The sequence below is a fragment of the Peribacillus sp. B2I2 genome, from assembly GCF_041261685.1.
Taxonomy (GTDB): Bacteria; Bacillota; Bacilli; order Bacillales; family DSM-1321; genus Peribacillus.
Window position 1 is genome coordinate 1,847,090 of record NZ_JBGCCB010000001.1, and the last position, 57,671, is coordinate 1,904,760.

Annotated in this window: 42 protein-coding genes and 6 pseudogenes (1 of these 48 cut by a window edge); 36 read left to right on the top strand and 12 right to left on the bottom strand. The window is 35.7% G+C overall.

What is annotated here, in order from left to right; translation table 11 throughout:
- A protein-coding gene (locus ABIE66_RS09360; RefSeq protein ID WP_370014496.1) for a GH25 family lysozyme crosses the window boundary here: on the top strand, positions 1 to 264 show its final stretch. 507 nt of this gene lie to the left of the window's left edge; 264 of the gene's 771 nt are visible here — the last part of the coding sequence; the start codon falls outside the window, past its left edge; its stop codon occupies positions 262 to 264.
- A gap of 49 nt (positions 265 to 313) precedes the next feature.
- On the opposite strand, the gene ABIE66_RS09365 is transcribed toward ABIE66_RS09360, so the two are convergent.
- A complete protein-coding gene (locus ABIE66_RS09365) occupies positions 314 to 493 on the bottom strand; it encodes a small, acid-soluble spore protein, H family (RefSeq protein WP_370014497.1) in 180 nt (59 codons plus the stop codon).
- 197 nt (positions 494 to 690) lie between these two features.
- On the opposite strand from ABIE66_RS09365, the pseudogene blaOXA reads away from it, so the two are divergent.
- Positions 691 to 1,498 (top strand): annotated as a pseudogene (gene blaOXA / locus ABIE66_RS09370) (class D beta-lactamase).
- 299 nt (positions 1,499 to 1,797) lie between these two features.
- Here the strand turns inward: blaOXA and ABIE66_RS09375 are convergent.
- Positions 1,798 to 3,030: an IS110 family RNA-guided transposase gene (locus tag ABIE66_RS09375; protein WP_370014498.1), complete on the bottom strand. Its 1,233-nt coding sequence runs from the start codon at positions 3,028 to 3,030 to the stop codon at positions 1,798 to 1,800.
- A 243-nt stretch (positions 3,031 to 3,273) separates the two neighbouring features.
- On the opposite strand from ABIE66_RS09375, the gene ABIE66_RS09380 reads away from it, so the two are divergent.
- Entirely contained in the window at positions 3,274 to 3,411 is a 138-nt protein-coding gene (locus tag ABIE66_RS09380) for a hypothetical protein (protein ID WP_370014499.1), read from the top strand.
- A gap of 21 nt (positions 3,412 to 3,432) precedes the next feature.
- Positions 3,433 to 4,179 carry a TerC family protein gene (locus tag ABIE66_RS09385; protein ID WP_289324501.1) on the top strand — a complete coding sequence of 249 codons (747 nt, stop codon included), beginning with the start codon at positions 3,433 to 3,435 and terminating at the stop codon, positions 4,177 to 4,179.
- 310 nt (positions 4,180 to 4,489) lie between these two features.
- Here ABIE66_RS09385 and ABIE66_RS09390 read toward each other — a convergent pair whose 3' ends face one another.
- Positions 4,490 to 5,566 carry a LuxR C-terminal-related transcriptional regulator gene (locus ABIE66_RS09390; protein WP_370014500.1) on the bottom strand — a complete coding sequence of 359 codons (1,077 nt, stop codon included), beginning with the start codon at positions 5,564 to 5,566 and terminating at the stop codon, positions 4,490 to 4,492.
- A gap of 289 nt (positions 5,567 to 5,855) precedes the next feature.
- Between ABIE66_RS09390 and ABIE66_RS09395 the strand changes: the two genes are divergently transcribed.
- The 5 genes from ABIE66_RS09395 (at position 5,856) to ABIE66_RS09415 (ending at position 10,026) form a co-directional block, all read left to right on the top strand.
- Complete coding sequence (locus ABIE66_RS09395) at positions 5,856 to 6,599, top strand: SDR family NAD(P)-dependent oxidoreductase (RefSeq protein ID WP_289318421.1); 744 nt, start codon at positions 5,856 to 5,858, stop codon at positions 6,597 to 6,599.
- Positions 6,600 to 6,954: 355 nt separating this feature from the next.
- Positions 6,955 to 7,386, top strand: a complete 432-nt coding sequence (locus ABIE66_RS09400) for a CBS domain-containing protein (protein ID WP_370014501.1) — start codon at positions 6,955 to 6,957, stop codon at positions 7,384 to 7,386.
- Between the two features lie 256 nt (positions 7,387 to 7,642).
- The gene (locus tag ABIE66_RS09405; RefSeq protein WP_289316964.1) at positions 7,643 to 7,819 is read left to right on the top strand and encodes a small acid-soluble spore protein H; all 177 of its coding nucleotides are present in this window, start codon (positions 7,643 to 7,645) and stop codon (positions 7,817 to 7,819) included.
- 642 nt (positions 7,820 to 8,461) lie between these two features.
- Positions 8,462 to 8,848: an SMU1112c/YaeR family gloxylase I-like metalloprotein gene (gloA2, locus tag ABIE66_RS09410; protein ID WP_289324505.1), complete on the top strand. Its 387-nt coding sequence runs from the start codon at positions 8,462 to 8,464 to the stop codon at positions 8,846 to 8,848.
- Between the two features lie 290 nt (positions 8,849 to 9,138).
- Positions 9,139 to 10,026, top strand: coding sequence for a DMT family transporter (locus tag ABIE66_RS09415; RefSeq protein WP_289324506.1), 888 nt, complete (start codon positions 9,139 to 9,141; stop codon positions 10,024 to 10,026).
- Positions 10,027 to 10,119: 93 nt separating this feature from the next.
- On the opposite strand, the gene ABIE66_RS09420 is transcribed toward ABIE66_RS09415, so the two are convergent.
- A complete protein-coding gene (locus ABIE66_RS09420; protein ID WP_370014502.1) occupies positions 10,120 to 10,806 on the bottom strand; it encodes an ArsR/SmtB family transcription factor in 687 nt (228 codons plus the stop codon).
- Positions 10,807 to 11,669: 863 nt separating this feature from the next.
- On the opposite strand from ABIE66_RS09420, the pseudogene ABIE66_RS09425 reads away from it, so the two are divergent.
- The 3 genes and pseudogenes from ABIE66_RS09425 to ABIE66_RS09435 form a co-directional block, all read left to right on the top strand.
- Positions 11,670 to 11,940 (top strand): annotated as a pseudogene (locus ABIE66_RS09425) (IS110 family transposase); the annotation flags it as partial.
- A 194-nt stretch (positions 11,941 to 12,134) separates the two neighbouring features.
- The gene (locus ABIE66_RS09430; RefSeq protein ID WP_370014503.1) at positions 12,135 to 12,899 is read left to right on the top strand and encodes a hypothetical protein; all 765 of its coding nucleotides are present in this window, start codon (positions 12,135 to 12,137) and stop codon (positions 12,897 to 12,899) included.
- 1 nt (position 12,900) lies between these two features.
- On the top strand, positions 12,901 to 13,161 hold the full coding sequence (locus ABIE66_RS09435; protein ID WP_370014504.1) for a hypothetical protein: 261 nt from the start codon (positions 12,901 to 12,903) through the stop codon (positions 13,159 to 13,161).
- 141 nt (positions 13,162 to 13,302) lie between these two features.
- On the opposite strand, the gene ABIE66_RS09440 is transcribed toward ABIE66_RS09435, so the two are convergent.
- From ABIE66_RS09440 to ABIE66_RS09460, 5 genes are all read right to left on the bottom strand, one after another.
- Positions 13,303 to 14,976, bottom strand: a complete 1,674-nt coding sequence (locus tag ABIE66_RS09440) for a glycoside hydrolase family 13 protein (protein WP_289316959.1) — start codon at positions 14,974 to 14,976, stop codon at positions 13,303 to 13,305.
- Between the two features lie 52 nt (positions 14,977 to 15,028).
- A complete protein-coding gene (locus ABIE66_RS09445; RefSeq protein WP_063234577.1) occupies positions 15,029 to 15,850 on the bottom strand; it encodes a carbohydrate ABC transporter permease in 822 nt (273 codons plus the stop codon).
- Positions 15,850 to 16,683 carry a carbohydrate ABC transporter permease gene (locus ABIE66_RS09450; RefSeq protein WP_230162282.1) on the bottom strand — a complete coding sequence of 278 codons (834 nt, stop codon included), beginning with the start codon at positions 16,681 to 16,683 and terminating at the stop codon, positions 15,850 to 15,852. Before ABIE66_RS09450 ends, ABIE66_RS09445 begins: the two co-directional genes overlap by 1 nt.
- 46 nt (positions 16,684 to 16,729) lie before the next feature.
- On the bottom strand, positions 16,730 to 17,959 hold the full coding sequence (locus tag ABIE66_RS09455) for an ABC transporter substrate-binding protein (RefSeq protein WP_370014505.1): 1,230 nt from the start codon (positions 17,957 to 17,959) through the stop codon (positions 16,730 to 16,732).
- 149 nt (positions 17,960 to 18,108) lie between these two features.
- Positions 18,109 to 19,101, bottom strand: coding sequence for a LacI family DNA-binding transcriptional regulator (locus tag ABIE66_RS09460; protein WP_289316957.1), 993 nt, complete (start codon positions 19,099 to 19,101; stop codon positions 18,109 to 18,111).
- A gap of 1,166 nt (positions 19,102 to 20,267) precedes the next feature.
- Between ABIE66_RS09460 and ABIE66_RS09465 the strand changes: the two genes are divergently transcribed.
- The 7 genes from ABIE66_RS09465 to ABIE66_RS09495 all read left to right on the top strand — a co-directional run bounded on the left by ABIE66_RS09465 (position 20,268) and on the right by ABIE66_RS09495 (position 28,403).
- Entirely contained in the window at positions 20,268 to 20,468 is a 201-nt protein-coding gene (locus ABIE66_RS09465; protein ID WP_370014506.1) for a hypothetical protein, read from the top strand.
- Positions 20,469 to 20,695: 227 nt separating this feature from the next.
- Positions 20,696 to 21,421, top strand: coding sequence for a ThuA domain-containing protein (locus ABIE66_RS09470; protein ID WP_370017009.1), 726 nt, complete (start codon positions 20,696 to 20,698; stop codon positions 21,419 to 21,421).
- Between the two features lie 23 nt (positions 21,422 to 21,444).
- Positions 21,445 to 22,497, top strand: a complete 1,053-nt coding sequence (locus tag ABIE66_RS09475; protein ID WP_370014507.1) for a Gfo/Idh/MocA family protein — start codon at positions 21,445 to 21,447, stop codon at positions 22,495 to 22,497.
- A 62-nt stretch (positions 22,498 to 22,559) separates the two neighbouring features.
- On the top strand, positions 22,560 to 23,528 hold the full coding sequence (locus ABIE66_RS09480; protein WP_370014508.1) for a sugar phosphate isomerase/epimerase family protein: 969 nt from the start codon (positions 22,560 to 22,562) through the stop codon (positions 23,526 to 23,528).
- Positions 23,529 to 23,662: 134 nt separating this feature from the next.
- Positions 23,663 to 24,802: an ABC transporter ATP-binding protein gene (locus ABIE66_RS09485; protein WP_370014509.1), complete on the top strand. Its 1,140-nt coding sequence runs from the start codon at positions 23,663 to 23,665 to the stop codon at positions 24,800 to 24,802.
- 484 nt (positions 24,803 to 25,286) lie between these two features.
- Entirely contained in the window at positions 25,287 to 26,285 is a 999-nt protein-coding gene (locus tag ABIE66_RS09490; protein WP_370014510.1) for an ROK family glucokinase, read from the top strand.
- A 705-nt stretch (positions 26,286 to 26,990) separates the two neighbouring features.
- Positions 26,991 to 28,403 carry a DHA2 family efflux MFS transporter permease subunit gene (locus ABIE66_RS09495; RefSeq protein WP_370014511.1) on the top strand — a complete coding sequence of 471 codons (1,413 nt, stop codon included), beginning with the start codon at positions 26,991 to 26,993 and terminating at the stop codon, positions 28,401 to 28,403.
- Positions 28,404 to 29,346: 943 nt separating this feature from the next.
- Here ABIE66_RS09495 and ABIE66_RS09500 read toward each other — a convergent pair.
- Positions 29,347 to 30,273 carry a DUF5655 domain-containing protein gene (locus ABIE66_RS09500; protein WP_249598288.1) on the bottom strand — a complete coding sequence of 309 codons (927 nt, stop codon included), beginning with the start codon at positions 30,271 to 30,273 and terminating at the stop codon, positions 29,347 to 29,349.
- A 171-nt stretch (positions 30,274 to 30,444) separates the two neighbouring features.
- Here ABIE66_RS09500 and ABIE66_RS09505 point away from each other — a divergent pair, with 171 nt between their 5' ends.
- The 13 genes and pseudogenes from ABIE66_RS09505 to ABIE66_RS09565 all read left to right on the top strand — a co-directional run bounded on the left by ABIE66_RS09505 (position 30,445) and on the right by ABIE66_RS09565 (position 52,285).
- Entirely contained in the window at positions 30,445 to 31,638 is a 1,194-nt protein-coding gene (locus tag ABIE66_RS09505) for a DUF6361 family protein (RefSeq protein ID WP_370014512.1), read from the top strand.
- Positions 31,639 to 31,642: 4 nt separating this feature from the next.
- On the top strand, positions 31,643 to 33,418 hold the full coding sequence (locus ABIE66_RS09510; protein WP_370014513.1) for a phospholipase D family protein: 1,776 nt from the start codon (positions 31,643 to 31,645) through the stop codon (positions 33,416 to 33,418).
- Between the two features lie 17 nt (positions 33,419 to 33,435).
- Positions 33,436 to 36,735, top strand: a complete 3,300-nt coding sequence (locus ABIE66_RS09515) for a helicase-related protein (RefSeq protein WP_370014514.1) — start codon at positions 33,436 to 33,438, stop codon at positions 36,733 to 36,735.
- 131 nt (positions 36,736 to 36,866) lie between these two features.
- The gene (locus ABIE66_RS09520) at positions 36,867 to 38,033 is read left to right on the top strand and encodes a ComEC/Rec2 family competence protein (protein ID WP_370014515.1); all 1,167 of its coding nucleotides are present in this window, start codon (positions 36,867 to 36,869) and stop codon (positions 38,031 to 38,033) included.
- Positions 38,034 to 38,277: 244 nt separating this feature from the next.
- Positions 38,278 to 38,406, top strand: coding sequence for a hypothetical protein (locus ABIE66_RS09525; protein ID WP_370014516.1), 129 nt, complete (start codon positions 38,278 to 38,280; stop codon positions 38,404 to 38,406).
- A gap of 77 nt (positions 38,407 to 38,483) precedes the next feature.
- The gene (locus ABIE66_RS09530; protein WP_370014517.1) at positions 38,484 to 38,651 is read left to right on the top strand and encodes a hypothetical protein; all 168 of its coding nucleotides are present in this window, start codon (positions 38,484 to 38,486) and stop codon (positions 38,649 to 38,651) included.
- A gap of 812 nt (positions 38,652 to 39,463) precedes the next feature.
- Entirely contained in the window at positions 39,464 to 41,428 is a 1,965-nt protein-coding gene (locus ABIE66_RS09535) for an McrB family protein (RefSeq protein ID WP_370014518.1), read from the top strand.
- 5 nt (positions 41,429 to 41,433) lie between these two features.
- Positions 41,434 to 44,277 (top strand): nuclease domain-containing protein, encoded by a 2,844-nt coding sequence (locus tag ABIE66_RS09540; protein ID WP_370014519.1) that lies wholly within the window; start codon positions 41,434 to 41,436, stop codon positions 44,275 to 44,277.
- Between the two features lie 29 nt (positions 44,278 to 44,306).
- The gene (locus ABIE66_RS09545; protein ID WP_370014520.1) at positions 44,307 to 46,343 is read left to right on the top strand and encodes a hypothetical protein; all 2,037 of its coding nucleotides are present in this window, start codon (positions 44,307 to 44,309) and stop codon (positions 46,341 to 46,343) included.
- 316 nt (positions 46,344 to 46,659) lie between these two features.
- Complete coding sequence (locus ABIE66_RS09550; protein ID WP_370014521.1) at positions 46,660 to 50,568, top strand: P-loop domain-containing protein; 3,909 nt, start codon at positions 46,660 to 46,662, stop codon at positions 50,566 to 50,568.
- Between the two features lie 384 nt (positions 50,569 to 50,952).
- Positions 50,953 to 51,430 (top strand): annotated as a pseudogene (locus ABIE66_RS09555) (hypothetical protein).
- A gap of 181 nt (positions 51,431 to 51,611) precedes the next feature.
- Positions 51,612 to 51,977, top strand: coding sequence for a terminase large subunit domain-containing protein (locus ABIE66_RS09560; RefSeq protein WP_370014522.1), 366 nt, complete (start codon positions 51,612 to 51,614; stop codon positions 51,975 to 51,977).
- 119 nt (positions 51,978 to 52,096) lie between these two features.
- On the top strand, positions 52,097 to 52,285 hold the full coding sequence (locus tag ABIE66_RS09565) for a hypothetical protein (protein ID WP_370014523.1): 189 nt from the start codon (positions 52,097 to 52,099) through the stop codon (positions 52,283 to 52,285).
- Positions 52,286 to 52,876: 591 nt separating this feature from the next.
- Here the strand turns inward: ABIE66_RS09565 and ABIE66_RS09570 are convergent.
- Positions 52,877 to 53,125, bottom strand: coding sequence for a tyrosine-type recombinase/integrase (locus ABIE66_RS09570; RefSeq protein WP_370017010.1), 249 nt, complete (start codon positions 53,123 to 53,125; stop codon positions 52,877 to 52,879).
- A gap of 455 nt (positions 53,126 to 53,580) precedes the next feature.
- Here ABIE66_RS09570 and gloA2 (ABIE66_RS09575) point away from each other — a divergent pair, with 455 nt between their 5' ends.
- Positions 53,581 to 53,967, top strand: coding sequence for an SMU1112c/YaeR family gloxylase I-like metalloprotein (gloA2, locus tag ABIE66_RS09575; RefSeq protein WP_370014524.1), 387 nt, complete (start codon positions 53,581 to 53,583; stop codon positions 53,965 to 53,967).
- Between the two features lie 243 nt (positions 53,968 to 54,210).
- On the opposite strand, the gene ABIE66_RS09580 is transcribed toward gloA2 (ABIE66_RS09575), so the two are convergent.
- Entirely contained in the window at positions 54,211 to 55,428 is a 1,218-nt protein-coding gene (locus tag ABIE66_RS09580) for a cytochrome P450 (RefSeq protein ID WP_370014525.1), read from the bottom strand.
- A 389-nt stretch (positions 55,429 to 55,817) separates the two neighbouring features.
- On the opposite strand from ABIE66_RS09580, the pseudogene ABIE66_RS09585 reads away from it, so the two are divergent.
- The 3 pseudogenes from ABIE66_RS09585 to ABIE66_RS09595 all read left to right on the top strand — a co-directional run.
- Positions 55,818 to 56,106: pseudogene (locus ABIE66_RS09585) on the top strand (hypothetical protein); the annotation flags it as partial.
- Positions 56,107 to 56,392: 286 nt separating this feature from the next.
- A pseudogene (locus ABIE66_RS09590) lies at positions 56,393 to 56,674 on the top strand (VOC family protein); the annotation flags it as partial.
- 422 nt (positions 56,675 to 57,096) lie between these two features.
- Positions 57,097 to 57,524 (top strand): annotated as a pseudogene (locus tag ABIE66_RS09595) (DDE-type integrase/transposase/recombinase); the annotation flags it as partial.
- Positions 57,525 to 57,671: the final 147 nt, after the last annotated feature.

Consider the following 57,671-nt stretch of genomic DNA (forward strand, 5'->3'; position numbering starts at 1 on the left):
TCTGATTCAGGTAAGGTAAGCGGGATCAGCACAAAGGTGGATTTGAATATAGCCTATAGGGATTTTACCAATAACGTAAATTCTTTTAGGTCACCCAACTCCCGTGCATTGGAAACTTCATCAACAGCTTATACTGTAAAAAGAGGCGACACACTTAGCTTGATTGCAAAAAACAACAAAACAACCGTAAAATCTCTTGTTAGTCTTAACGGCATTAAAAACCCGGACAAAATTTATATCGGTCAAAAATTAAGGATGAAATAAATAAAGGCTCTTCTCTTTACGAGAGGAGCATATTTTTAATTGAACTTCATTATATTTCTTTAAGTTCTTCAATTTCCACTTCTGACCTTTCCTCTAATGGTCCTCTTAGATGTACTGTAGCAGTTCTGCCATCTTCATTTAAATTATCAATCCATACTGACGTGCCATTATATCTCACCTCAATGTCAGATGAAGAAGAAAGAATCTGTTTTACACGATTAACATCCACATAAATCCCTCCCTGTTTATTAGTCTACTTATTATTTGGGGAAAGACTGAATTTTATTCGTTTTTAAGGATAGTAAAAAATTAACCCTTCTAGCGTTTCATGTACTTAATAAAAAGGTGACAATTCTTAATCTTAAAATACTGGGTTAATCTGCTAGAATGGATATGATTGTAAAAATGAATTCGGGGGTGATTAATATGAAAAAACTTAAGGTCTTGGCAGTCCTTTTAATACTTATTGGTGCAGCCGTTCTGTTTACATGCTTGCAACAACCAAGTGGAGCCAATGCTGCCAAGGTTAACCTAAACATTAAGAAGCTTGACGTCGATGAATTTTTTGCTGAACGCGACGGAACTTTCATAATACGTGAAATGAAAAAAGGCATGACTTTCATCCATAATAATGATCGAGCTGAACAAAGGTTTGCGCCGCAATCGACATTTAAGGTGCCTAATGCACTCATCGGATTACAGGTAGGGGCTGTTGAAGATGAATATGATATTAAATATTGGGACGGAGTGAAACAGGAAATTGAGGTTTGGAACCAGGATCATACGCTTGGGTCTGGTCTAAGGAACTCCGTTGTTTGGTACTATCAAGCCATGGCCCGTGACATTGGAAAGAGTCGAATGGAGGAGTGGGTTCATAAGATTTCATATGGCAACCAAGATATTAGTGGAGGAATCGATCAGTTTTGGCTAAGTAGTTCACTCGAAATTTCACCCATTGAACAAGCGGATTTTATGGAAAATTTATATACAGAGAAACTTCCTTTTGATAAGGATGTCATGAAAACCGGAAAAACGGATGATGATCCAATCTGAAGGGGACAACTATACGCTTTACGGAAAAACAGGACAGGGGTCAAACATTGGCTGGTATGTTGGCTTTATTGAAACAAAGGATCGTGACTATGTTTTTGTAACGAATATCTCCGGTACTTCAGCAGACGCTAAAAACATCACAATGGACATTTTAAAGAAATATCATTTAATGGAAGAGTAGGTAGGGACTAATACCTCATTTGGTAATTCAACCGAGGTGATGCTTACCGAACTTAATGAAATATTTTGGATTAGTCAAATTGAAAATTTAAATCCCAATCTTTTTCAATGGGAACTAAGTGTAAGCATAAAAGAATATAGTATAGAGTTATCGGATGCTTTACTTCAATAAGGGAGTTGCTTCGGCAGCTCTTTTTTGTATGAAAATACATTAGTAAAAAAGCCATGCTAAAATAAACCCTCCATATTCTCATTATTTTTTTGATGGGGGTAAATGTACTATTGCGTTATTTTAACTGGTTATGCAGTTTGTTGTTCAGATGGAGCAATTGTATAGCCTTTCTTTTTTAGGTATTCGATCATTTTTAATTCTTTGTTGTTTTGTTTTTCTTCAAGGTAATTTGAGCCTAGTTCATGATAAGGTTCTCCTGTTTTTAAGATGTTGTAAGCAATCGTTACTAGTAAATGGGCAGAAGCGATTCGTCCCTTCATTTTTCCCTGTCGTTTGGTAATCCTTTTTCGATGTGAAGCAATTCGATTATTTTGCCTTGATGTCGCTAATACACATTCTACGGCCATCGTTTTTAAAGCTTTATTTCCTTGTGTGGTTTTACTCGTTTTTTTTTTACCAGCACTTTCGTAATTTCCAGGACTCACACCAGCCCAAGAGGCAAGATGTTTAGCTGACTTAAATACGGACATATCAACACCCATCTCCGCAATAAAAGTAGCTGCCGCAGCTTTGTTCACACCAGGTATACCATCCAATAATTCTACTTCCTTACGATAAGGGGACAGGAGTTGATCAATTTGTTTTTCTAATTCTTCTATGGTTTCTTCTAAATAACCCATATGCTCCCAATGGTAACGCAACATATCACGATGATGACGGCGAATACGGCCATTAATTGCATGGGCAATGTCAGTAATACTTGCTTTTGTTCGCCAATCCACCATTTTTCGAAGACCATCGGTCTCTATTTTTTCACCGTTTAGAATGGCTTCAAGTATACGGCGTCCCGATACACCAAAAATGTCTGATAGAACGGATGTTAGCTTGATATTAGCATCTTGAAGAATTTTGTGAATGCGATTCTGCTCTGATGTGCGATGATGAATCAATTTTTTTCGATAACGAGTAAGATCTCGTAAATCACGAATATCCTCTGGTGGGACAAAATTGCTTTCAATAAGTCCGCATCTTAGAAGCTTGGCAAGCCATTCGGCATCTTTTACATCAGTTTTACGCCCTGGAACATTTTTGACATGCCTGGCATTGGCCAGAACAAGGTGAAAAGATCCTTCGAGTATATTCCATATTGGTTTCCAGTAGACTCCGGTACTTTCCATCACAACATCGGATACCTGAAGGGTAGCTAGCCAATCACTTAAAGCCAAGAGTCCTGTTGTTGTAGTCGAAAACGTTTCAATAGAGATTTTTGGCTTTTTATCTAATGGACCAAATAATACACAGGCTACTACTGTTTCTTGGTGTACATCTAGGCCAGCACACCGTTCAATCATTGCTTCCATAGGAGAATCACCTCAAAAAAAGATTAACAATACATATGACAGGAGATTTGTTACAAAAAATTTTGTATACGTACTAGCAGTACACTAAATGGTTCTTCCATACTGTCACAACCAGTTTCTTATACAGGGTATCTTCCTTAAGATCCACCAAAAAAAGCTCAGCCTGGTTGTATTGTTATCATCCATTATCGTCAAGGGGTTAATGGGTTAGACTCTATTTTTGAGTGTAGATTTTCGTAGTAGATGGTGGCGGCGAGGAGCGCCGCCATTGGAGTTTCTTATGGAGCTAACGGGACGGAAGTGTTGAATAAGGAAGTTGATACATGGGACAATATTGGAGAGAAAGTGTTGGAGAGTTTGAAGGTAATTACACATACTTAAACATGCTTATAGGGGGGTATTATGGAACTATCGTTATTATTGGAATATGGCTGGGTTTTAATTATTTTAATTTTTTTAGAAGGTTTATTATCTGCTGATAATGCATTGGTTTTAGCCATTATGTCAAAGCATTTACCAAAAGAACAGCAAAAAAAAGCGATCAATATTGGATTGCTATTGGCATTTATTTTTAGGATTGGTGCCATCTTTATTATTTCGTACCTTTTCCATGTTTGGCAAGTTCAGGCAATCGGGGCTGCTTATTTAATTTTCATCTCATTGAAACATTTATTAAAAAGGGACCACGGGGAAAAAGATAAAAAAGTGACAAGCTACCGAATGACTGTTGCGCAAATTGCATTAGCTGATATTGCCTTTGCCATCGATTCCATTTTAGCTGCTGTCGCTCTTGTCATTGCCTTACCAGATACACCAATGGGTGATATAGGAGGTATGGATGGGGCTAAATTCATCGTTATTTTATTAGGAGCAATTGCAGGCTTAATCGTCATCCGGTTTGCAGCAGGATACTTCGTTAAGATATTGACAGAACGGCCTAGCCTCGAAACGGCAGCCATGTTAATCGTTGGTTGGGTAGGGGTTAAGTTATTAATGCATACTCTTGCGCATCCATCCGTGCACATTATTTCTCACGAGTTTGTTGAAGGACCCATTTGGAATATAATCTTTTGGACAGTCATGCTTCTTATTGCTGTAGGCGGATGGTTTTTATCTGGAAAAACAGAAAAAAAAGGTGAAGGTAAATAAAGATATTCAATAGTAATGAATGAAAATTTCAAAAGATTAAAGACCGATATAAAAATTCGGTCTTTATTTAATTTTTGAGCTAAAAAGTTTTGGCGGTAGATTGAACTTTTTTACATTATGAAGCAAAGAAAATTTGACCCTTTGCAATTACAAGGAAAATACAAACGATAGTTGTATTCAGTTTTTCAAGTCCAGTAACTGTATGTAACAGACCTATTTGATGAAGAACTAATAAAAAATGCCGATATTACTTTAATAGACCTAAGCGAAATCCATAAACGACTACTTGTGTACGGTTTTTTGCTTTGAACTATGTCATTAAACTGCTTACATAATCTCTAACGGTATGCTCGCTTAATTGCAATAATTCGGCCATTTTTTTATTGTTATATCCCTCTGCCAGCAAATTCAGGATCATGGATTCCCTTTCCGTCAATTGTATGTCGCTACCAAATGAAACCTCATCATCCTTCCTTGATAAATATAAACCTAGCCGTTTTCCGACCTGATCAAGTAAAGTCAGTTCATCTATTGAATAATCGAATTCCTCTCCTAATTGATCAAAGGTCAGCCAACCGAACACTTGCTGTTCATGAACAATGGGTACAAAAATGACCGATGAAAGATTAAATAACTGTATATGTTCCTCTTTGATGTAATTATGGGGATCCTTTAAATATACCGGTTTTTTGGAATTGAACACCATGGATTGCTTCAAGCTGAGTTGGCCCCTCATGCTTTGAACCTTTGGCAATTCCGATCCAATGGTCCCGTACAATTGATTGGACCAAGGAATATAAGCATAAAAAACACATCTTTTATAGTTAAAGAATTCTTCACATTTTTTTAGGATAAAAGCAAAATCTTTAAATCCTGCTGAGTTAATCAGAAGTTCATCTAATTGGTCCAGTAGCTGCAGTCTTTTAAGTTCTGCATTTTCTTGAATGGTTTTAGAATGCTGCCCAGGTTCGTCATCCACCCATTTGTTATAGCTATGGATAAGATGAGAGAAAATGGATAATAAGAACATAAGAATGGATATGGTTTGGGCATGTTTCAGGTTTACCATTAAGGTAACGATGGCCTTTTCAAAGATTAATCGGAATATACTAAAATGATTCACATTTAAAATGGGTAAATGTGATTGCAGCCATGTGTCCAAATGCTTTTCGTAAGTGTCTCTTATGTCCTCGATGTTTGGAGCCGATAAATATAGTAAAAATGAGTCCAGTAATGATTGTATCATCTTACGTTCAGGTTCTAATATGAAGGGTTCTAGATTTAAATAAATATTGATATTTTCTTCAATCTGTTTGTTATGACTTTTTATGAATAATATGAATTGCCGAAACGTTATTTCTTCATATGCATGTAAAGGTTGAGCCATGCGAATTCCTTCTCCTTAAAACAAAATGCCCCTATAAAAGGGGGAAGCTTACCCTATTATTATACAGCACTTTATAGGATAGTATTTCAAATTGTGAGGAGTAGAATAAAGGTATGAACATACAATGAAGCTTTTTATTGGCCTTTCCATTTCTTAAGGATTGCTTATTGTAGTCAGCTTTCATTGAATGGTATATGAATCATCGTCTAGGGAGAACCTCTAGGGATGAGGATTTCTGGTTCTCGAGGAATCTGTAGCATAGAAAAAGTAAAGGAGATCTGGGTATATGATGAGACTTGAAAATAAAGTGGCGATCGTAACAGGGGGAGCAAGTGGGATTGGAGCCAGTACGGTTCAATTATTTGCAGAAGAAGGAGCAAAGGTGGTCATTGCAGATTTTGCAGATCATGGACAAGCTGTATCAGATGAATTAAATGGAAAAGGGTATGATACTCTTTTTGTTAAAACCGATGTGACGAATGAAAATGACATTAAGAATATGATCGAAGAAACGGTTAACAAATATGGAAAACTTGATATCATGTTTGCAAATGCAGGGATTGCAAGAGACGGGAACATACATGAGTTAAGCTATGAGCAATGGCAAAGAACAATTGATATTAATTTATCCGGTGTCTTCCTATCTGATAAATATGCGATAGAGCAAATGCGGAAACAATCCACTGGCGGTGCCATTGTCAATACAGGCTCCATCCATAGCCATGCTGGGAAGCCGGGGGTGACAGCTTATTCTGCAGCAAAAGGCGGGGTTAAGCTTTTAACACAAACGTTAGGTTCGACTTATGCGAAAGATGGCATTCGTGTCAATGCAGTTTGCCCAGGATATATTGATACACCACTTATTGCGGAAGCGCAAGGTGAAATACGACAAGGATTGATCGATTTACATCCAATCGGCCGTTTAGGCAGAGCGGAAGAAGTGGCTAAGGCTGTTCTCTTCCTTGCAAGTGATGATGCATCATTTGTAACAGGCACAAGCCTTATTGTAGACGGCGGATATACGGCAGTATAAAGCTTTTACACCCAAGGATTAATCGGTGGTTCTCAATCGGTACATTTCGTTTGATGTACTAGTTACATTTATTTTAGAGCTTTTTCCGTAAGATGAGCATTCAAACGGAAGGGCTCTTTTTTACATTTAATCCCTTAAAATTCCTTCCACTACGTTACAGTCAGCCATTTACTGTTGACAGGCGTTTTTGTATTTCCTTTACGATAATAGGACTATATTATATTGATCCATAGAGTGTTTATGCCGCGAATGTTGTTTTACAATGAGGTACTTTTCAAGTAGTAGGAATAACTTAAAAAAAACGGTGAAAAATATCATAGTCGATAAAAATTATTGATAAAGGCGGATGATAAACATGACAACGGTACGTGACATTATGACCAAAGATGTGAAGGTATGTGCACCACATGATTCTGTAACAGCAGCAGCAAGAATTATGCGAGATATCAATTGTGGTTCCGTTCCAGTATGTGAAGGTAAGAAAGTCATAGGCATGATTACAGATCGTGATATTATTTTGAATTGTGTGGCAGACGGTAAAGATTGCAATACTTCTCATTGCCATGATTCTATGACTTCGAATGTAATCAGTTGTGATCCGGATACAGATGCACACGAATGTGCCCGTATGATGGCCGATCATCAAATCCGTCGTATTCCTATTGTAGAAAATGATGAAATTGTTGGTATTTGTGCTATTGGTGATCTTGTAACAGTGGATATTCATGTTAATGAAGCTGGTGAAGCGTTAAGTCACATTTCTGAATCTACTCATTTAGAGCATTAAATCGATGCAAAAAATGAATGCATGAGCGGTCTAGGGTTTTACCCAATCTGATGCATGAGAAAACCAATTAAAGTTGAGAAAGTTCATCTTTAACGGTCCGGATGATTTTCCTTTATTCGATTGAGAAACGGGTACAGTCAGAAACATAGGGTTCTTAAAGTATATTTTGATTTGTTTCCTGGCTCCAATGATAAAAATAATTAAAGAATTGTAAATAAACATTATAAAAATTCCAAATCAAAAGGAGGTCAATATAATGAACAAACAACGAGCAAAAGAGATTGCGGCTTCACCAGTTATGGCTAATGTAACCCACAATGAGGTTCCAATCTATATTCAAAATGTGGATGAAAATAATGAAACAGCTAGAATCTATCCTCTTGATGAACCAGAGAATGAACAAGAGGTCCCTTTATCCAATTTAAAAGAATAAGCCGTCAAGTGAGAGCGTGTTACTTGGGTCACTGGTTTGTCGTAATTGAATGTATAAAAACCCCTTGAGACCAAGGGGTTTTTATCATGGATGCAAAGGTCCTAAATATCGTAGGCTTCAACTTCTTAACCTAGCGCATGAATCCAACATGCTACTTTAAAGGGCATTCCTTCTTCACGTTCTATCCTAAAACTCTCGTAATCTCTTGTTGCGGTGAATGATTTCATCTGTCGTTTTCTTTTTTGCGACAATCCCGAATGGCTTATGTAACAGTCATATTCAATGACTATCGTAGCCTGCTTGCACCTCTTTTGATAATTCGATTTAAAGTCTTTTGAATGTACCAGAAACATCTAAATACTGAACTCTAAAGCACTCAGGAAATACCTTATCCAAAACAGCTTGGAATTTTAGTTTAGTTTGTACAAATATGCATGCTGCTGCCTTATAATGTTACGTAGGTTTAAAGCTAGATCCACCGCCTTTTTCATCCTTGTAGTATTGCACCTTGCTTTTTAAACGAGATCTAGTCACAACCAATTTCTACAAGTAGGAGCGTACTATTTAGTTGACGGAATCATATCCCATAGGTGCGGACGCTACGTTAACCTACTAACCAAAGTCATTTTAGGGAGGAAGCAAATGAAACTAAAAAAAATACATCATGTAGCGATAATTTGTTCCGATTATGAAAAATCAAAAAACTTCTATGTGAACATTTTAGGGTGTGAAATCGTGCAGGAGACATATCGGGCAGAAAGGAAGTCATATAAATTGGATCTAATGGTCGGAGGGGAATATCAGCTGGAATTGTTCTCATTTCCTGAAAGCCCCAATCGTCTAAGTTATCCAGAAGCAAAAGGGCTAAGACATCTTGCTTTTGAAGTGGAAGATATTAATCAAGCTGTTAAAGATTTGGAAAAAGAAAACATTCCGGTCGAACCTATCCGTGTTGATGAGTTAACAGGAAAAAGATTTACTTTTTTTTGTGATCCGGATGATTTGCCTCTTGAGATATATGAAAAGTAGGAATTACAAGCTTAGCTAGGATGATGAGTGAACTTTAAGGCTTGAAGTCTGATGGGAGAGGTGATTGTTCGGGAATTGAGGTAAACTTTATTTTTTTTAGTGGATTTCAATAGATGAATACGATGATTTAAAGAGGTTACTTATGCCAATTAAACTATGAAGATTCCCTATGATATGTCGATACTATTATATTTATCTCCACATGTATTCCATATTTCGATGATAGCTGAAATAATCACCAGCTATAATAGCTATAGATCGGTCATTTAAATATGTCAGGAGATAAAAAAATGAATGTTTTCAAATTTACACTGTTGATACTTTTAACGACATTTTTAATGGGTTCTTCTTTTGCGGTAGTTAAAATTGGTCTACCGTATTCATCGCCATTATTATTAGCAGCATTACGCTTCACACTTGCTGGATTCATAATGGCGATGATCGTATTCTTTTTAAGAAGACCGCATCCAAACTCTAAAGGGGATTGGATAAAAATGCTTATTATCGGCACTTTTCAAACAGCCGGAGTAATGGGGTGCATTTTCCTGAGTTTACGCACTATTACAGCAAGTGAATCCTCAATTCTTACTTTCACGAACCCGTTACTCGTTGTTGTATTCGGTACAATTTTTTCACAAACACGCTATAAACTATATCAATGGATTGGAGTATTATTAGGATTAGTGGGAGTAATTATTACGATGGGAGCGCAACTTGAATTTAAGATTGGCATTCTTTTCGGCATTCTTTCTGCTATTTTCTGGGCCATTTCCACTTTATTGGCGAAAAAATGGGGAGCGATTTTCGATACATGGGTTTTATCTGCCTATCAGATGCTTTTTGGTGGTTTACTGCTTTTACTTGGCAGCTTTACTCTTGAAAAACCATTTTTCATAATTAGTGGAAATTCGTTATTCATTTTATTATGGTTAAGTATCATGTCATCGATTGTGCAATTTGCAGTTTGGTATTACCTTTTACAAAAGAGTGATCCAGGAAAAACGAGTGCCTTTTTATTTTTGGCACCTTTCTTCGGTGTATTATCAGGATGGGCACTATTAGGTGAAAAGATATACACTTCACTCCTAATTGGCGGACTGTTTATTATCATAGGCATCTATCTTGTAAATGGCCAGTTCCAAAAGGAAAATAAATTAGTTAAAAGGGCTTTAGAGTAATCGTAGGATTGTTCTAAGCTGCAAAGGACAGAAACCCCCTCATGGTGAAAAAGAAAGAGCCCCTTTTCTATCCACTAATGAGGGATTATCAAATTATACCTCTATACAAAAAACTTCTTTAAATCCTTCTTTCCCTTCAGGTGTTACTTTTACTGCGCGAATAGATGGAACACGGGCTATCCAGCCTAAATCAAAAAAATGTGTAAGGAGTCCATTTCCTAAGGCTCCACCAAGATGATGATGACGTTCACTCCAGTCTAAACATGAATGGGAAAATGAACGGCGTTTTCTTCTTAAATCAAGTAAATCGATGCCGAATTCAGAAAAAAAATAGTCTCCTTTGGGTGTAACTGCAAATTCTCTCTCTTCTTTTTTCAAATATCCGGCTTTCAACATCGATTCAGTTAGATCGACTCCTAGTTTTCCGGCCAAATGATCATAGCAAGTTCTGGCTTCCTGAAGCATTTTAACTTGTCTTGATTGTTTTAACGACTGAACTTCAGGTGGTGGGGAAATGGCAAGAAATGATTCTAAAATGCGCGCAATTTCTCCATTTGCTAGCTGATAGTAACGATGTCGTCCGTGTTTTTCAACATTAACAAGGTTACCTTCCACTAATTTTGAGAGGTGAAAGCTGGCGGTTTGCGGTGTTATTACAGCCATCAATGCTAATTCACCTGCCGTATGAAAACGTCCGTCCAGTAAACTTGTAAGTATTGTTGCACGTGACGTTTCCCCAAGGAGGGAGGCTACCTCCGCCATATTTGGATTTATACTCAAGATAGTTACCAACCTTTCCGCCCGATATTTAGATATAGGTATAGTTTGTCAGAAGCTTAACACTTAGTAATTAGCCCTATAAATATGTAAGCTTATTTTTCTATTATACAGTACCGCTGCCCTGGTGATATTCTGTATATTCACGATTCCCCTGAAAAAGGATATTGGACCCTGCAATAAAAGTGGATATTGTTTATTGCGTATTTTTTCGGTGTGTATACGCAGAAAGATGATGACAGATAAAAGGGTTCCAAATCGCAGTGCAGGGAGAAATCATAGATTTTAAAAGATTTGACCTTTCCGTGTAGCCTTAAAATCCGTGGGCACTCCAGTTTAAATTTCACTTCAACGAAAAGCTTGGACGGGTAATTATATAGATGCTATCAGTGCAGCTAACTCCTTAAAGATGTTTCAAATGAATTTCTGTAAAATCACCATCTCATTTAGGCACTACCGCTTTAACGTTCAGGTTGTGATTAAGTAATTTCTTTGAAAATGTTCAGATGTCCTTGAATGGATTGCTTTCCAATCCATTACCCTAATCAAATCATAATCCGGATGGGTTTTAGAATAGCCATTCAATGCGTTCCGCATTTTTACTTCAGCACCCAACAGGTCCACTTTATCAAAGTAGGACTTCTTTTAATTTTCAGAAACATAAAAAGGGCTGTTAGTGAATCTATTAAGTCCTGTACATATTTATAGAAAGCTTTATAAGATATTAAAAAGGAGGTACAAGCAATGAAATAAGAAATAATTAACGCGGAAAATAACCGTTTCCGCTTATTAACAGGTACATTACCTGATAAAGAAACGGCCGAAATAATGGCTGAAGCTCTGAAAGTTCTTTAAGGATGGATATGGTCATTTTAGAATCTACAGGGCATTACCATTCTCCCGTTATTCAATATCTGGAGGAACAAGGGATTCTATAACTTACTAAATCCGATTATTTCTTATCAGGCAAAGAAGTCCAGTTTACGAAAGGTAAAAACAGACGCAATCGATGCGTACCAGTTGTGTGTACTGTATTACAAAGGTGAACCTCATAAAATTAGAGGAATTCAGCTTTTAGTCCTTCATAATTTGTTAAGACAACAGGAAATCATAACGAATATGCATGTGGAAGCTAAACAGAAGAAAGACTGTCTATCCTTTGGATAAGCTTTTTTTAATGAAGTATATTCTTTGTAAACTAGGCATACATTCTTACATGTTCACTAACAGTAAACGTTCCTTAATAGTCTTGTGAATAGATTAGATTGAATAAATACCGGTGAATAGTCCCTTTTTCGAATTTAGTAGTCAAATAGGAGGGAATGAAGAGTATGAAAATATCAGACGTAGGATTTAAAGGTCAAGTTTTTGGATTTATAAAGTTCACACCTTTTGTTGAAAGTTTCTTGTCTGGAGATTTATATATGAACAATTTCAAAAAGTATATTAATATGGAAAGTGCTTCGGGAGAAAAAGGTGTAGGAGACAAATTTGAAGCTTCACATGTTTTTACGGAATTAACAATGAATTTCTTTACTCAAGATACCGATGAATTAATAATGTCGGGGCGAACTAAAAAGATGAATTTTAGAAAAAATATAAATGAAAAAAGACCATTATATTGTATGTTTGCAATTGTCGGCGATATGTTAAAAGTGGTTATGGAGGATGAAAAGTATTACTATACCAAATTTGATTTACCTAAAGAACAAATCGATAAAATGATCAGCGAGTTCGGAGATAGATTAATTTTTGTTACCCCATCGCAATTTATTGACAGACTTACTAAAACACTCAATGAAAAAGGGTATGCTTACAGAGGTGGGTTGGTAAAATATGATGATTATAACATCAATTCCACAGCTAGGATGAGATCTTATAAAAATCAAGGGACAGATATTTATTTTTGGAAAGATAAATACTTTGAAAATCAATATGAATATCGCATAGTTCTCACAGATCAAGAAGTTGATGATGCTTTAATTGTGAACGTAGGTGATATTTCAGACATTAGTACTATATTTAATGCCAATGAATTTTTCAGTGATAAATTTGAAATAAGATTACGAAAGAAAGGAAATCTAAGCATCCATTAAATTGGGTGCTTTTATTCGTAGGAGGGAAAAAGATGTTGAACTTTTTAAAGAATGGAATAGAAGAGTTAAAATAACCGCAAAGTCTAGGATTATTGCATCCACATGGTTAAGGCAAAAAAACATGAATTATAATAACTCATTTAAATTCACTAGTATTGTTATCGGTAATTTAAAACGAAAAAAAAGAAAAACTTACCTAATGGGTAAGTTTTTTGGATATAAAGTTATTTTTTATTCCTATACACATGCCTTTTTAATCTGAAAGTATCCGTATATCTAGTTTTAGAATATTAATTGTAAGTCCTCGCACACGAACCTTACGATGCATATGCTTAAAAAGAATAGGTTCATCAAAAGGTGAACTCTGCATAAAGTCAAAAACGATCGAGGTTACTTTTTTTCGTTACTTTGAGAGATAAACGCGCGCTTCATAAGGTTTTAATGTATTAGAAGAAATTTCATCACTGTTTTGATCCGCGTAGTTATTGATTAGCAGTTGTCTAGCTTCACAGCTAATGTGTTCTGGTAATTCAAAGTAGGCTGCTTCCCCTGTAAAGTTGCAAATAACAAGTAATGTTTCGTTATCTAAAGTACGTATATACGCATAAATTTGCTCATTTTCTTTTAAAATAAGATCATATGCACCGTACACAATTACGTCATATTTTTTTCTTAACTTAATTAGTTTTTGATAGTAGTAAAAGATAGAATTCGAGTCTTCTAATGATTGTTTCACATTAATTTCTCTATAGTTTGGGTTTACTTTTAACCAAGGAGTACTTGTTGTAAAACCAGCATTTTTACTATCGTCCCATTGCATAGGAGTTCTAGCGTTATCACGGCCTTTAATATAAATGGATTCCATTACTTTAGCTTTATCCTCTTGACCCTCTATAACTTTTTCACGGTACATATTCAGAATCTCAATATCCTTATAATCATCAAGACCAAATTTAACATTTGTCATACCTATTTCCTCACCTTGATAAATATAAGGCGTTCCCTGCATCATATGAAGGAATGTTCCAAGCATTTTTGCGGATTCTACTCGGTAAGATGTATCATTGCCAAAGCGAGAGACCATTCTTGGTTGATCATGGTTGTTTAAATAAAGGCTATTCCATCCTTTTCCTTCCAATCCTTTCTGCCATTTTGTCATGCATTCTTTAAGATCGTCCAGCTTTAAAGGCTTTACATCCCATTTTCCGCCTGGTCCTGAGTCTAAATCCATATGTTCGAATGTGAAAATCATATTTAGTTCAGTACCTTCACTATTCGCATACTTAGTGGCATCTTCAACGGATGCCCCAGGACATTCGCCGACTGTCATCATGTCATATTTCGAAAGTACCTCACGATTCATCTCTTGTAGATACTCATGCACACGAGGACCATTCATAAAGAAATCGCCACCCCAGTCGTATCGCTTTCCGCCTGGAGTGCTGGGCAATCCTTCCGCTTTGGAAATGAGGTTAATCACATCCATTCGAAAACCATCAATGCCCTTATCAAGCCACCATATCATCATGTCATGAATTTCTTTTCTTACTGTAGGGTTTGCCCAATTTAAATCAGGCTGTTTTTTGCTAAACAGATGAAGGTAGTATTCATCTGTTTCTTTATCATATTGCCAAGCTGGACCACTAAAAACTGATGTCCAATTGTTTGGCTCTTTTCCATCTTTGCCGGGGCGCCAAATATAGTAGTCTCTGTACGGATCATCTTTTGATGATCGGGATTCAATGAACCATTTATGTTCATCTGATGAGTGATTAACAACTAGATCCATCATTAATTTCATATTGCGTGAATGTAATCCTTCCAAAAGTTCATCCCAGTCATTCAGGGTACCAAACTCATCCATAATGTCTTGATAGTCACTAATATCATAGCCATTATCATCGTTTGGAGATTTGAAAACAGGTGATAGCCAAACGACATTAACTCCTAATTCATTTAAATAATCAAGTTTTGAAATAATTCCACGTAAATCTCCAATTCCGTCCCCATTACTATCCATGAAACTCCGAGGATAAATTTGATAAACAACACTTTCTTTCCACCATTTTTTCTCCAATTTCATCTTCCTTTCACTTCTAATTTGTTTCTTAATCAGTCTCATATTCCCCTTATTTAACAGCACCTTTTGTCACACCACTAATAATCCATTTTTGAGCTATGATATAAACAAGGACCATAGGGGAGAGTGCCATTAAATAGGAGGCAAATGCTAAGTTATAATTTGTTGTAAACTGTGACTGGAATACATATTGAACAAGCGGCAATGTCATCGAATCACGATCACTTAAAATAACAAGTGGTAACATAAAATCATTCCATGCCCACAAACATGTTAAAATTCCGACTGTTGCGTTTATTGGGCTTAATAATGGAAAAATAACTTTCCAAAATACTGTCCAAATACTTGCTCCATCTACATAAGCTGCTTCTTCTAATGACTTGGGAATTGAACGTATATAGCCCACATAAATAAAAATATTAAAAGCCAAACCGTATACAATATACAGAAAGATAAGTCCTGTCATATTATTTAATCCGAATAGGCTAGTTTGCTTTACAACAGGCAACATAATGATCGGAAAAGGTACAAACATCGCACTAACAAAATAGTAATAAAGCAACTTAAAGAATCGTCTATGCATATTCCGTGCAATGGCATAAGCCACCATCGAATTTGTCAGTAATGTAAGAGCAACTGTAAAAACTGTAACGATAAAGCTATTTTTAATAGATTGAAAAAAATTCGTCAGGCGAATGGCTTCAGCGAAGTTTTCCCATCTTAATGTATGAGGCAGAGACAAAAGGGATTTACTCATTTCATCTGGTGACTTGAATGCTGTCACGACTGTTAGGTAGAGGGGAAATAAGATAACCAGTGAGCAAAAAATTAGCAGTATGGTTATAGGCCAATTTACTTTTTTACTTTCCATTACATATCCACCTCACGTTTTTGAAGGAATTTAATTTGCAGGATTGATATAACCACAATTAAAATAAAGTAGATCACAGAATTTGCTGCCTGATAAGCGAACTCCCCCCCTGAGAAGCCCCCTTTATATATCAATACCGAAATGGCTTCCGTGGATTGACCTGGACCTCCATTTGTCATTGCAATAATATGGTCAAATACCATCAAAAAGTTTTTCATCGCAAGCACCATATTTATGGTGAAGAAAGATGCAATAAGTGGAAATGTAATGTGTTTAAAACTTTTCCATTTTCCCGCACCATCTAAACTAGCAGCTTCGTACAATTCAGTTGGAATCGTTTGTAATCCTGCTAAATAGAGAATGGTATTAAATGCAACGGCTTGCCATACAGCCACAATCACAATTCCAACCCATGCTAAATCTGGGTTACCAAGAATATTTTGTGTTAAAGATGTGATGCCCAACTTTTCAGCAATTTGAGGGATAAAAAATGCAAATAAATAATTAAAGATAAACCCAACGATTAATACGCTTAGAATATTCGGCACGAAAAACACAGCTCTAAGTGTATTTTGAAATTTAATCTTTGCATTAAGTCCTATGGCAATTGCCAAACTAATGATATTTACGAGTAAAGTGGAAACAATGGCAAATTTAAATGTAAAGCCATAGGAAGCCAAAATACGTTGGTCTTGGAATAAATTCACATAGTTTTTTAAGCCAACAAAATTAAAATCCCCATACCCTTTATAATTTGTAAAACTATAAATCATTCCTTGAAAAACTGGAACTGTATGAAATACAAAAAATATTAAAAATGCTGGAAGCACCATCCAGTAATAGGCTTTGGATTGTTTAACCACTCGTTTTTCCCCCTTGTTATTCTCTCGCTTTGACTTTATTCCACTCATCATCCAGTTTTGAAAGGAACGGTTTGACTTCTCCTTTAATTAGAAAATCCTGTACTAAATTGGCTGCTTGCATACTAGCAGGGAAATAGTGTTCCGGAAAACTAGTGATTTTTTGTTGTACAAAATAAGGGTTTAACTCTTTTAAAGCTTCATCATTTTGTAAAACATTTTTAACTGCAGAAAAACTGTTTTGTTCTTTAATGTAATACTGTGAATTTTCCTTTTCTAATAAAAAATGAATAAACATTAACGCTTCTTTTTTATGTGGTGTATCTTTTGACATCGTTAATACAGTATCTACACCTGATACGAGTTTGTTTTGAGATGAATCATTGGATGCAGGTAAGGGAAAGGAACCGAGTTTTATATTTGGGTTAATTGCTTTAATTGATGAGATTGCCCAGCTTCCTTGGATATACATAACTGATTCACCATTTGCAAACGCCCGATTGCCTGCATTATAGTCACGGCCAAAATTATCCTTATGACCATAATCGAGCAATGTAAGCATTTTTACTAAAGTTTCCTTGTAATGCTCTGTAAAAGTTGTTTTATTGGAATTGCGATCCTGGATAAAGTTGTCACCTTGCAAGTTTCCTGCTAAGGCATTAAATGAGACCATTGCAGTCCAAGCATCTTTATACGTAAAATAAAAAGGTAATTCTCCTTGTTTTTGAATCCGTTTTGAAACGTTAATTAGCTCATCCCATGTTTTGGGAACTTGTAACCCTAACTCTTTAAATTTATCCTTGTTATATAAAAGCATATTTGCATTCGTCGCAAAGGGAATTCCATTATCCTCATTATTCGTTCTACCTAATAAATTAAGCATATTAACATAGTCTGGTATAACTTTATTGATGGCTGAATCCCTTGAAAAATCATGAAATAATCCTTCTTCTGCAATATCGCCATACGTAGCATTGCCTCCGATCGCTAAAAGGTCTGGTACATCTTCTTTCACCAATCTCGTCCGTAATACCGTCTCGGAATCAGGAACGTTATTCTGTTCAATATCAATATTGGGGTGCATTTTTTCAAACCTTTCAATTAAATGATCAAATGTCGCTACAGCTTCCGGCTTATTTTGAAAAAATTCAATATGGATTTTTTCATCAGCTGTTGTTTGATTAGTACATCCTGTAAGTAAACTGGCTATAAATGCTGTAGTACAGAGGTAACGCCACTTATTCTTCATATACGTATCTCCCGTCTGAAAATTTCGTCTATTTTATGCATACGTAAACGTTTACTCTAATGGAATCATCAATGATAGTAAACGTTTACGTAAGGCTATTTATAATTGGAGTGATAATAGTGTAATCACCCCAACTTGTAACTTAACCTTTATTCGCTATATGAATGGACTGTATCACGCTCAGCAATATGATGAGGATAAAGCTGGTTTATTTTTAAAGATGGATCCAATAAAAGTTGAATGGAATCTTTACCCATCTTATATAAGGGCTGCGCTACCGTCGTAAGTGGGGGAATGGCCTTCTCAGCTGTAGCTGTATTATCGTATCCTATAATGGATATACTTTCCGGTACTCTAATTCCTTTTTTATATAAAAGTGATAAGGCTCCTACAGCCATTTCATCGCTTGCACAAAATACAGCTCTTACTTTTGGGTAACTTTTCAATAAATCGTCCATCCCCTTAATACCACTCTTGAAAGAAAAATCTCCATACGTGATCATTTCATTGGTCACTGTTATTCCCACGTGATTTAATGCGTCTGTAAAGCCTTTTACACGTGGAGTTGTCGAAATGATATCGCTTTTTGTTCCTGCAATCATTCCAATATGTGAATGCCCTTTTTCTACTAAATAGGTCGTGGCATCGTAAGCAGCTTGATAATCATCTACTTTAATAAAGGGAAGGGGATAGTCTGATTGTGTTGCCACTAATACAACCGGTACATTGTTTGTTTCAATCGCTTTATAGTAATCTAGCGTGATAAATTCACTGACGATAATAATTCCATCCACCCGTTTTTCATACAATGCCTGCAAGTAGTTGATCGTTCGTTTACCATCATGATTGGTTTTACATATCATTACACTGTAACCAAACTCATGAGCTTGTTCCTCAATTCCGGCTAAAACCTCACTTGCAAATAAATCAGATACATTGGGAACGAGTACACCTATCGTTTTTGTTTTGCGATTAATTAAACCTCTTGCAACGGCATTAGGTTGATAACCAAGTTCTTTGATTACCTTTTTTACTCGTTGTTGTGTTTCATCCGAGTAGCCAGGCAAATTATTTAAAATACGAGAAACAGTCGCAACGGATACATTTGCTTGCTTTGCTACATCTTTAATGGTAATCGACATGTTTCACCAACTTTCTACGTAAACGTTTTCTAAAAAACCTTAACATATAAATAAAGCGTTTTCAATACAATTTATTTCAAAATTTGAATATTCTAACTTTCGTCAAACGACTTGTTTCATATGTAAACATTTAATCCGTTAATTTCACGATTATGTGAATGAAAAATATATGAAGCATATATTTTGAAAAAAGGGTTAATAGAGGTGGATGTAGATGTAAATGAAGGTTTTCGAAAACAAATGCCCTAGATAGAAAACGAAAACATAATATGATGTGATGTTACACACATACACAATGATAAATTACAGTTGCAAATAGTTGGAGTGAAGAGAGGTTAACATAAGCGAAATCAAAAAAACATTCACAGAAAACCGAAATTACCAACACAAAATAGGCGACTATTTCTGCCATCTTAGGGGAGAGAAACAGACTCGTTGGAGATGGGAAATGAAAGAAATCATAGGAAGCACAGCCTATAAAAAGAAGAGTCTCCAGGATAGAAGATGTGTCTTTAGAAAGCCGAAGTTCGTGGATAAAAGTAAGCGCAACTTCCGAAAGTTCACGTGAGATAGTTAAAAGATTGCTAATGCTAATTGTGCAGGTAAAACAACATTCTTTCAGCTAACGGGCGCGGGTTTTATTCAAGAAGGAAGAAGCATAGTTTATCCGGACTGATCATCAATCGAATAAAAAATTTTCACCTTTGAATCTAAGCCCCAGATAAGTCATTCTATCCTTTGATTTGAAGTAGCTATTTGGTTCCTTTTTTTATAGTAATTTTTCTGTCTGTACATGCTTTTCAAGCTTAGACACTCATTTTCCATAAACAATATACAAATATACCCATAAAGGGGTGATACCACTTTTTTTTGCAGTAACAGAATATCTTATAAAATAAATAAAATTCAAAAATATCTGAAAAATCGTTGAAAAGGTTTTACACATGTGCTAGTGTGTTTTTAGAAAACGTTTACGTAGAAAGTTGGTTGAAATTACAATTATTGATGCAGCAAAGAAAGCCAGTTTTATCTGTTTCTGGCATTCAGAAAAGTGATTGACGAGATTGGTTATCAGGCTAAGGCTGTTGTACTAGATATATTGCTTACTGGTTCTCAAAGTATCGAAACAATTAACAAGTGAAGTTTTAACAGGAATTGATGTTGGGATGATTGCCGGAACAAAAGGAGATGTCATTTCGACAATTCCTCGTGTAAATGGATTTAAGGCCGCTATAAATGATGTTGGTGTTACGGTAACCATTCAAATGAGTACATATGGGTATTATGGTCTTCAACGTGGAATAGAAAGGGTGGTTCAAGTTTGGACTATCCAACATTTACAGCCGTATTCTGTTCAAGTGATGTAATGGCTGTTCCACAACTCACGGGCATTGACAGCCGTTATCCGCTATGAGGAAGACTACAGTACCATTAACGTAAACGTTTACGTTGTTTTTAACGACTTAATTCAGTGCAGTCCATAGAGTAAATACTTTAGAAAGCGGTTGGGCAGTCAAATCGACAGCTTATGTATTGTGAAGTTGGAGATTTACGGATAATAATTTCAATACATCAAATCAAAATGAGAGGGAGTATTTATGAAGTAACTGTATGGAATGAAAATCGACATGAACAAAAAAATCCAGTTGTAAGAGAAGTCTACCCTGAAGGTATTCATGGTGCTATTGCAGCATTTTTAAAAGAAAGCGGATTTGATGCAAAAACAGCTACATTGGATGATCCCGAACACGGTTTAACAGATGCTGTATTAGAAGAAACAGATGTGCTGATTTGGTGGGGGCATTTAGCTCACGATGAAGTAGACGATGTAATTGTTAAAAAGGTAAAGCAGCGTGTATTAGATGGAATGGGCTTAATCGTATTGCATTCAGGCCATTTCTCCAAAATTTTCAAAACATTAATGGGTACAAGTTGTGATTTAAAATGGCGCGAAGCAGATGAAAAAGAGCGTCTTTGGGTAACAGATCCTAGTCATCCGATTACTGAAGGTATTTCAGAATATATCGAGCTAGAACGCGAAGAAATGTACGGGGAACATTTTGATATCCCGGCTCCAGACGAATTAGTCTTTACGAGTTGGTTCGAAGGTGGGGAAGTTTTCCGCAGTGGTTGCACATATAAACGAGGCAATGGAAAAGTCTTTTATTTTAGACCAGGCCATGAAACGTATCCAACATATCACAATAAAGATATTCAACGTGTCATTATAAATGGCGTGAAATGGGCACACCCAGTTGACAGAAAACGTCCTATATACGGAAATGCAACACCACTGGAACGAATTGCAGTGAAAAATTAAGGATATTAAAGGGGAAACTGATTATGAAAACAGTAAAAGTAGGGATTATAGGTTGTGGAAGTATCGCTCAACTTCGTCATTTACCAGAATATAAAATGAATAAAGAAGTAGAGATTGTAGCAGTTTGTGATATAAATGAACAGCGCGCCATTGAAGTTTCCAAGCAGTATGGTGCAAAAGTATATAAAAATTATGAAGAATTACTCGCAAGCAAAACGGTAGATGCAGTGAGTGTTTGTACACCAAATTATTTGCATGCGCCCATATCAATCGCAGCTTTAAACAAAGGTGTTCATGTATTGTGTGAAAAACCAATGGCTACGTCAAAAGAAGAAGCTCAGGCTATGATTCAAGCAGCAAAAGAAAGTGGCAAAAAACTTATGATCGGTCACAATCAACGCTTCGTTTCATCCCATCAAAAAGCACGTCAGCTTATTGAATGTGGTGAAATTGGAAGAATATATAGCTTCCGTACCGCATTTGGTCATGGAGGACCTGAGCAATGGAGTGTTGACGGTAAAGAGAGTTGGTTCTTTAAAAAGAATGAAGCGTTTATTGGAGCCATGGGAGATTTAGGTGTGCATAAAACAGATTTACTTCGTTACATTCTTGGTGAAGAAATCGTTGAAGTAGGTGCATTTGTGCAAACGAACGCTAAAGATTTTGCTAATGTCGATGACAACGCAGTATGTGTGTTAAAAACAGAAAGTGGAATTATTGGAACGCTCGCATCTAGTTGGGCGTACGTGGGTCAAGAAGATAACTCCACGATTATTTACGGTGAGAAAGGAATTCTTCGTTTAGAAGATCATCCAACGTATTCCTTAATCGTTCAATACGCATCAGGTGAGGTTGCAAATTATGAGCTTGGCAAAATTCAATCAAACGATGAGGGCGGCCAAGACAACTCACATGTGATTGAACAATTCGTAAATGCTATCGTAGAGGATAAAGAGCCAGCCGTTTCAGGAGAGGAAGGGGCAAAATCTCTATCTGTTATTCTAGCCGCTATTGAATCTCATGAAACCAAACAAATTGTAAGTACCTTTTTAGCGATAAAAGAGCCAGCAGTTTAAAATCTGCTTTATAAAAATATCTTACCATATTAAGAATTTGGGACCTATAGGAGGAAAACAACGTGAAATTGGGTGTATTTACTGTTCTATTTGCAAACTATTCATTTGAAGACATGCTAGATAAAGTGCAAACAGCTGGGTTACATACCGTGGAAATTGGGACAGGCTGCTATCCAGGAAACCATCATTGCCCGTTAGATGAATTATTAGAAGATGCGAATGCGAGAGAAAGCTATAAAAAGAAAGTAGCGGATCGTGGATTGACGATTAGTGCATTTAGTTGTCACGGAAATCCTATCTCACCAGAAGAAGGGTTTGCAAAAGAATCCAATGAAACCTTACGTAAAACGATTAAGCTGGCCTCTTTACTTAATGTACCTGTTGTCAACTGCTTTTCAGGAACAGCTGGTGATCACGAGGGGGCTAAATTCCCAAACTGGCCGGTTACTCCATGGCCAAATGAATATGGTGAGATCTTAACTTGGCAATGGGAACAAAAGCTCATTCCTTATTGGAAAGAGGTAGGAGAGTATGCAAAAGAGAATAACGTGAAAATCGGATTAGAATTGCACGGAGGGTTTTTAGTTCATACACCTTATACCTTGTTAAAACTTCGAGAACAAACATGTGATGCAATTGGAGCGAATTTAGATCCAAGTCACTTATGGTGGCAAGGAATTGATCCAGTGGCAGCCATTAAGATTTTAGCCAAAGAAAATGCCATTCATCATTTTCATGCCAAAGATACTTATTTAGATCAAGAAAATATTAATATGTTTGGGTTAACCGATATGCAACCATATGGAGAAGTTCGCTCGCGGGCATGGACGTTCCGTTCAGTTGGTTGTGGACATAGTTTAAAAGAATGGTCAGATATGATGAGTGCATTACGCACATACGGGTATGATTATGTGGTAAGTATCGAGCATGAAGATGCGATCATGTCTATTGATGAGGGATTCGAACGTGCAGTAACAAACTTACAAACGGTTTTAATTGAGGAATCACCTTCACAGATGTGGTGGGCATAACAAGTTAATTTTATTGAAAGATCGTTGTGGTATGAATCTACTTGATCCATATCACAATATTTTTTCAAAATCAAATTATCATAAAATTCTAGTCTATTACAAATTAAAAAATCTGATTCAAGAAGGAGAAAACAATGGCCGAGTTAAGTTTAAATCATATTTATAAAATCTACGATAAAAACGTAACAGCAGTGAAAGATTTTAACCTTCAGATTGAAGATAAAGAATTTATTGTCTTTGTTGGTCCATCTGGTTGTGGTAAGTCAACTACTCTTCGCATGATTGCAGGACTTGAAGAGATTTCAAAAGGCGATTTTTTTATCGATGGTAAACGTGTCAACGACGTGGCACCAAAAGACCGAGATATTGCAATGGTCTTCCAAAACTATGCTTTATATCCCCATATGAGCGTCTATGACAATATGGCATTCGGTCTGAAATTACGTAAATTCGCGAAAGAGGAAATTGATCGTCGTGTACAAGAGGCTGCCCATATCCTTGGTCTAGAGCAATACTTACAGCGTAAACCAAAGGCCCTTTCGGGTGGGCAACGTCAACGTGTTGCTTTAGGTCGTGCAATCGTTCGTGATGCAAAAGTATTTTTAATGGATGAACCTTTGTCCAATTTGGATGCAAAACTGCGTGTCCAAATGCGTTCTGAAATTGCTAAACTACATCAACGCTTACAAACCACCACAATTTATGTAACGCATGATCAAACAGAAGCGATGACCATGGCAACTCGTCTTGTTGTTATGAAAGATGGAATTGTTCAACAAGTGGGTGCACCAAAAGAAGTATATGACGAACCTGCAAATGTATTTGTTGGCGGGTTCATTGGTTCTCCTGCGATGAACTTCTTTACTGGTACCTTAAAAGAGGGTATCTTCCATATCGGATCGGTACGTATTGAGGTGCCAGAGGGAAAAATGAAAGGATTACGTGAGCAAGGATATATAGGTGAACAAATAATTTTAGGTGTACGTCCAGAAGATTTTCATGATGAGCTGATTTTCGTTGATGCCTCACCGAATACAACAATAAATATTAAAGTGGAAGTGGCAGAATTAATGGGTGCTGAAATAATGGTTTATTCACAAATTAATGATCAGAACTTTGTTTCGCGCGTGGATGCTCGTACAGAAGTGAAAGCAGGTCAACAAATGAAATTAGCTATAGACATGAACAAGGTACACTTCTTTGATAGTAAAACGGAGACTCGTATTCAACTTCCTATGAAAACACATAAAAGAAGAGAAGCTGGTGTCTTATAACAGATGTATGAACTACGAGAAATAAGTTTTTTAATTTCAATTAAAAATATAGATAAATTAGTAAGGGTAGAGTGAGGATTAATGGTAGAAAAAAATTGACGTACTTCTTCGTCATGGACTCCAATCTCGATCTGGTGCTGAAATTTGTAGGAAAAGCATCATCTTTTAACAGTGACATTAATATTGTGAAAAAGGAAAAAAGGTAGTTGAGAAAAGTAATATCGGGGGAATGGCCCTGACAGTTAGACATGGCAAAGGAGTTTAAATTTACTGCAGATGGAGACGATGAACAAAGGGCTATCGTAGCTCTAGAAAAATTTCTATTGAACAAGGAAAGATAGGAGTTAAACTTCTTAATTACTATATAAAAAAGTAAAGCTGTATAGTCGATAGCTAGTACAAGATTAACGAATTTAATCTTAACTTGCCGTAAGGTTAAGGCATACAGTTCCTTGCCAACTTGAATGAAAAAGGGTGAGTATTGATGGATGAAAAATGGTTAGTGGGTGCAGATATAGGCGGTACAACTATTAAAATGGCATTTATCAATCAAAATGGTGAGATTATATATAAATGGGAAATTCCTACCAATATAAATGAAAAAGGGAAAAATATTCCTAAGGAGATGGCTAAATCAATAGATCAAACATTAAGTGAGTTGGGGCAAGAAAAACAGAAGTTAATTGGTATTGGGGTTGGAGCACCCGGTCCTGTTAACTTGGGGAATGGTTCTATTGATGTCGCAGTTAACTTAGGGTGGAATAACTTTCCTTTGAAGGATCTTCTTGAAATGGGAACATCTTTGCCAGTCATAGTTGATAATGACGCAAATGCAGCAGCCATTGGGGAGATGTGGAAAGGTGCTGGACAAGGGTCAAAAGATTTATTATGTATCACCTTGGGAACGGGCGTTGGTGGTGGAATTATTTCCAATGGGCAAATTGTACATGGAATAAATGGGGCAGGTGGCGAAATAGGGCATATTACCTCTCTCGTAGAGGATGGGGCACCTTGTAATTGTGGGAAAACGGAATGTATTGAAACCATAGCATCTGCCACAGGTATTGTTCGTTTAGCGATTGAAGAATTATCTTTTACCGAGACACCAAGTAGACTGAGGGATTTTTACAATGAACATCAAATATTATCATCTGAGCTAGTATTTGAAGTAGCGAATGAGGGTGATGAATTAGCTAATAGAGTGATTGGGAAAGTTACCCTTTATTTAGGATTAGCATTAGCTCATCTTGCGAATGGTTTAAATCCTGAGAAAATTATCATTGGTGGAGGAGTTTCCAAAGCAGGGGATGCACTGTTAGTACCTTTAAAAGAGCAATTTACTCGTTTTGCTTTTCCAAGAGTATTGCAAGGAGTGGAGTTAGCCAATGCCACGTTAGGAAATGATGCAGGAATTATGGGAGGCGCTTGGTTGGTGAAAAAAAGATTACTAAACAGGAATGGAAATACACCTTTATATTTGTGATAGCACAATGAAAAGGTATAAGAATCAGAAAATAATAAATAATAATTTTATTTTTTACTATTTAAAGAGCATCGGTATTTTCAAAGTGCTCTTTTTAAATTTCAGCACAAAACTTATATTCTACAAGGGGATACAATGTAAATGACGAAATGGGTAGGGAAGACTAAAGATAAGAACACTCTGGCCATTCATCAAGCCACTAACGAAACAAGGTAACCTACTTTATAAAATGACATTATCCTTAGTTGACAATATTTATACAAGAAGAAACCGAGAAACGAAAAATTACTTGAAAGATGAGATCATATATAACCAAGGATAAAATAGTCTTGGTCCTACGAATGTATGACAGTAAGGAATACTCCATTAAAGGAATTATTTAACAGGTTTTTTTATACAGAGCTATTCAGAAACGGACCCTATAAACAACATAAGGAGCATACACTTTGCTCCTGTGTTCCCCATCATCTCTCTACTTATCTGCTACTTTGCGGTCTGTGACAGCAACCCTATGACTAGGCCAATAGAAAGTACATCAATTGCAGCTGGTTCTTCAAAGGAAATCCCCTTTTATTTGTAGGGAAAGTAATTATTTAATGCCGACTTTATTGCTTTCATTTTAACAGCAAATTACTGGAAATCTGATGTAAATTCGTGTAATCTACAAAAGTATGTTTTTTTCCAAATCGTAAAGGGGGACCATAATTGAGTTCAACAAATCGTAAACAGACAACAATTGTTGCTCTTTTGCTTGCGGGTACATTTATTGCGATCTTGAATCAAACATTAATGATTACCGCGATTCCTCCTGTAATGGAGGAAATGAATGTTACGGCAAATAGTGCACAGTGGCTAACAACCGTTTTTATGCTGGTTAATGGGATCATGATCCCTGTTAGCGCGTTTTTACTGGAGCGCTTTACCACCAGACAGCTTTTTCTTTCCGCGATGGGGATTTTTGCTATTGGTACATTGGTAGCGGGGCTAGCTCCAAATTTTGGAATGCTGCTGCTAGGAAGGATGATTCAGTCGAGCGGAGCAGGAATCATGCTCCCGTTAATGCAAACAGTCTTCCTAATGATTTTCCCTGTTCATAAACGGGGTGCAGCCATGGGACTGGTCGGTCTGGTCATTTCCTTCGCGCCGGCTATTGGTCCCGCTTTGTCGGGCTGGGTTACGGAGACCTACTCATGGAGGGTGTTATTCTTTATCATTCTTCCAATTGCTATTATTGATATCATAGTTGCGTTCTTCGCTTTAAAAAATGTAACAGAAGTTACACGGCCAAAAGTGGATGTGCTTTCGATTGTTTTATCTTCCGTAGGTTTCGGTGGATTATTGTATGGTTTTACAGCTGCAGGTAATTATGGCTGGACAGACGAGAGTACCATCATATCCCTAGGCATTGGGACAATTTCACTTGGTTGGTTCATCAACAGGCAATTGCGATTGAAGCATCCAATGCTGGAGTTCCGTGTGTTCACGTATTCATTATTCCCGATTGCTATCATTATTGGAGCCATTACCTTTATGGGTCTGATAGGTGCCGAAACGCTCATCCCGCTATTTATGCAAAACATGCGAGGATTTACTGCGTTTGAAGCTGGATTAGCGATACTCCCTGGAGCACTTATTACCGGGTTAATGTCCCCGTTCATTGGACGTATTTTTGACCGGATTGGGGCCAGGTGGTTGGTTATTGGCGGATTACTCCTCATAACCGCTTCCTCCTTTACTTTTATCGATGTGGGTCCTTCGACAAGTTTTACATTTATTATGGTTATGTACAGTATACGGATGTTCGGATTAGCCATGGTTATGATGCCTGTTTCAACGGCCGCCTTAAACCAGCTGCCTAAACGATTAATCGCCCATGGTGCAGCAATGGATAATACGATGAAAATGATTGCCGCATCTGTAGGTACAGCAATACTTGTTACTGTGATGACATCAGCTACCGAAAATGCTCAGCAGCGTCCCGAGATAGTCCATCCTGATATGTATGGCGCGCAAATCTCATTTATTGTCATCGCTGTACTTTCGTTAATTAGCTTCCTCATTTCTTTTAAAATAAAGGATCAAAAATCAGCAGGAACAGAGTTCGGGGAGAAGAATTAAATATTTGAATATGAGTTTTTTAAGCTTGAAAAGAATCACAATATAGATTCATCTACTTGTGATTCTTTTTTAACTAAATATCCTATTTTCGCAGCCAGGCTCGCTCACCTTATTGAACTCCCTCAGTTTGATACGATTTTCTCGCAAATACCTGCTTATTCGCAGGGTTCCATATTGAATGTATGTTAACGGATAAATTAAGTAAGGTAGTGACATTAAGGTATCGTGAAATAAAAGAATAATAGTACTATATAATGAACGTTTTCCAACGCCGCCCCTGGAGGTTTTCCCTCCCATGCCGTATCATTCCTTCGTCATGCCTATCTAAGGGATTCTAAAAAAGAGGGGGAACAAGTCATCCCGATGATTTGTTCTCCCTCTTTTATCATTTTTTCTTTCTTTATAAAAAGAAGAAAACATACATGAATTAAATGTAGGTGTTAAAATATCTTTTATTAAATCTGGACTATTTTTCAAATCCTTAATCTTTAAACCATTTTCGAAACTGGATCTTTTAAGAGCGCCAAAAATCACAAAAACCCCTCTGAATATGAAGATCTTCTTCTATATATACTCTCCAAACCACAAATGAATCGCATGGCGTTCTTTTTCTAAAACTTTCTCCAAATATATCTCTGAAGTGGAAAGTTGCTCATGGCCCAGACTCTACATAATCTGATAGACATCCACTCCATTTAAGTGAGTAATGATGGCAAAAGCATCCCTAAAGGTATGAGGTCCCTAAATAAATCCTCTCCTTTACTTAGATTGGTTTCTTCACCTATTTAAAATCATAACGCTGAAAGTTTCTATATCATATGAAATAACCCTTTTGTTTTCATAAGGTAAACTAAAACTCGAAAAGAGGGACCTTTTTACTGTCCATTTAATCGAGTTTTAGTGTTCTTTATGGACACCTCCAACATATTTTCAGTAATATTCTTTAACTCACATCATAAGCCATGCTAATAAGGTGTTTAGCCTTCTCAATATCTTCATCATTAGAAATAGTTACTTCTAAGTCACCTGTTCCATAATGACCGATGTTTGAAACGTCACGCGTAAAGTCTTTTTCTAGAGTTATACTTTCAGGCTTAACTTTTAAATAGAGGAGTATCTTTCCTGTTTGTGGATGTATTTCTAGGCATGCAAAATTTTTAATGCGTTTAAAAGCTATATAATGTTTTAGGATTTTCATTTGCACGTCGTCGCCTAATGCCATCATATAGGCTTTTAATGTTTCAAATCTATCAGTTAATTCAGTATTAGCCTGTTCTAAATAATCAGAAACTGTTTTAATTCGTGTATTACGGTTGGTTGTAGAACTTTTTGAGTTATCAATATCACTAGTATGTATCGTTTGTGCAGTAGTAGCATTGACTAAATCCAATAATAAAACCCCATCACCATAATGCTTATATTGATAAAGCTCAATATTCCGATTAATTTGTTGTACAGCGTGCTCGTCATACTTAGTAAAACCACCTGCTATACAAAGTAAACGTGGGCTGCTCCATTCTATTGCATCTGAAACTTCTTGACCGTATCTTCTCATAACCATTAATTCAAATTCTGCTTTATGGTCGAGCAACCAATCTAAGTAAAACAATCCTTGATTAATTACATTTTCATTTAATGCTCGCTTATATTCTATAATTACAGGTGAATTGTTTTCATCGATACCTAATGTATCAATTCTACCTGCATGGCGTTTACCGGTACTATGTTCAGAAGCTAGAAAGCGAACACCTAAAAAAGTTTCTAAATGCCGTTCAATAATATGTTGTAATGATTTCTCAACAGCAACTGACTTTCCTTGTAATTCGTCCACTGTTTCCCCATTTAATCGAAAAAGCTTAATATCACCCATAATAAGATACCTCCCTTACCTAAATGAAATTATATCATTATTAAATAGTAAATTCTTCTTGTGTTTATTATGATAACTATTGAGGTTTCCTATTAAAAAGTAAAAGTTTGTCAAATTATGCTAAAATTATGATAGGATTGTTTAAAGTATAAAAAACTAAGGAGAATTATCATGCTTCAAATTGGTTGGATTGATTTTTCAAGTGACCATCATGACAAAGTGATGACCATCCTAGATTCACTTAAGGAACAAGGGGCAGTGGATGAGCTTGGTATTGGAACCATTAGAGACCGCCTATCAGATTACTTATTTCCAGGTATCTCCACGATCCAGACCAGGGCAAAATATTTACTACTTATACCTTGGATTATCCAATATTTAGAGTCAAGGAATGTCACTAGTAAAAATTTTATAAAGCAATTACATGAACTTGAATACAAGTTTATTGATGTTCTCTCTGAAGGAAATAACGAACTTGGGATATTTGGTCGTGATTCAAGAGGAAACTTGCAAAGAAAGCCATCTTCAGTCTACTGGTATGCATTACGAAAGTATAAGATTAGTAAGCTCGACGTGACGCTTAATCAGTATGCGGAGCTTTTAGATGAGGTTATTGCAAATAAATTAAAAACAACACAGGAACTAAAAGCAGCTGAGAAAGATCAGCTTGGGGATGACAGAGATGCTATTTTAGATAGTAGATTTCAATCTTTTTGGAATGTCTGTCCACCTCCAGAAAAATGGATGGAAAGTCTATCTATTCACTTAACTAAAAGAGAGGCAGAATTCTTACGAGAAACGATACGTTTAGCTGTTCCACATTCTCTTTTGGCACACTTATTATCTTTAGATCATTTACATAAGGTTGACGATTTCAAGTCAATCGAAGCGGTAACAACGATTCTTCCACAGCTTCCAGAAGAACTGCAGCAAATGTTTCAGCTCGCATTAGATTTTGCACAAATCATGTACGGAGCAAATATTCGGTTTAATGTCATTTTTAACAAACTCAATGATAGAACTAATGTAATTGTGGAGGATCGATGGGAACAATGGTGTCATCATATGAAAAATGAGTTTCTTTTTGAACGCTGGGATACAACTGTATTATTTCATAAGACAAATCCAGACGATGCAACTAGAACATTTGTGAAGCGATGGATTGATTTTGTAAAATCGAGAGATTATGACTATACAGATGAGATAGATGAGTGGATCAGGAAGCGAGAGGTTTCCCTTAAGGGGGGTAGAGCCAAATTACGAATCAATCATCAAGCAAATAATCAATGGATTGGATTAGGAAAACTCACTTATCGATGGAGTAATGTTAAAACAATTTTAGAAGATATTAAACGGGGGCTATAATCAAATGTTTAGACCTGATAAAGACCGACTTGATTATGGGACTCTCATGGCACCTCCTGAGGGTTACCAGTTGAGTATGGCTATTGGTACAACTTATTCTTTGGAGTTAGAGGCCCTCTTAGGAATTCCTGTTGCGTTAAGTTTTGCGCAATCGGTTGAAGTATCGCAAAAAAGGGATAGGATATACCTAATAGAAGCGCTTAGGAGATCAACAGAGCATATCAAAGTGTATTGTCAGAAAGGGAAGATTCATGTTCCTAAGGGACAATACCCACTTTACGCTTTGTTGGAAAACATGATTACCCAAGTGAATAATAATCCATACTCATTTCATCCGAAAGTATGGATTATGCGGTATGTTCATCAAGGAAATCAAAAGGATGTAAAGTTTCGCTTACTTGTCCTCAGCAGAAATCTTACATTCGATAGAAGCTGGGATGTATCAATGTGTGTTGATGGCACTGTAGGAACGAGAAAAATAGAAAGCAATCAACCACTTGTGGATTTTGTTACTTATTTAATACAACAGGCTGATTTTGATGGATCACAGGAATTTACTAAAGAACTGTATAAGATAGAGTTTGATTTAAAGGACAACAGAAAAAGCTTATTTCAATCAATTAATTTTTATCCAATTGGCATTAACAATGCTTACGAGCAAGATCTATTACAAACCGACTATGAAAATCTTCTTATCATCTCGCCATTTTTGACTGATCAAACCGTTAAAAACTTTAACTACAGAAACAAGGGAAAAACAAATACATACTTATTTAGCAGGCAAGAAGAACTTTTGAATCTCAAACGAAATACATTGGAAGGAATCCAAGCTTATCATTTAAAAGAGTTAATTGTTGAAGGGGAAAAAATCATAGATAGCGAAGATGCTAATCACAAAGAGCAGGATATCCATGCGAAGGTTTATATTGGCGAACACGATCAACAAACGGATGTGTATCTAGGTTCAGCAAATTGTTCCTATAATGCTTTTCACGGTAATGTAGAATTTTTAGTAAAGCTTTCCGTGGATTCCAACTATCTCAAAGTCAGTGATGTAGTACGAGATTTATTACCAGAGGATGAAAAAAAACAGTATTTCGAACTATTTATCCCAAGCACTAATCAAGACCAAGAAGTGGATGAAACAATACAGGTTAAAAAAATGGTAGAGCAGAAAATACGTGAACTCTGTAAACTATCTATCCATGGAAACGTGATTAAAAATGGTGAACACTACAATTTGATTGTGGAATCGGAAGAAATCGTAATGTTAGAGGATATGTCAATTAAAGTGTATCCATTAACAACATCAGGTTTACATAGGGAATTTAAACCCTATCTCTCTTTTGAAAAATTAACGGAGCAAGAGATTACACGCTTTTTTGTTTTTGATTGCAGGTATATGGAAGAACAAGAAAAAATACTTCTCAAAATAAATGTAAGCAATATTCCAGAGAGCCGCGAGAAAAACATCTTAAAAGCAATCATTTCAAATAAGCAAGCCTTTCTTGCCTATATGAATTTCCTTCTAGGTGATGGTTCTGTTATGGATTTCCTAGAAGCACAGCTAGATCCTAAAGAAAATGATCAAACTGTCGGTCTTAATCGAAATCCTGTCATTAAAAAGGATATGTTTGAGAAAATGTTAAAAGCAGCAGCGAGTGAACCATTCAAGCTTAAAACAATTGGAGATGTGATGGAGTTCTTCGCGGATGAAGAAGAGATTGTCCCAAAAGACTTTAAGAGTTTATATAAAGAGTTTTCAAAATTTGCTAGGTAACAGTTTTGGAGGAAATGATGGAAGTAAAAAGGAAGGAAAATGACATGGAGACTAGCGAATTTATGTCCAAAGTCAATCATGTCCTGAATAGCTTAAAAGATTTTCAGATTACTACAGTCGAAAGAGTATTTAACGTAATGACTTGCTCAAAAATAAAACAAAATAGGGTTTTGGTTGCGGATGAAGTGGGTTTAGGGAAGACACTAATTGCAAGAGGCGTTATTGCAAAGCTTTCAGATTATTTTTTTCAACAAGGCAAGAAAAGTTTGAATGTGGTCTATATATGCTCGAACCAGAGTATTGCGAATCAAAATCTGAAGAAACTTCACATATTTAAAAATGACAATATCGAGAAAACAACTGAATCACGCTTAACGATGCTACCTATCAAGTCGTTTAAACAAGAACATGTAGAGGATTTCTATCTGAATTTTATTCCGTTAACTCCGAATACTTCTTTTTATCTAACAGATGGGGGTGGAATGGCTCGGGAACGAGTTGTTCTCTATCTATTATTAAAAAGAATGTCAAAACTAGAGGGCTTTGAATCAGAGTTATCAGACCTTTTACGTCTTGACGTTGAGAAGAATAATTGGGAACGGCTGTACGTTCATCCGGAAGGTGAAGAATGCATTGCCAGTCGTTATGAAAAAGAGTTGAATGATGAAATGGCTAAAGCATTTGAAGCAGAAATAGAGACGAATAGAGAGACGATATTACACCAAATCATTGAAATTTGTCAGAACAGGGTTCATGTAGAAAGAAGAGAGATTCGTCGGTTGATCGGGCAATTGAGACAGATTACCGTAGAGGTTAGTATTCAGTGTCTACATCCTGATTTTGTGATTTTAGACGAATTCCAGCGTTTTAAAACATTAATCAGCCATCATGATTTAGGCAATGATGTACAGGTGATTGCTGATAAATTTTTTGCTCGGAAGGATTTACGGATTCTTCTACTTTCAGCGACACCCTATAAGCTGTATTCCACATCGGAAGAGCTGGCAGATGGAGAAGACCATTATCAAGAATTTGAAGAAGTGATTCACTTTTTAGTTAATCATGAGGAGTCGTTTAAGTCCTTTATAGAGAAGTGGAGAATGTATACGGACTCACTTGTGAAACAGGATGCTTTGCTTTCTGAAGATACCATTGAGAAGAAAGAAAGTGTGGAGAATTTATTACGAGGTATCATGTGTAGAACAGAGCGGGTAAGTGTTTCAAAAGATGGGAATGCTATGATTGATACGTCAAAGGTGAAAGCTGTATCTGTGAATGAAAAGGATATTTCCGCCTATGTGGCAGTTGAAAAAATTACCAATACTCTTAAGGAATTAACGAAGAATGTTAGTTCACCAATGGAATATTACAAATCCGCCCCCTATATGTTCTCGTTTATGGAAAAATATAGATTGAAAAAGAATCTGGAAAAGTGGATTATTGCTTCAAATGAACTCCAACAAATGGTGAGAAGATATCCAGAGATTTGGCTTGATAAAAAGAAAATCAATCAATATCAGAAATTGAATTATCCAAACGCACTGTTTCGAGAGCTACTAAAAGACGTGTTCGAGCAAAATAGCGAAAAACTACTTTGGGTACCACCATCGAATCCATATTATGAATTACGAGGTGCCTTTAAGGGAAGTAAGAGCTTTTCAAAGTATCTCGTTTTTTCACATTGGGAAATGGTACCTAGAATGATATCAACACTCGTTTCATATGAAGCCGAACGAAGAACAATTGGAAAGTTATCTACGAAAAAAAAGGATAAACAAAAACTCCAGTACTTTGCGAAGGAAGGGCAGCAGCGTAATCCAAAAGGTCGTTTAACTTTTCAAACAACAAAAACTAAACGTAAGAAACGGCCTGCTTCAATGTCAAACATGACTCTTTTGTACCCTTGTATCACATTTGCACAGGATATTCTGTCCAGAAATCAACTTGTGGAAGCGGAAAGCTATGAAGAGCTTATGATGATGGCGAAAAAGCAGCTAATTCCTTATATAGAACAACTAAAACCATTTCAGGTTAGTGATGATGAAACTGTAGATTATGGTTGGTATTGGGCTGCGCCACTATTAATGGATATCTTACATTATAACGAGCAAGTAGTTAGCTGGTTTGAACATACGGAAGTTTATACCGAGTTTGAAACGAAGAATGCTTCTGGTGACAGTCCATTTTTGGACCATTTTTATTATCTAAAAGATGGAGTATTCAATCCTTACCAATATCAATTAGGAAAAATACCAGACGATCTAGTGGATGTATTAACATTACAGATCCTAGGATCCCCTGCAGTAATCGCTCTTAGTGCTTTATCTCATCACTATCAAAGCGAAGAAGAAGAGATAACTAGGGAAAAATTAGATCTAGCATTATTAATTGCAGATGAGTTTCGGAATAAATTTAATCTTCCTGAATCAATCAGTATTATCGATTTAACTTATAACAGGAAACTAGATTACTGGCGAAAGGTAATGCAGTATTGTGCGGACGGAAATCTCCAATCTGTTTTAGATGAATATACTTATTTGATTCGTGAAAATTATAATTTACATTCTGTAAGTGTAGAGTCTATAAAAGAGGCTGGTGGCCTAATCAGAGATACGATAAATTTACGTTCTGCTAATTTCAAGGTCGATACTCAAAGTGCCTTTCTAAACAGAAATGATCAGCACCGATTTAATTTAAGGACACACTTTGCTGTTAGCTTCTCAAACAGGAAAACAGATGAAAAATCTCAAGGAAGAACGGATGATATGAGACAAGCGTTTAACTCTCCGTTTCGCCCATTCGTGTTAAGTACGACTTCAATCGGTCAAGAGGGACTTGACTTTCACTGGTACTGCCGAAAAATCGTTCACTGGAACCTGCCAAGTAACCCTGTTGAACTAGAACAACGAGAAGGAAGAATTAATCGTTACAAAGGGCTTGTCATAAGGAAGAATGTTGCGAATAAATATGCTCATACTAGTTTTGACAATAATAAGCCAATTTGGGATCAACTATTCGATGTAAGTTATAAGGGTGAAAAAGGAGAACATTGCGATATCGTTCCTTTCTGGTTAATGGAGGATGTAGAAGACGCTGCTAAAATTGAACGGATTATCTACCAATATCCATATAGTAAAGATATCAGTACTCTAGAAAGGTTATTAAAAATCTTATCTCTATATCGAATATCACTAGGACAAGCGCGCCAAGAAGAGTTTCTTACTTTTCTTATGGAAAACTATAGCGAGGAAGATATTGATCTGTTCCAAAAGTTGATTATGAATTTAAGTCCGTTTTATTACGAAGATAGATCTTAGGATCGATTTATATATTCTGGTGTCTGCCTCAATGCTTTAAGAATTAAAAATTAATGAACAGGAGGAGATTTCATTATTAAAACAAAATATCAAATATTGAAAATTTAAATATAAAAACAAAGGATGATTTGATGTCAACTAAAGGGGAGTTTGTTACCTATCCAGTGGGACAAGGTTTATTTTATGCTGGAAAGTTAAATATTGATAAAATTGAGAAAAAAGAATTTAATTTTATTTATGATTGTGGTAGTAATCATTTTGGCGCTGATGGGCATTTAATGAAAAGTATAACTGAATATAAAACCTCTTTTAACCTAACTAAAGTAATTGACATGTTAGTAATTTCTCATTTAGATAGGGATCATCTTAGTGGATTAAAAGAATTAGCAAAGGAGACTACGATTAAAAGAATTTTCCTTCCCTATATCAAAAATTTAGATATTAAACTATTTTCATACGTACTAAAAACTTTATTTTATTATAAAGTTATTTCCGAAGAGACTAAGGTAATTTTAATTAACGGACTGGTAAATGGTAATCCAAAAAATGATGATTCTTTATCTCTACCTAGTTTAGAAAAACTGGAATCAAAAGCATCTAAGTTTAATTTAAAATTGGATTTAGGAGGTTTGGAAAATTCTTTAAAGATATTAGAGTTTAATGAAACGCGATTCCAATTATTTGATTGGTTGTTTGATTTTTATAACTACCCATTACCTAAGGATGAGATACTTAGTATTAAATCTTCTTTTGAAGAGTTTATTAAGAGAAATAAAATAAAAAAATTCGAAGATTTTATTAACTGTATGGAATTTTGGATCCCTTTTTCTAAAACCGTATACTTGGAAAATATTAAAAAAGATAACTTTATGAATGATAATAATAATCTTAGTCTTTGTTTGATGCATGCCCCTCTACAAGTTTTAGAATACAAAGAGGCAAGTGCTACTCTTTTAACTGGTGACTTAGATTTAAATAAAGAGGTTATTTATAAAGGTTTTAATAGTAAATATAGTTATATTTTAGAGAAATTGAAAGTCTTTTTTCTACCTCATCACGGTTCTAGAAAAAACTGGAATGAAAAACTGGTGTGGAGTTACTGTAATAACACTTTATCAATTATTACGTCTGGTTCTAATTACGAGCATCATCCTGACTTTGAAGTTATATCAAAAATCTTCCTATCAAAAAATGATTTTTTATCGATTACTGAAAAGTTTGACAGTTACAAATACATAATAGATACTAAAAATCTTAATTTAAGTAAATCTATTGGTAAAAAATCGTCTCTAAAGTAAGAAAGACAGGTATTTTTAATCCTGTCTTTTTTTATAGTATTAACTACATATAACATAAAAATTTATAAAACATTATGAAAATAAGCTTGGGACTATTAATAGTATTTTCGGTCGATGATAATTGACCGTCACTTTAAGAACGGTTTACAATTTGGACACAGAAACGTTAATATTGTCAAAAATTATACATTTATAGTAATGTTATACTTTTATTGTATCTTACATATTTGTTAGGAGGAAAAACATGTTTCAAACAATTAATGGTGTCCAAATTAGGGAACACGATGAAACAAAAGCACAATCTAACCTCTTAGATAAGCGATTTGAAATTGAATACCTAGATAATGTATATCTAAATCAGCTAGATCAATAGACCTATTAAACATTAATGTATCAGGGTATGAAGGAAATTATGGGTTAAAACGGAAAAAAAATTACGAGCGTCAATGGATGTATGTTATAAAACATTTAGATTACTCAGAAAACAGAAAAAGGTACGGTGAAGTCTGTAGTTTAATCCATGAAAAAATTGGGGAATATTTAGGAAAGGAGTTTGGACTAAGTCCAGTTGGACCTTTTTTAATTGATAGTATGGATAGGGTTTATAAAACATACTAATTTTTAAATATTTACATAGCTTCATATCCATTCCTATTCAGGAGTGGATTTTTTTAATAAGAGTAGAGTTATATTTGTTTAATAAAAAAAAGAAGAGAGACTTTTAAGTCACTCGTTCTCAGCTATCAACTTAGGAAATATTATTGTTTCTTGAAGAAGGCATTTGCATGGGCATAATGCGAATCACTAGGAGAAACAACGGGAACGGTTGTAATTACCTTTCCATTATTATCTAAGAAGACAAGAACTTTACCATCCGGTGTGACTCTTAATCTTGCGAATATACCGTTTATCTCACTTTGTCTAATTTCTCTTATACTACGTCTATTAATCTTATTTTAACAATTGAAACTCAATCCTTTCAGTCATGTTTGTTTAGATAGTAGACCTTTTACGATCTTTTTTAATGAAGTCTTCAATCTTCGCATTTGCAAACACTGTCCGAACATCCATCTCAGGTTCACCAGTGACAATACGAATTTCTTTTTAGTCCCTTTATCTTTTCCTCTCCTTTTCTCTATTTGCTTTGTTGACCTCATCATTCAAGATGTGAATAGGATCGGGTCAGGGACGTGTTGGTTTACTTAGTCTTATTTTTACTGGCGGAAGAGAAAGAGGCAGCGAACTAATGATAGAGTCCCCATCCTTTTAGGTGGGGACTATCTTAATGGTAATAATAACTAAAGTAGGAAAAAAGAGATGCGGAGATTTTCATATTATTGCATAATAAAAGAAGTTACATTTTACGAAAAAATAAGACCGCCTTTAATTAAGCTAGGTATTAGTATATATAGGAAATTTGGAGGTACAACATGGTAGAACAACTACAAAATACATCAATAGACCTACTAGAATATTTGGATGAGCCTTATGATGAGAGAATTAAATTTTGGGAGCAGTTTGTAGGAAATAGTGACCTGCGTTTATTCGGCAAAGTCCACTCTATAAAAGAAAACAATTGTGAAATTATTAATCCAATGGTTATAGACAATAACAAGCATCTGATTCCATTGAAGTTTCCGTTTAGGTTAAATTACAAAACGATTCTTGGAACTCTCCCTGTAACCAAAGAATTAATGGATAAAAAGATTGTCCAGGGGGATTACGTCTTTTTTAATCTTGACCTATACGGTGGGAAAAAGGAGACTGAACCACACTTAATAAAAATAAAAAGAGACACGGTTATGAAAGCAGAATCGGTTGATGGTTATCTTGTAACTTTACTGGATTCTTTTCCAAAAGAGCGACTAAAGCTCAATGATATTGCCATAGATACGACAAATGAAATTGCATATTTACCAGGAACCAATAACCCCTTTTATAACAAACTAATTGAGCATGATCTTAAGGAAAAACGGAAGCAATTAGCATATACAGAGGATTTAATAAAAGTAAATCATGGAAAAATCTCAGATTTAATAAGTGACTACGAAAGAAAAGAAGAAGATCTAAAGGGGCAATTACTGTCAGAACAGCAAGGAATAAAAGCAATAATACAGGAAGAAATTAATGAGTTGGAAGAGGTCAAACAACAGTTGGAAATTTATAAGTTATTTACGGTAAAAGGTAAATCACAATCCGTGAACTCACAAGAAAAGCCGAAGAGAAAGTTTGATAATCCATTAGAAATGCTCGAGCATGTAAAGAATTATTTGTTAGCCGATGATGAAAAGCCATTGTATTATCATACCCATACATTATTGCAATTTTATATTGGATTGCGAACCGACCAACTTGTTGTGTTAGCGGGGAGCCCAGGTACAGGTAAAACTAGTTTAGTTGAAGGGTTCTCAAAGGCAGTCGATGCCGAATTACGCATTATCCCGGTTCAGCCGAATTGGTTGGATAAAAGCGACCTGTTAGGTTTCTTGAATCCGATAGAAAAGACTTACGTATCAACTCCTTTCCTAGATGCGATTTTAGAAGCAAAAAACAATCCATCAAAACTATTTTTTATCTGCTTAGACGAGATGAACTTGGCTCATATTGAATACTATTTTGCAGAATTCTTAAGTAAACTACAGACGGACCGGAAGATTCAGCTTTACAGTGAAAATTTCAAATTCGAAATAGAAGAAGAATTAAGTGAACGTTATTTTTATTTTCAAGAAAAAGTAGCCGATATGTCATTAGAAGTTTATTTAGCCTCACAAGGGCAAAATGACATCAATAACTATTTTCAAATGAAAAAACAACTTTATTTTATCCAAACGTATCAACCCTTACTTGAAATTCCTGAAAATATTCGTTTCATTGGTACTATCAATAAAGATGAAACTACTAAGGACTTAAGTCCCAAGGTTGTGGACCGGAGCTTCTTAATGAAGATTGACCCTGTTAACGAAATCGAAATGGTAAAGGCACGTGAATATGTACTCAAACTAAGTATCCCTCGTGAACAAGTTGAGATTTCCGTTGAGGATTTTCAGGTTGAAAATGGTCAGAAGAGTGAAAAAGAAAAAAAGAAGTTTCATACAATGAAAGAGCAGTTGGGTCAGTTTAACTTGCATTTAACCAACCGTTTTGACCGTGCTGTGAATCAGATGATTGGTGCAGGAGTGCTAGATTCCGCTGATTTAATTGATATTGTAAGTGCTAGCTTAATATTGCCGAAAATCAATACAGACAGTTATGATACAGACTTGGATCGATTGATGTCAATCCTGCAATCCTTTATAAATAAAGAAACAAAACGTTCCTATTCCGTATTAAACGAAATGAAAATCTATGATTCTGGCAACAGTAATAAGTTGACAGCCTTAACCTATTGGAGGTAAGGCTTATGAAAGTCAAAGCACTGATGGCCAAATTTATTCTTGATGAGGAACAAGTTCAGATTCAAAATGGAAAATTTGTCTATAAAGATGTGATTTTTCTTGACAATCCAGAGCAGTACCCTGAATTGGTAGTGGGAATTGAAAATCGCCATAAAACATTTGTCGCCCAAAGCCATTTTCGAGGGCGGGATAGAGGTAACGACTTTTATGTACTTGTGTTTCAATTAACAGACCTTGCAAATGATGATGACCCTGGTTATTTTACAATCAAGTATTCCCCAAAGAAAGAAGTGTTGGAGAAAGAGGTATATTATGATGAAAAACGGCAAATCTTCTTCGACCAACCGAAACTGAAAATGGGCAGAGATAAGAAATGGACGTATTCCAATAGTTTAGATAAAGCTGTCTTTGGTTCGGTGAACGCCGGTGTGTTTTACTTTAATGTATACAAAAAGGGCTCAACAACACCGGTTTCTCCCGATTTCTATAAAGTTTGTATCCTGCCTTCTTCCCTTTCTTTTGAAAATTATCAGGAAATGCTTAATGATATTTTAAATATAAGAAGGGAGTTGATTATGGAACATAACTCCTCCAAACAGTCGATCCAGCTCATGTGGAGGCATGCAATAGAGGATATTGAAAAAACCGTTGCACAGATACATGGCCCGTTGCTAAGGATTAATCAACACCCTAAAACGAAAATTGAAGAGGCCATTATGAAGGTACCCATTCGGAGTATTAAAAAGTTCAATTCCAAAACGGTCATGAACCTTTTGCTCAATGAAGGCAATGTTAAATCGATTTCTTCACAGCCATCGGAATCCACCGATATCTATGAAAACCAGATGATTTATTTTGCTTTAGCAGAATTAAAAAGCTATCTGGAAGATTCAAAGACGTATATTTATCAGAAAAGCCTCCGAAAGAAATTAGAAATTGATGACCAAGTTAGGCAATTAGCCGAGCAGCATGGGGTTAATAACTTAACAGATTTGGAGGTACAGATTTCGGATTCTACTACCAATCCTTTTTTCAAAGTGAATTATTGCCGAAATATGTTTAAAAATCTTCGTCCACAAATTACCGAGGACGAAACAATTGAAGTGATTTTTCAAATTGCTAAGTACAGACAAAATTTCATACCTAAGATGAGCTTTATCCATAATCAATTAATGACAACGATTAATGGTTCTCAGTTTGATATTGTGAACCGTGTTTTTCCGCTTGACTTTATGTTTCATAATCAGAAATTAGAATATTGTATTATGGAGGAAAATCGAAGAGTTGTTCACATTAAAGGGCGAAAAGTAGACCTAAAACTTATTACAGCAGATCATAGGCAGCATGTTTTTCTTTTATACAAGTTATTTGAACTTAATAACCAAAGTGTAATGAACATCCATGCAGTTGTGAAGAAAAACTCCATCCAAGATGATGACCCCTTAAGGGGAAATCAGGCTAAAAACCGGAATGGTGAGTATTATCCAGATACCTACGAATATCCGATCAGCATTATAGAATTGAAGAGTATTAATGGTTTGGAAGTACCGAAAGCGATCACTCAATCAGACCTTGAGTCTTGGTTTAATCAATATGGAGTCTGGGAATTCAAAGAAGAAATTCGTAAGCAGATTAACAGTTTAAACACAAAGCAGATTCAAACTAATAACCAAGTAGAAGAAATTAAAGCCTGCAACGAAAAGGTAAGAAAACTCATAGATAAATTAGATGGATATTTACAACTTCCTTTTCTATTGGGTGTGACAAAGAAAAAAAGTCGTTGGAAGCTCACTCAAATTTTTACAAATGATAAGAATTATTCCGTGGTATGGAAAAGCTTAAGAGAACTCAATAAGAAATATGCATTCACTTCCGATTTTAAGGAAACTGATTTTATCGTAAAAAAGACAGACGAATTATATGAATATTGGATTTTGATTCAAATCTTAAAGATCTTCCATGATACTGGCTGGAAAACAACAACTGGACGTTCTTTTAAAGACGTAATTGACCAATTTCTAGATGGTAGAAGGATGGAAAAAGCAAAAGCAGGGAACTTAGAAGGTTTCCGTATTAAAATGGAACATAACGGAAAGAAACAGACGAATCACCTATACAAGGATGGATTCGTCGATATTGAGAAACTTGAAGTAATCATTCATTTTAATGAATACATTGCTGGGAAAAAACCCGATTATGCCTTTGAGTTGACTGTATTTGCAGGAGAAGGGTATCAACAAAGACGGATCACCAAATGGTTTTACCTGGATGCCAAATATCGAAATTATCAGGAACAAAGTTCACTTTATGGATGGTTTCACGATATTAACACTGTGGCCATTGATCATTATTTAAATTATTTCCATGCCCATGATCATCCATCACATGCATCTTTTCTCATCCACCCGGATGTCGACAATCGCTACCAGTTTTTTGGCGGCTATTTAAATCATACGATGGCACAAAACTTTCATAGAGTTGATCAGCTTTTTGATCGCAATCCACGGCAAAGCTTTGGTTCAATATCCTGTATTCCGGGACAAATCAGAAATCTGAAAGCATATGTAAAAATGATGATTGAATATCATTTTGTTGAACAAAAGACTCCGTTTATCTGTTGGGAGTGCGGCAGTACCGACACTGACATTCAGCATAGAGTGATTCCTGGGAGTCAAAACATTAAATTCCATATTTCATGTCATAGCTGTGGTGAATTTTGGGTACGCACGCATTGTGATAGAAATGGCCATAAACTGGTTAAACACCTTCGTGACAACTATCATAAAGAAGAATTTGAACATTATCCGTGGTACGTAAAGTGCCCGGTTTGTGATTTTCCTGATTCGTAGATTCATATAAAATTTTTGGAGGAAAGAACATGCGTCTCGAACTTTGGCTGGATGAAAGCGGTGATTTCGTCAGCGATCACAAAACCTATCTGAACCCCTCTCTAGTGGGGGGCGTATTGATTGAAAAAGGAAAAATAACCGAAGAAAGCGCCAGACAGATTATTGGAAAAGAGTACATCCATTTTAATGAGGAAAGCGGCAATGAAAATCAAGCAATTCTCGAAGAAGTTCGAAGGAAAAACGGGGAATTTGTTATTTTTCAAAATAAAGAGAGGGTTAAGATCATTGACAGTGATACTACTTATTTAAATGTCCTCGCAGAAGGCATCATTCAGCTTTTACTACGCTTATCGGCGATTCATGGTGATTTTGAGCTTGATATCTTAGTAGCTACGAGAAAGAATATGGTAAAAGGTTACGGAATTCTAGCGAAAGAAGAATATGAAAACAGGTTAAGAGAAAGAATTATTGTCGGCTTGGCGCGAAAAATTCTAACACGTAAAAATAGATGGAATTATCATATTCATTTTGATGATGCCAGAACGAGTTCAAGATTGATGCTGTCAGACGGAGTATGTAATACCTTCTTAACCAAAACCTCATCTAAATTCGATGACCATCAAAAACAGCGGATTGATGAACTGTATAATCATTTATACGTTTTCTCTTTTTTCGAGAATTCAGTAAAGAACGAAATGGAACGCTGGTTGGCAGAAGGAGATATAAGTGACGTTATTTTTGAATGTTACCTTGATTCTAATAAGGATTTCAAGAAAACCTACCTCCCGATTGCAATTAAGCATCTAAGTGACTTAGACGAGTATGGACAGAAAATCCAATTGCGATTCATCTCGTCTAAAGTAGATACTTTTATAAAAATAGATCGAAACTATGAATATATCCGACCTGTGTTAATTGACATGCAGGAAGAGCTCCTGCCTTGGTTAAGTGAAAATGGGATAAATATACCAGAGTTTAACCTTGATATCATTCTCTATCTTTACTCCTTGTATACTCACGAAGGCAGTATGAAAGCGAATGATCAGGACACTCTGTTTATGAAGCAACTCACTTATGTAAAAGATGTGATTACTAAATTTGAGTATTTCAATCTATACAAAATTCGCAGGGCGGTTAACCAAAAAAACTTAATGAATATTACCGGGTCGATTCAAGATTCTACCAAGGCGATTACCATCCTTGAGGAAATGATGCAGTTGCTTGAAATTGTTAATGAAGAATCGCCAAGTGCTTCAGAAGAATCACAAATGTTTGAGATTCTAGGAAAAGCATATGGGACAAGGGGTCAAGGGTATTCAATGCTGATTCATGAGGACGCAGCCAATTTGGAGAAAGCGATCAATGACTTTGATCATGCATTAAATCATTTTACACTCGATAATGATAAGGAAAGGCAGTATCTATATAAAAGTCAGGCCTACTGTGAGGGGGGCAAATTTGACCAAGCCATCCTTTTCCTTTATCAGGGATGCGAACTAACACCAGAAACAGATGGGTTTCGTAGCCTATTGGCGACATTAAAAGAGTACGAAATGTATAAGGTGATTTTTAAATACCATTCGTATTTTAAAATCATGGCTGCTGCTAAATGGAAAGGGGCAGATGCATTACCAGACAAAATGTATGAATCGTTAATCAAGGAAAATATTACAGTTGAAACCTTGCAAGCGAGCTATCGTTTCACTCATCCGTTGCAATTTATCTTTTGGAATATGGCTACTTATCTCTACTGTAAAGGGAAGGACAAACAAGCTGTTAAATATATAAATACGGCGATTGAAATATGCGATTCTCACCTTAGCGGGGTAACCATGAAAGTCATCCAGCTCGGTATGTATGCAGAAAAATTGCTAATGGCACATAAAAAAGGCAATAAGCAGCAATACGAGAAAATTAAACAAGAAATGGGTAAGCGGTTTGAGGCCTTGAAAGAAGTTCCTAATGCCGAAATCTTTTTTGAATACTTACAAGGGATTCAAATCGAGAATTTGGCTGATGAACATAAGATAATTCAGTTAATTAAGCTGACTCGGTGTATTAACTAAAATTTTAAGAAAGCAACACTCGGAATGACCAGAGCTGATTTATTAATTTGAGAAAATAGAAAAACACTTAAGCTAATTGGGAAAGGTCACTAAACTTCGTGAAATTATGTTTGAATTCATTATCGAGGGATGGTTTAGTCAAATTACCAATAATGAAAATGGGCTAGATGTTTATAAAATATTGATAAACGTGTTGATACAAACTCTTCTTGAAAGTCCTGGAACAAGTATTAACTATTGCAAACTATCAAAATGCCAAGATCTGAATATTTATGGAAAAATAAGAAAAACTAATCTACTTAAGGAGAAAACAAAGATGACGGTCCTAAATCATCAAAAAAGAGTTGAAATTGTTCTTTCCATATTGTCTAATGACAGTAATTTGGAGGAAATGAGCAACCATTATGGAGTATCGACGGAAAAGTTGGAAGACTGGAAAGCTGTTGCAATCGATGCTATCTATCAATCAATGGAAACTGATTCTTCGTGGATAAATAAATTAATAAGTGAACATACTCTCTGGGATGAATCAAAATTCAACTCTGTGCATTTTCCTTTTATTATTGAACATGAATATTTACGTATTTATCAATTGTTGAAAGAAAATCAACCTTATGGAGCCTTTTTACAAATAAAGGATGTTTATGAAATTCTATTAAAACTTCCGATTTTACTAGTCGCAAATAAATGGTTTAGCGATAGAAAAAACAATTCGTTATCAAGAGAAAAAACATCAGCCATCTTTTTACTTGTTGAGACAGTGCTTAATCTAGGAGATTGGGTAACAATAGGGAACAAGATAAAAACAATCTTAAAAGAAGAACAGGAAAAGACGGAATTCGAAACCTATATATTTCAATTATTAACTGGTATTTTGAAAACCTACCATACAAATAATATTGTAAATTGGAGGAATACCAAAATTGGCCACGGTGCACTTGGCTTTATTGATAACCCAGCTTTCCATGAAAATTTAGAAAAGCATATTAGAATCATATACAAATATTTAGGAAATGAACGAATCAGAGATGCATATAGAAATATCAAATTGACGAAAAGGAAAGAGCAATGGAAAGTATCTGCAGGGAGGGAATCATTCCAGTTGATCCCTTACTTCTTAAATAAAGGTGGCAAAATCTATATTTTCGATAGTTATTACAGTAGAAAACAAAAGTCGGCATTTTTGGATTACATAAATGGAGATAAAGTTGAATTGCCGAATGATGAGATTAAGGCTTTGAGTAAGCTTCTATCTAAACAAAAAGATTATGAACCTCTCTTTCATCAGCAGGATGGAAAGAATGAAACTAGTGATTTTTACTTACGTCATCAAGTTGAATCTCAAATCAGAAAAATTCTTGCAGAAGATTACTTCGAACCAACCTATTTGACAAATTGGCTTCAAAGTAGTGTCAATGAAAATCCTAAGGGGATATTCGTTTTGCAAATGAAACAGGGTATGGGCAAGACAACTTTTGTCAAGGGACTGGACCCATTGGACCTAGGAAGACAAACTATTCCTAATACTACAATACGAGCTTACTATTTTAATTCCTTTTATAGTCAGCAAATGGTTAATTTCCTTCATGGTTTAACGGATAGTTTACGAACAGTAGTTATTGAAAAGGAAATTCTTGCGAATAAATTAAAATTCAATACAGAGAAATACACAGATTCAAAAAAGAACTTTATTGATATGTTAGGGTATTATCAACAACAGCAAGAAAAAACTACTGAGAAGGAAAAACTGATTATTATATTGGATGGTCTGGATGAGTTACATAAGGTGTCTGCAGACAAAATCTTTCAATTATTACCTAGTAAAGATGAACTGCCAGAGAATGTTTTTATTTTGCTGACTGCGAGATTGAGTACCGAAGAAGGAGCTCATAAGGAATTTATTGCAACGTATACGCAACAAGATTACTTTAATGATGTCATGACGGTGGAGCCTAATAGGGTTGAAAATAAGGAACTGCTGAAAAAGTATTTGCAAAAAGCAACGACAGATTCTGATCAAATTGACAGAATTTTAAATGAAGATCACAGATTCTTATATATTAAGCCTTATTATGATTTGTTGTCACTAGGAGTTAAAGATATAAAACAAAGAGATATCGTTGAGATTTATATTAACCAGCTTAGGTTGATGTATAGCGATAAGTTTTTTAATGATTTTGAGCTTTTTATTGCACTTTTTGCGATGAATGATGAAGGTTTACTCATTGATGAAATACATGATTTGTTATTCGAGGATTCACCGAGGGCCTATTTGGTGGGTTACTTTTTCGACTTTAGAAGCTGGCTGACATCGGAACACACACCGCAAGGTAAAGCATATCAAATCGTTAACAAAGAAGTACAAATGCGTTTAGCAGAGATTCCTACCATTCGTAGAAGGATTCAACAAATTATGACCAAATGGAAAGCAATCAGGGATCAAAAATTAAACAATGGGGTAGATCTTACTCCTGTTCAATCATATGTGTTTTCCCATTTTGATCGCCTAGCCCATTTGTTTTTAGAGGATGAAGTTTCTTTTTCGAGTGGCCGTTGGATGGAACTGGAGAGAGTGGCCCATCAACTAAGATTACAAGCAGGTTCCAGACGAGAATTATACCGTGCACTTGGACTCTATCAATTTTTGTCTGAACAACTTCCTGAAGAAAGCAGCTATTATCACTATTTTATCGCTGAAACTAGGTTTTTATTAAAAGAGGATAAGGATAAGATTGAATCTATCAATTATTTTAATAAGATTTTTGAAAAACTAAATATGACTACCATTAAAGAAAAGCTCTCTGATAAACGGCATACTTTCTTAAAAACATTGAATTTGCAATACAGCAACTTAAAAACGAGTCATCAGTTCCTAAATGAATTAAATAGCAACGAGCAGGTATACAAAGAAATATACAATAAGGCAACTAAAGAACAAAAGAAGCATTATGATTTATTAATTAGGAAAGAGGAGGTTCCTTCTGCGCAAATGATAAGAAGAATTGCGTACGATGAATCTTTATTCTCTCATTATTTTTATATGAATTCACTGATTTTACGCCTTTATCGTGATAAAAACTTTTCTAAAGTGTGTGAATTAGGGCAAGAACTATACCGGCATATGTCTTTTGCGCCATATAAAAATTCTTTACTACTTGCTTCAGCCAAATTCGACCTTTTAACCGTACTATCTAACGGCATGTTTATGTTGTATCATGAAACTCTTGAGCAAGAGGCGGAATTGACAATGAAGGATTTTGGATTTGGAAATATTCCAGGAAGGAGAACAGGAGAGAATTCCAAAAAACTATATTATCAGTTCTTTGATATATTTATGGAAGCGGCAGAACTACTCCCAGTATTGGATAAGGAGAATTTGTCGGACCCCGAATTCTTTATCAATTTATTACGGTTGATGATGCAATCGGTAAATGAATTGAAGTTTAGTACATCGCATTTAATTTTAATGAAGAACACTTCAAAAGAAATTCTTAAACAATACGAATATGGACAAATTGATAATTCAGGGTCTTTAGCAGTGAGTTTATCGAATCTAAATCAATATATACAAGAGATTGCAAGTGAAGAGAAGGATGCCCTTTCATTTGAAAGTCTACAAACCTTTATTTTCGAGCGCTTCGAGGAAAAGATTGGAACTGTTGATGAAGGATTGGAATTTTATAATAAGCTGACCGACGAAAGGGATCAAAGGCTTCTACTCTATCATTTGATATTGGCGAAACAAAGGAAGTTTGAAGCTCATAAAGAGGTCCTAAATGAAGAATGGTTGAATTTTGCTAAAAGTCAAATCAAAACTTTGAATTTTCCACCTGTAGAAAAGGATAAGGAAGCTGGTATGTACTTTCATCTGGGACTTTGGACTTCATATGTAATGAATATGGACTATTATCCTCCAGATAAAAGGATCAGGTTCCAAAATCAGACCTACTCTTTTTATTTCGCTTCAAGAGATACGTATCAACAATATTTTAAGGCAATCCATAATGGAGCATCCTTTTCCAGCGTAGCAATTTGTGACCATATGTTGGCCACGACGTGCAGACGATTAGGATGGATTAATCCGAAAGAAATTCAAATGAAGGAAAAAACCAGAATAGAAGCAATCAACAAAAGCGAGGAACTACAGACTTACTTAAGAAAAAAATATCCGGCATTTTTTGATAAGAATGATAATCTTCGATTAAATGATTTTGTAATTATATAAATTAAGAGTTCCTTTGGGAAGGTTCAAGAGGCTTTACTGTTGCACTTGAACCTTCCCGATGATTAATGATTTTGTCCAAAGAGGGAAAATAGTATGCAACAAAGTTTTAACAATTATTTGAGTAATCATTCTCATTTACACTCTTTATTCACCGATAATCTTCTAAAAGAATTTTAGAACTCATATCAGTTTTTATATGATAAGCTATGGGAGAAAATTCGGTGCCGAGTTTGGTGCCCATTTTAAAAATTTAATTATTTTACGTATCACTCTAAATCACAGAAACCTTATTCTATAGCACTTTATGGAACTTTGTAATACTGTGAACTAAATACGGTATAGAACTTCAAAACTGCTTGAGACCTTGGTGGCGGTGAGTATGTAATGGCAAAAGGGAAATATGAAATGTGGCTAACACTTGAAGGATTGTTACTCATTGAAGGATGGGCAAGAGATGGTCTTACTGATGAGCAAATAGCTTATAACATGGGGGTAAGTGTAGCTTCTCTTTATAATTGGAAAAACAAGTATTTAGAGATTTTAGAGGCCTTAAAAAAGGGAAAAGAGGTAATTGATCGCCAAGTCGAAAATGCTAGGGTATAAATATGAGGAAGTAACAGAGGAAGAGTCAGAGGATGGCTTTAAACAGAAAGTAGTCATCAAAGAAGGTGTTCCGGATACTACAGCACAAATATTCTGGTTAAAGAATCGCAAGCCGGCTGAATGGCGTGATAAACAGGAAATAAACCACAGTGGAGAAACTACACATTACATCAAAACTCAAACGGACCTTAGTAAACTGTCAGTCGAGGAGTTGAAGGAGATTGAAACAATCCTCTCTAAAGCTGCCGACACTGAATGAGGTAAAAAAGGCAATCGCACGTAAAAGCTATTTAGATTACGTTATCTATACACATCAAGGGAGATACAAGCGCGCTCCGCATATTGAATACATTGGAAACATCTTTTCATAAGGCTATAGATAAAAAACAACGTATGCGTGATGGTGAGATTCCTACAGAGAATCATACATTGCTTTGAATATGCCTTCACGGCATTCTAAATCAATAACGATTAAAGAAACATTACCGTCTTACTATTTAGGACACTTTCAAGAGGATAGAATCATTGAGATACCTTACAACGATACTTTTGCTCGTAAATTCGGTAAGAAGAATAAAGAGAAGGTTCGGCAGTTTGGCCAAGAACTATTTGATATTGAGATAACAAAGGATAGTTCGGTACATGATGAAAGGGCTTTAGACAACAATATAGGCGGTATGATTAGCCGCGGGGTGTTATCGGGTATCACTGGTCAAGGTTCAGACATAATGATTATAGATGATCCAATCAAAAACCGGGAAGAAGCAGACAGCGAGACACACAGGGAAAAGATATGGGATGAATAGATTGACTCCTTTTCTTCTCGTTTACATCCGGGAGCTATTGTTATTTTGATTCTCACTCGATGGCATGAAGACGATTTACAGGGTAGGTTATTGAATCCTGAGTACGGTCAACCATTGAATTGGTCAGTATATACTTCCCATTAGAAGCCGAAGAGAACGACATACTGGGCAGGGAATTGGGCGAACCGTTATGGCCTGAACGATACGGCAATACGTTCATCAATGAAGAAAGACGAAATGTCGAAGTAAAAGAAAAAAAAGTACAAGAGGAAAAAAAGCCACAGAAAAAGCGAAAGCTGAACAAGTAGCCAAAGAGAAGGCTAAAGCTAAGAAAAAAGCCGAACAGAAAGCTAAAGAAGAAGTAGATGCAATAGATATCACTATAGATAAAGTAGATACACCATCAACAGAAGATATACAATAATAAGAATATCAACTAGTGTAAAATTTCTTTTTTGTCTCAATATATAAGAATACTAGTGTCAATGAGATACTAATAAAAAAGCCTATAAGATATACCTAGAGGTTTTTTCTGTCTACGGGGCCCTGAAAAAACCGTAAATGGAGTTTCCTTATATATTAAAATAAAAGAAATTGATTCAAGAAAATATAAATATATTTTTATTTTCTTATTCCGTCTCACTACTACAAGATTACTTTTCATTTTGAGACAGGGATTTTATATATTTACAACTTCCTATAATTTATCTTATGTTAACTAATAAAATTGTAAACTACGAAAAGGGCAATCTAATGACTACCCTTCTGCACGTTTTTTAATCTTGAGCTTTCGCATTTAATAAATATTTTATACCGTATCTTTTTCCAAATCAATGCAAATTTCCGAAGTTACACTCAATATAAAAAAGAGAAGACTAGAAAATCTTCTCTTTTTTTATTTAATCTTTTTCACGATAATTAATTCTTCTCTCTCCCAGTTGTTTCGCAGCCTTTTTAGCATTCTCTTGCTCAGGGTTTGTATAGAGGGCAGCCGTTGTGGTTGAAGTATGACCAAGTTGAGTCATCAGCAAATGGATGTCTCCTGATTGCTCCATTAAGTTCGTACCATATGTATGCCTAAGTTTGTGTGGTGACATGGATTTATTGGACTTAAATGCCTTTGTGTATTTCTTTACTAGAGCCTCGATGGCGCGGTTGGAAAGAGGGGGGGCTCCATTGTTTCACCCTGGTCAAGAATACGTAGGCCTTATCATCATTTGATCCGCTATAACACTCCGTTCGCACAGCTAAGTAATCTTTTATGTCCTGTATAGACGCAAGAGAGACTGCCACTACATACTTTTTCCACCTTTACGTAAAACGTGTATTTATTTTTCTTCGAAATACAAGTCTCTTAGCCTCAAGTTGGATAACTCTTTCACCCGAATGCCGCTTCCTAAAAAGAGGGATAGATCGCAAAATCACGTTCCTTAATTAATCTAAATGGAGGAGTGTTAAGACCTATATCTGGTGAAAGGGAAATGGATGTACCAGTATCGTGCAGTAGAGTCCGATGGAAGCACTGAAATCTAAGTTTTTATTAATGTATAACTTTGGTAAAATTAGATTATAAAAATAACCAATGTTCTTAGGGAGGAAGCAAATGAAGGTAAAAAAAATACATCATGTAGCTATAATTTGTTCCGATTATGAAAAGTCAAAAAACTTCTATGTAAACATTTTAGGCTGTGATATTAAGCAGGAAACATATCGGGCAGAAAGGAAGTCCTATAAATTAGATTTAATGGTGGGAGGGGAATATCAGCTTGAATTGTTCTCATTTCCTGATAGCCCCCACCGTCCAAGTTATCCAGAAGCAAGAGGGCTTAGACATCTTGCTTTTGAAGTGGAAGATATTCATCAAGCTATTGAAGATTTAGAAAAAGAAAACATTCCAGTCGAACCTATCCGTGTTGATGAGTTAACAGGAAAAAGGTTTACATTTTTTTGCGATCCGGATGAGTTGCCTCTTGAAATATATGAAAAGTAGCAATTACTAGTAGGGTTATGTATATTTCGATATAAGAAAAGACTTTCATCAAGGTGCCCTAAAACAAAATAGTACTCAAAACAAAAATGGAAATCATTTTGTGATTTCCATTTTTGTTTCTGTATTTTTTAGGTCATAAAATCCGTATTATATATTAAGTTTTTATCAACCTAGTGCAGTGGAATTTTTAATAACTGGAATAAATATAGGGTGTTCGTTTATATTCTTAGGCAGCAAGGCTCATTATCTTGTGAATTTTAAAGGAAGACTTTTCACTCCAAAAACGAACGGACTTGGAATCGCCTCCAGCTCAGTCCCTTTTACACCTTCCAATTTTGCAAATGTACTTAATAGTGACACGAGAGCTACTTCTGCTTCTAGACGTGCAAGCGGGGCACCTAAACAAAAATGAATACCAAACCCGAAACTCAAATGAGGATTTAATTTTCTTTCTAACGTAAACCGATTAGGTTCTGCAAACTTTTGTTCATCCCGGTTTGCCGAAGCGACCCAGCAAATTACTTGTTCCCCCTTTTGGATTGTTTTGCCCCCAACTTTGACATGTTCCTTTGTAACACGGCCAATTGCCTGTATTGGAGGATAAAAGCGTAGTGTTTCTTCTACCAATTTTGGTATTAAAGGCAAATTTGTCCTAGCTTGTTCTTGAATGTTTTTATCTTCTGTCATATAGCGTACGGCATTTGTAATTAAATTAGTTGTTGTTTCATTGCCCGCAACTAATAATAAAACACAGAAAGATAGTACCTCGTCTTCTGTTAATTTTTCCCCATCAATTTTTGCCGCTAATAATAGCGAAATTAAATCTTCTTCAGGATTAATTTTTCTCTCTAAAATTATTTTTTTGAAATATTCTTTAAGAAACCCACTTCCTTCCTTACGTTTTTGGGCCATTCTTTGGAAGGCTTCATTTGAACCATCTTTGGCCCCTGCCACGAGAACATCAGAATAGGTTTTAAAAAGATCCCGATCCTTAGCAGGGACCCCCAATAATTCGGCAATTATAATGACAGGCAACGGACCAGCAAGATTATGAACGAGATCCATAGTCCCCTTCTCATTAACTTGATCGAGAAGGTAAAGTGTCACCTCTTCGATTTTATTTTTTAAATCTTTCACTGCTTTAGGAGTGAATGCCTTGTTCACTAAGTTTCTCATTTTTGTGTGTCTAGGTGGGTCCATTGTCAAAATGCTTCCTTGAAGAGTTCCAGACCCTCGTTCCGATGAAAACAGTTTTGGATTTTTTAGAATATAATGAACGTCTTCATATCGAAACACATCCCAGCAGCTTCGAGCCTCGTCGTACCTTACAGGAGTTTTTTGTCGTAAACTATTAAAGATTGGAAAAGGAAATAATTGATCTGCGTTCGAATCAATTTCGCTCATGGGAATGAGATTAGCATACTGCTCCACTGCGCTTGTTGATTTACGTTCTTGTGTCATGGTTTCATCTCTCCTTTTATTTTGCCTAATATTCATACAGAAAATAGTCATGAACCGGTTCATTAACTAAGATAACAAACTCGTAATTTGGTTTCAATTGACATAAATTGAGATATTTTTCAATAAGAAGAAAGTAATAACTCGGAAAATTTGATTCACCACCTATTGAAAAACTCTTTTGAGTTTCATAGCTTCTCGTTTAAGGTCATGCAGGTACCCCAAGTCATGCCAGCAGTGTAATACTTAGCTTTTTATATTTATATTTCAAAAAAATCTCAAGCTATCCACAAAATTCCTGCATATAAATCTATATTGATAATAAAGAAATAGTTGGGATGAGAATTGGAAACGTATGATATCAGAAAAGTGATTCATTATTATACAAGTATGGTGTTTTGAGGGCACCGATAGCAGGATGGGTCGATCCTTTATCTGCTTTATATCCGGTAGATTTTAATAGGGACGGGATATATGAGCTCGAAGCATATCAGAGGATAGCCGGAAGGTACAATGCCGATTAACTCGGAGTTGTATAGACCGTATTGAAATGGAACGGCAAGCGTTTGGTCCTGACCGTCAAAATGGGCTATCTTTGGAAGGGATATAGCATTTAGGAAAGGAATGTTCATGAAGAAGGTAACGGGCGAAACCTTCGCCCAAAAGATACCGAAAGCATGAAATGTATTAAGGGGAATTATATTAATAAAAAGTAATCTAAAATATAGCGGAAAAATGGATAGGGGGCTTAGTGGATTAGGTCTTCCAATATTAATTTATCACAAATTTCACGCAGAAATTGTAACGGGAGATCATCTAACAAACCATTATACCTATATTTACTGCAGCCTTATCCACTATTATTTTTAGTCTGCCGCTGAAGTTTTTACCAGAAGCAATAGGTGGGTTTCTGCAAAGGGTGTGTCAATCTAGGGATGCTGGCTACATTTAAGGGAAAATTCATAACTATCGCGCAGAAAGGAAGTCCTATAAATTAGATTTAATGGTGGGAGGGGAATATCAGCTAGAATTATTTCCCTTTCCTGATAGCCCCCACCGTCCAAGTTATCCAGAAGCAAGAGGGCTTAGACATCTTGCTTTTGAAGTGGAAGATATTCATCAAGCTATTGAAGATTTAGAAAAAGAAAACATTCCAGTCTAACCTATCCGTGTTGATGAGTTAACAGGAAAAAGGTTTACATTTTTTTGCGATCCGGATGATTTGCCTCTTGAAATATATGAAAAGTAGCAATTACCAGAAGGGTTATGTGTATTTCGATTTAAGAAAAGACTTTCATCAAGGTGCCCTAAAACCAAAATAGTATTTAAAACGAAAATGGCAATCATTTTGTGATTTCCATTTTCGTTTCTTTATTTTTTAGGTAATAAAATCCGAATTAACCTATTGTCTTTATTTTTCCTTTACCTGGAATGAAGATAGGGTTTAACATCTTCTCCGACAAATGCTTTCCCTGTACGGGTAGTTCGAGTCATAACTTTCTTGATTGATTATGTGTAAACATTTGATGTAGCCTGTTACTGCTAAAAAAATAAGAGAACCCCTTTGATCAAATGCCACGCCATCTAACCACAGCATAAAATCATCCGATATGAATTTTCGGAATTTATCATTTTCTTCCATGTATATTCCGGATTTGCCTTCAAGTATAGTACCTGTATCGTGCAGTGGATTCCGAAGGTTAATGTTTATCTAAGTGAATCCAGAGATAAACAAGTAGCCAAATGCTTTCTCAAGAAAGCATTGGCTTTTTTGTCTGTTTCCAGCCCCCTGTCATACCAGTGGAAAAAAACCAGCGTATCCTGTAGCCATTCAGGAGTTAAAAGAAGAGAAGAGTAGCCCGAAGGCATACAAATAAGGCAAGTTAGATATCTCAACAATATCGTGGAGCAGGATCATCGATTTATTAAAAAGCGTATTGCACAAAATGCTTGGCTTAAAGTCCTTTCGAACGGCTAAACGGATTATTGCGGGGATTGAAGCTATGCACATAATCCAAAAAGGACAAACGATCCAAGGGGAGAAGTCTGTCCAAAATCAGGTGAATTGTATCCACGAGCAGTTTGGATCAACCGCATAAAGTAGCATTCCGTTAGAAATCCTATTAGTTTTCTCAAATTCACATTATGTTTGCACCAGAACCAAATCCCATTAATTGAATCTTTTCTTCTTTTGCAAGTGTAATCAAACGTATGTTCTTTTTTTAGGTTATTGTTCATTTGTAAAA

Coding starts and splice junctions, on each gene's coding strand:
- ABIE66_RS09545 (WP_370014520.1), top strand. CDS start 44,307: ATGCGTCTCGAACTTTGGCTGGATGAAAGCGGTGATTTCGTCAGCGAT.
- ABIE66_RS09525 (WP_370014516.1), top strand. CDS start 38,278: ATGTTTCAAACAATTAATGGTGTCCAAATTAGGGAACACGATGAAACA.
- ABIE66_RS09515 (WP_370014514.1), top strand. CDS start 33,436: ATGGAAGTAAAAAGGAAGGAAAATGACATGGAGACTAGCGAATTTATG.
- ABIE66_RS09375 (WP_370014498.1), bottom strand. CDS start 3,030: ATGGAAGCAATGATTGAACGGTGTGCTGGCCTAGATGTACACCAAGAA.
- ABIE66_RS09405 (WP_289316964.1), top strand. CDS start 7,643: ATGAACAAACAACGAGCAAAAGAGATTGCGGCTTCACCAGTTATGGCT.
- ABIE66_RS09475 (WP_370014507.1), top strand. CDS start 21,445: ATGAAAACAGTAAAAGTAGGGATTATAGGTTGTGGAAGTATCGCTCAA.
- ABIE66_RS09500 (WP_249598288.1), bottom strand. CDS start 30,273: ATGGGTGATATTAAGCTTTTTCGATTAAATGGGGAAACAGTGGACGAA.
- ABIE66_RS09540 (WP_370014519.1), top strand. CDS start 41,434: ATGAAAGTCAAAGCACTGATGGCCAAATTTATTCTTGATGAGGAACAA.
- ABIE66_RS09490 (WP_370014510.1), top strand. CDS start 25,287: ATGGATGAAAAATGGTTAGTGGGTGCAGATATAGGCGGTACAACTATT.
- ABIE66_RS09580 (WP_370014525.1), bottom strand. CDS start 55,428: ATGACACAAGAACGTAAATCAACAAGCGCAGTGGAGCAGTATGCTAAT.
- ABIE66_RS09450 (WP_230162282.1), bottom strand. CDS start 16,683: ATGGTGCTTCCAGCATTTTTAATATTTTTTGTATTTCATACAGTTCCA.
- ABIE66_RS09465 (WP_370014506.1), top strand. CDS start 20,268: ATGATTGCCGGAACAAAAGGAGATGTCATTTCGACAATTCCTCGTGTA.
- ABIE66_RS09395 (WP_289318421.1), top strand. CDS start 5,856: ATGAGACTTGAAAATAAAGTGGCGATCGTAACAGGGGGAGCAAGTGGG.
- ABIE66_RS09445 (WP_063234577.1), bottom strand. CDS start 15,850: ATGGAAAGTAAAAAAGTAAATTGGCCTATAACCATACTGCTAATTTTT.
- ABIE66_RS09415 (WP_289324506.1), top strand. CDS start 9,139: ATGAATGTTTTCAAATTTACACTGTTGATACTTTTAACGACATTTTTA.
- ABIE66_RS09385 (WP_289324501.1), top strand. CDS start 3,433: ATGGAACTATCGTTATTATTGGAATATGGCTGGGTTTTAATTATTTTA.
- ABIE66_RS09390 (WP_370014500.1), bottom strand. CDS start 5,566: ATGGCTCAACCTTTACATGCATATGAAGAAATAACGTTTCGGCAATTC.
- ABIE66_RS09560 (WP_370014522.1), top strand. CDS start 51,612: ATGCCTTCACGGCATTCTAAATCAATAACGATTAAAGAAACATTACCG.
- ABIE66_RS09530 (WP_370014517.1), top strand. CDS start 38,484: ATGTATGTTATAAAACATTTAGATTACTCAGAAAACAGAAAAAGGTAC.
- ABIE66_RS09460 (WP_289316957.1), bottom strand. CDS start 19,101: ATGTCGATTACCATTAAAGATGTAGCAAAGCAAGCAAATGTATCCGTT.
- gloA2 (WP_289324505.1), top strand. CDS start 8,462: ATGAAACTAAAAAAAATACATCATGTAGCGATAATTTGTTCCGATTAT.
- ABIE66_RS09430 (WP_370014503.1), top strand. CDS start 12,135: ATGAAAATATCAGACGTAGGATTTAAAGGTCAAGTTTTTGGATTTATA.
- ABIE66_RS09455 (WP_370014505.1), bottom strand. CDS start 17,959: ATGAAGAATAAGTGGCGTTACCTCTGTACTACAGCATTTATAGCCAGT.
- ABIE66_RS09520 (WP_370014515.1), top strand. CDS start 36,867: ATGTCAACTAAAGGGGAGTTTGTTACCTATCCAGTGGGACAAGGTTTA.
- ABIE66_RS09535 (WP_370014518.1), top strand. CDS start 39,464: ATGGTAGAACAACTACAAAATACATCAATAGACCTACTAGAATATTTG.
- ABIE66_RS09485 (WP_370014509.1), top strand. CDS start 23,663: ATGGCCGAGTTAAGTTTAAATCATATTTATAAAATCTACGATAAAAAC.
- ABIE66_RS09505 (WP_370014512.1), top strand. CDS start 30,445: ATGCTTCAAATTGGTTGGATTGATTTTTCAAGTGACCATCATGACAAA.
- ABIE66_RS09400 (WP_370014501.1), top strand. CDS start 6,955: ATGACAACGGTACGTGACATTATGACCAAAGATGTGAAGGTATGTGCA.
- ABIE66_RS09380 (WP_370014499.1), top strand. CDS start 3,274: ATGGTGGCGGCGAGGAGCGCCGCCATTGGAGTTTCTTATGGAGCTAAC.
- ABIE66_RS09550 (WP_370014521.1), top strand. CDS start 46,660: ATGACGGTCCTAAATCATCAAAAAAGAGTTGAAATTGTTCTTTCCATA.
- gloA2 (WP_370014524.1), top strand. CDS start 53,581: ATGAAGGTAAAAAAAATACATCATGTAGCTATAATTTGTTCCGATTAT.
- ABIE66_RS09510 (WP_370014513.1), top strand. CDS start 31,643: ATGTTTAGACCTGATAAAGACCGACTTGATTATGGGACTCTCATGGCA.